The organism is Nonomuraea sp. NPDC049141, assembly GCF_040648415.1.
GTDB lineage: Bacteria > Actinomycetota > Actinomycetes > Streptosporangiales > Streptosporangiaceae > Nonomuraea.
Map to the genome: position 1 here is coordinate 57,672 of NZ_JBEZDR010000030.1, position 55,582 is coordinate 113,253.

Here is a 55,582-nt window from a genome sequence, read left to right on the forward strand (position 1 = left end):
GGGCACACGCTGACCGGCTCGTGGAACGGCGCCGTCACCGTCAGCGGACAGACCGTGACGATCAGAAACGTCAGCCACAACGGCACCCTCGCCCCCGGAGCCAGCACCACCAGCGTCGGCCTCCAGGCGGCCCGCCCGAACGGCAACACCGCACTTCCGTCCGGCTACACCTGCGCCTGACAGCCACCCCCCTACCCCGGTCCACCCACCCTCCGCAGCGCGGGTGGACCGGGGCCCCAGCGCCTCAGACAGCAAAACATTTGACACGACATACATGTCGTGTAATCTAATCTGCATGAGGAACGAAACGAGCACGATCAAGCAGGTGTCGGTGGTCAGCACGGGAAGCGTGTCGATCCACCCCGAGCACGTGGGCCCCACCCGCAAGCCGATGTACTGGTGGCTGTTCACCTCGCGCAGCTGGACCCCGCCGCTGCCGATCAACGTCTACGTGATCGAGCGCGACGATGGGCTGGTGCTGTTCGACACCGGTCAGGACCGCGCGTCGGTTACCGACCCCGGCTACTTTCCCGGCGGCATCACCGGCGTGATGTACGACAGGCTGGCACGCTTCGACATCGGCCCCGCCGACACCCTCAGGGGCCGGCTGGCCGCCATCGGCTACGACATCGCCGACGTGCACACGGCCGTGCTCTCCCACCTGCACCAGGATCACATCGGAGGCCTGCGCGAGCTCACCCATGCCGAGATCGTGGTCAGCGGCGAGGAATGGCGGTCCTTCCAAGCGCCCCTGCCCGAACTGCGCGGACTCCTGCGTTCTCACATCGACCTGCCCGGACTGCGCTGGCGCCGGGTCGATCCCGGCCCTGTCGACGACCCCCGGCTCGCGCCCTTCACGGCCGGCCACGACCTGTTCGGCGACGGTGACCTTGTCCTGCTCCCCACTCCCGGCCACACTCCCGGGTCGCTGTCACTGCTGGTCCGCGGAGCCGGACATCCGCCGCTGCTCATGGTCGGCGACCTGACGTACGACGCTCGCCTGCTGCGGGAGAGCCTGGTCCCGGGAGTCGGGGAGAAGCGGCAACTGAGCGACACCACCAAGGCGATCAACACCCTGCGGGAGCGGAACCCGGGTCTGGTGATATTGCCGGCGCACGATCCTGGAGCGGCCGCACGTCTGGCCGCCGTGAGCGGGTCCTTCTCCAGGAATCAGGAGGTACGTTCGCGTGCGACCGGCTGAAGAACTCCGATACCTGATCCTGGCCGCCCAGCGAGAAGGCAACCGGCTGCTCGCCCAGGCCCTGCGCCCGCTCGGCATCACCCCCTCTCAGGCCGAAGTGATCCGCATCCTGCGGGATCGCGGATCGCTCACCCTCAACGGCCTCGGCGACCTGCTGGTCTGCGAGAGCGGCAACAGCCCCAGCCGCCTGGTCGATCGGCTCACGTCCGTGGGCCTGGTTGACCGTCAGGTGTCGGCGCACGACCGCCGCCACATCGAACTGTCCCTCACCGAAGAGGGACAGCGCCTCGCCCGGCAGATCATCGAGATCGAAGACGACCTCTACCGATCCATCGACGCCGCGGCCGAAGGCCACGACCTCGACGCAGTCACCGCGTTCCTCCGAGCCTTCGTCACCGGCCGACCCGCCGGCGAGGCACTGGCTCGCCGCATCACCGCTGAATAGTGAGCTCCTCCATCAGTCGCGCGTCAGGGGGCGGTCAGGGTGAGGAACGGGATGGTGGCCCGGATGGGGAGTTCCAGCTCAAGTTCAGACCTGTGCACCTGATGGAGCCGGTACTCCGAAGCGACGGCGTCGAGGTGGAACTCCTTCACCTCAACGATCTCGTATTTCTCGTCGAGCATGATCAGGAGGTAGAGCGGGATGCCAGAGGCCGCGTACTGGATGCGCTTGTCGGTGAGGTCTTCACGGACTGTGCCCGGAGAGGACACCTCGACAACCGCGAGGGTCTGCGATGCCTCGGGCTTCTGGCCGGGATCGTCCAGGCATTTATAGACCACGACATCCGGACGCCGGAAGGTGAACTTGGGAACCCGCCAGAGCACTACATCAATGTCGGTCTCGACACTCATGCATGGACCGCTGGCGGAACGCGCGGTCTCCAACGAACTGGCGAGGCGACGTGCGATCCGGTTGTGCTGCGGAGCCGGCGACTCGCACTTGATCACATGGCCGTGAACGACCTCGATGCTTCTGGCGACGTCCTCAGGCAGCGCGCGGTATTCGGCCTCACCCATCACTTCGGGAAGAGACTCGAACCAGGACGGAGTTGCCATGCCGGTCTCCCTCGCTTGAGGCGGACATCGAGGATCGGCGAACAATGAAACGGTGACGAAAGTCGAACCCGCGCATCAGCTTGGGAACTGCGTCGATCATAGCTCGACAGGGCACTCGCTCATCCTGTCCGTCGCTCGTTCGCCTCGTGGCGCACCGAACCAGCGGTGCCGGGCGGTGTTGAGGCCGCCCACGTCAGGATCCTCCGCTGCCGCGGCCCAGGCCACGTGGCCGTCAGGGCGGATCAGCGCGCAGGCGTACCCCGCATCGGCGTCCAGTGCGCGGGCACGCACGATTCGATCCGGTCCGTCCAGCCGTCCGCCACCGCCCACGGCCCAGGAGCGAGCGCGAGCAGCACGCCCCGGGCCCGGTGCAGCAACCGCATGGTGTCGGTCCGCTCGCCCTCGACGGTCAGTGGCCGGTACGGCAGACGGCACCCGGTCAGCGGATGGTCACCCGGGCCGACGTCGTACCGGATGGCTGTACCGGCGGGGCCCAGCAGCACAGCTCGGCCGCCAGCTTCCAGCCGAGGATGACGGCGTCCTGCACACCCAGGTTGAGCCCCTGACCGCCGGCCGGCAGCAGGGTATGCGCGGCGTCGCCCGCCAGCAGGACCCGGCCCTGCCTGTACGCCGTGGCCTGGCGAACGGTATTGCCGAAACGGCTGATCCACACGGGCCTGCCGGCGGTGACATCGAACCCGGCGGCCCTGGCGAACACCTGCTTGGTCTCCTCCCACGTCGGGGTGACGCGCCCCCGATCACACTGCGGCGCAGAATGGCCTCGCTGCGCCTGAGCGGCGCCATGTATTTCGACGTGGAGTTCGACCCGCAGTTGTTCGGGCTCGGACTGCGGACCATCATCTGGCTCACCGTCTCGCCCGCAAGTCTCCAATCCATAGGGCAGGCGTTGGCCGGTCACCGCGGAACCGCCTTCGTCGTGGCCACCACCGGATCTTCCGGCCTGTGCATGAGCGTGTCCTGCGAGGACGGGGCAGCGTTGTACGACTACCTCACCAGCCGGGTGGCGCCATTGCACGGCATTCACCACCTGGAGACGGCGCCCGTGCTGCGCGCCGTGAAATACGGGGGCTCGCTGACCCATTTGCCGGCGCGTCGCTTCTGAACCTCCAAGACGCATGCACCGTTGTGTTGTCGCGCCATTAGGCGCCTTGGCTCGCTCAGGTCGATGGAGGGCGAGCGGACGCTGGCTTCGGGGGTCGGAGGGTCTGTTCGACCAGCGTTTCTGTGGCTCGATCGAGGAGGTCACAGAATTGCCTGTGCTCAGCCGGGGTGAACTTGTCGACGAAGGCTTTCTCGAGCACGTTGACCTCTTGGTAGGCCTTGTCGAGGAGGCTCCGGCCGGCGTCGGTGAGATCGGCGATCATGACCTTGGCGTGCACGGGTGATGGCTGCCGGTCGATGAGTCCCTTGGCCTGCATGCCGGTGAGGACCGTGGCCATGCTCTGCTGGGTGACGCCGCAGGCACGAGCCAGTTGGGCGCCGGACATGCCGTCATCGCGGGAGAGGGTGAGCAGCACCGCGTACTGGGTCATGGTGAGCCCGTAGGTACGCAGGACGGCTTCGTGATGGGCCATCAGCGCCTGTTCGGCGCGGCGGATCCTTGTGCATAGGTACTCCTCGGCGGACACCTCGGCCACGTTCGTCACAGCTTCCTCATTTGACTCAGTTACCTGAAACTCGCTAGCTTCCGAGTATCAGGATACTGAGTCGAGCAAGAAGGTTGTGAACCATGAAGGCTGCAGTGCTCGCCACCGATGACCAACTCCGCGTGACCGAGATCGCCGAGCCAGTCCCGGAGCGCGGGGAGGTGGCGATCCGGGTCGCTTATGCGGGTGTTCAGTGGGGGGATGTGCTCATCCGTGACGGTCACTTCCCGGCTCCTCGTCCCTTCGTGCCCGGCTTCGAGGCGTCCGGGCAGGTCATCGCGGTCGGTGAGGGTGTCGATCCGGCACGCGTCGGTGAGCAGGTCATCGCGCTGACCAGTTCGGGCGGCTTCGCGGAGGTCGTCGTCGTCTCCTCGGTGCTGGCGATCGCGGCGCCCACCGTGGACTCGCGGACCGCCGCCGCGTTCGGCTGGGTCACCTCCACCGCCTACGACCTGATCAACACTGTCGCGGGAGTCCGACCGGGCCAGAGCGTGCTGATCCACGCGGCAGCCGGCGGGGTCGGTACGCTCGCGGGGCAGTTCGCCCGGGCCGCCGGCGCGGGGCGGGTCGTAGGTGTCGTGGGCAATCCGGGGCAGGTCGAGTACGCGCGGCAGCTCGGTTATGACCGGGTGCTCAGCCGCGAGGAGTTCCCCCAGGCTCTGGACGGGGAGCACTTCGATGTGATTCTCGATCCCATCGGCGGCCAGACCCGGCTGGCCAACCTGGAACGCCTGGCAGCGCACGGCCGGATCGTGGTCTACGGCAACATCGCCACCTTCGAGCCGGTCTCGGTCTCGGTCAACGATCTGCTCATGCAGGGCAGGTCGATGCTGACCTACAACAGCAACCTGCTCAGCCAGACCCATCCCGAGCGGCTCGCCGACAGCGTACGCCGCGCGCTGGAACTGGTCGGGGACGGCACGGTCGGCATCGACATCACCGCCGAATACGAGCTGGCCGACGTCGGGACCGCCATCGCCGATCTCGCCGGTGGAGCGACCTACGGCAAGAGCATCGTCCGGATCGGATGACGTCAGCCCCGGCCTGCTCCGGGTTTCAGCGGTCGTGTGTGTCGTAGGCCTCGCGGGCGCTGTCGATCCGGTCGATGTTCTCCTCGGCCCATTGCTTCATGACCTCGATCACCGGTAGCAGGCTCCGGCCCAGTTCGGTGAGCGCGTAGTCGACGCGTACCGGCACCGCGGGGGTGACCGTACGTGAGATCAGGCCGTCGCGTTCGAGGCGGCGCAGTGTTTCCGTGAGCATCTTCTGGCTCGCGCCCGCGATCGTCCGGGCCAGGTCGCCGTAGCGGCGTGGGCCGTCGGCCAGTTCGTTGAGCAGGACGGCTACCCACTTGTCGCCGATGCGGTCGATCAGCCGGTTGACCGGGCAGGCGGTGAAGCGGGCCTGATAGGAGTCCCGGCCGTCGACGCGCCGCTGGGCGGCGGTGCGCGTGGTCATGGCATCCCTTCGCGTGCGCTGGACACTTTGAAGTGCGTACTGCCGTTCGACCGTAGCACCGCCTAACTTCGCTCATGAACAGGGCGAATCCCGCCCGATCAAGGAGTGAAGAGAGCATGACGACGATCACCGTCCTCGGCTCGGGCAATGTGGCCCGGGCCCTTACCGGCAGGCTGCGCGACGCGGGGCACGAGGTCATTGTGGGCTCTCGTGCCCCGGACAAGGTCGCCGCTGACTTCGGAGTGCGAGTCGCTGGTCTGCGTGCGGCGGCGGGGTCGGCGGAGGTGGTGATCAATGCCCTGCCCGGCGAGGTGTCGGTGGAGGTGCTGACCGGGCTAGCGGCGGAGTTGGCGGGCAAGGTGCTGGTCGACATCGCCAACGCCACCGAATCCGACTCGTACGGCTTCGCGTCGGCGCTCCTCTATCCGGGCAGCAGTCTCGCCGAGGAGATCCAGCGGGCGTTGCCGGACGTACGCGTGGTGAAGACGCTCAACACCATGCACTCGTCGGTCATGGCCGATCCAGCCCTGCCGGCCATGCCGCCCACCGCCTTCCTGTCCGGGGACGACGCCGACGCCAAGAAGGTCGTCGGCGGGCTGCTGGCCGAGCTGGGCTGGGTGCCAGAGTGGATCATCGACCTCGGTGGTGTGGAGACGGCGCGGGGGCCGGAGGCGTTCCTGCTGATGGTCGGCGGCCTCGTCCGCGCGCTCGGGCCTGTGCCCTTCGGCATGGCCGTCGCTCATTGACGTCCAAGGGCGGGGGTGTACGAGGTGGTCGCGAGCAACCAGCAGGTCAAGGGGTGAGCCAGGTGGTCACCGCCTCGGGCAGGCCGTCCGTGCCCGCCCAGGCCACGTAGCCGTCGGGGCGGATGAGCAGGGCGTCGGCGGGCGGGGCCGCACAGTGCGCGACGACGACTCGGAGGCGGCCATCGCGGACCAGGTCGCCCAGGTCCGACGCCGCAGGACGCTGACTGACCGATTCGCCCAGGTCCGATCCCACCGGACGCTGGCTGACGAGTTCGCCCGGGTCCGAGGGCGTGGGGCGTAGGTCGAGGAGTAGCCAGCCGGCCGGTCGCATGAGCTCGGCCACGCGGGTCGGTCCGTCCACGGTGGTCAGTGCCAGGTCGGGGGCGAAGCGGCCGGTCAGTGGGTGGGGCGCTGTGCCGTAGCGGACGTCGGAGCCCTGAAGCAGTTCGCCGAGGTGGCGCAGGGGCTGCTCGAAGGTGAGCAGTTCCGTGAGGAGGTCGCGCAGGGCCGTGCCGTCCTCGCCGGTGAGGCGCTCCAGGGCCGCCTGGGCGCGGGTGTGGCGCAGGGTGTGGGCGGCCACCGGGCGGCGTTCGGTCTCGTACGTGTCGAGCAGGCCGGTCGACGCGTGGCCGTGCAGGTGGGCGGCCAGTTTCCAGGCGAGGTTGGCGGTGTCCATCAGGCCGACGTTCAGGGCCGAGCCACCCGCCGGGAACAGGTGGGCGGCGTCACCGGCCAGGAACACCCGGCCCTCGCGGTAGCGGTCGGCGAGGCGGGCCTGCGAGACCGTGCTCGACAGCCAGATGGGCTCGCCGAGCGGCAGGTCGACGCCGATGACCCGGCGCACCGCCTCCTCGAACTCCGCCAGCGTGACGGCCGACGCAGCCGCCGCACCCTTTTCGCGTACGCCGACGATCTTCTCGCGCACGCCGACGATGTGGACGCCGGGCCGGAGCGAGGTGAGCAGCAGGCGGCCGTTCGGGGTACGGTTCCAGCCCGGCTGCAGGCCACTGACCTGCGGGCTGTCGAAGAAGGACGCATGAGGCGCCTTGAAGTGGCCGAGCAGCATCACCTCGTCGTCCGTCGTGCCGGGGAAGCCGATGCCCGCCTGTTCGCGCACCAGGCTGTGGCCGCCGTCGCAGCCGACGACATACCGGGCCTGGAGCCGGAAGCCGTCACCCTCCAGCGTCACGCCTTCGTCGTCCTGGGTGAGCGTTCTCAGCCGGTGACCCCAGCTGACCTCGGCGCCGAGCTCGGCCGCGCGCTCGCCCAGCAGCCACTCCAGGCGCGGCTGCTGGATCATCAGCAGGTGTAACGGGGCATCGCCGCCCAGTTCGGCGAAGTTCAGCGGCACCGAGCCGAACGGGAAGCCCGGCGCGCGCCCGGCGAACGGGCTGCCCGCGCTGAACCGTTCGAGCAGACCCCGGTGGTCGAGGAACCGGATGATCTGCCCGCCCAGGCCGTTGGCCTTGGGGAGGTCGCCGGGCTCGGCTCGCTTCTCCAGCACGATCGTACGGACGCCGGCCAGGCGCAGCTCGCACGCCAGCATGAGCCCGGCGGGGCCCGCTCCTATGATCACTACTTCTTCCATGGCCGTCAGGCTAGATTGACAAAGCAGACCCTGTCAATCTAGCCTGACGTGGTGGACGTGGGAGAACTCTCTGAGCGCATCAAGTCGAACGACCCCGCCATGGGACTGCGCGCGGTCGGCGCCCTGCACCGGCTGGCCGAGCAGGTCGAGGCCGTCTCCGTGGCCCTGGCCAGGGAGCAGGGGTGGACGTGGGAGCAGATCGGCGACGCGCTCGGCATATCACGGCAGTCGGTGCACGCGAAGTACGGAAAGTGAGGTTCGTATGTTCGGGATAGAGAAGAGCCCGTTCGCGGTGGTCGTGACCGCGGCGCTGGAGGAGGCCAGGCAGCGCGGCGATCGGCGACTGGGGACCGAGCATCTGCTGCTCGGGCTGCTGCGTGATCCGGGTCAGGCCCCCGCCCGGGCGCTCGGCGTGGATCTGGACCAGGCGCGGGCGGCCCTCGATGAGCTCGACCGGGCGGCGCTGCGGGCGCTCGGGATCGACGTGGGCGAGGTGCCGCCGGCCCGGCCGCGCAAGCATCCGGCGGTGCCGGGCACCGCGCTGACCTCCAGCGCGCGGGCGGCGATCAACCAGTCGATCAAGGCGACCACCCGCAAGGTCAGGAACACCGCCGGACCGGCGCAGCTCCTGCTGGCCCTGCTCGCCCAGGGACGACCCGATCCCGTAGCGGAGCTGATCGACCACCTCGGCATCGACCGCACGGAGGTACGTGATCGGCTGGCCGCCTAAAAGCAGGCAGGTCGGGGGAAATCGAGTTGAGCGCGAGCAACCCCCCCTGACAAGCTCGAACGATGGACCGCACGTTCGACGACCTGGTCGAAGAGGCCGCATCGGTCTCCGTGGACGGCTGGGACTTCTCCTGGCTCGATGGCCGGGCGACGGAGGCCCGCCCCTCCTGGGGGTACGCCCGTCTCCTGGCCGGCCGGATGGCCACGGCCGAGGCCGCGCTCGACATCGAGACCGGCGGCGGCGAGATCCTGGCCGGAGTCCCGAAGCTGCCGCCGATCACCGTCGCCACCGAGTCGTGGCCACCCAACCTCGCCCTGGCCGCCAGGCGGCTGCACCCCCGCGGCGCCGCGCTGGTGGCCGACGACGAGCGGCCGCGCCTGCCGTTCCGCGCGGACACCTTCGACCTGGTCGTCAGCCGCCACCCGGTACACACCTGGTGGGCGGAGATCGCCCGGATCCTCAGGCCGGGCGGCACCTACTTCTCACAGCAGGTCGGCCCGCGCAGTGTCGTCGAGCTGAGCGAATACTTCCTGGGCCCGCTGGACAGCTCCAGTCGCGACCCCGAGAAGGCCAGAGCGGCGGCCGAACAGGCCGGGCTCACCGTGGCCGACCTCCGGGCCGAGTCGCTGCGGATGGAGTTCCGCGACATCGGCGCGGTGATCTACTTCCTGCGCAAGGTCATCTGGATCGTGCCGGGCTTCTCGGTCGACCGCTACCGGAAAGAGCTGCGCGAGCTGCACGAACGCATCCAGGAGGACGGGCCGTTCGTCGCCCACTCCACCCGTTTCCTGATCGAGGCCAGGGCCTAGCCGGCTACCACCTCGGGTGTACGACGAACGAGGCCGAACACTCCCCTGGGTGAAGCTCAGGACGCGCCGAGGGTCTGATGTGCCGGGCTCATCCGGCGGCGACCCTGGAAGGCATGAACACGATGACGCATTGGGGCTGGGGCGCTGGCTTCTGGCCGATCATTCCGGTTCTCTGGGGTCTGTTCTGGGTGGCCCTCGTCGCCCTGGGCGCCCGGGCCTGGCAGAAGGGTCGATGGCGTACCGAGGTCAGAGCGACGGGGTCCGCGGAGCGGATCCTCGCCGAGCGGTACGCTCGCGGCGAGATGACCGACGACGAGTACTTCGAGCGCATGTCGGTACTCAAGAGCTAACCGTCCCGGTGGGTGAAAAAACTGTTGCTGGCCGCATCCGGTTCGCAACCTTAAGTTGCTTCTAGGGACTGTCGAGAAGTGGGGGCTCGTATGCAGTCGATCGCCCGGTTCTGCGGCCAGAGCAGCTGCTGAGCGTGCAGCCTTTCGCCCTCCTCGCCAGCGGACTCGTCGCCGGGCTCGTGGCGGGGACCGCGTCCTGTACGGCGGTGCAGGGTGGCCTGCTCGTGGGCCTCACCTCGGGCGGCTGCGAGCGGCCGTCGCGCGATCCGGTGCTCGTGGCCTGGTTCCTCGCGGGCCGTCTGGTCTCCTACTCGGCCGCCGGGGTGCTGCTCGGCCTGGCCGGTTCGGCCGTCAGCCTGCCCCCGGAGGTGCGGGCGCTGCTGCTGGTGGCGGCGGGCATCACGGTCATCGCGTACGCGATCAGGCTGCTCCACCGGCGGTCCGGCTGTGACGAAATCCCCCTGCGCGTGGCCCGCAGCGCGCCTCTGCTGGGCGCGGCGACCATCCTCATCCCCTGTGGAGTGACGCTCGGCATGGAGATGGTCGCGGTCTCCAGTGGCTCGCCGCTGGGTGGCGCGGCGGTGATGGCCGGGTTCGTCCTCGGCACCGCGCCCGCCTTCGCGCTGCTCGGCTGGGTCCTGCGGCGGGTCTCGCGGACCAGGCTCGCCAGGCTGGCGGGGGTGGCGGCGCTCGTGGCCGGCCTGTGGACGGTCGGCTCGGGGGTCAGCCTGGGCGGCTGGCTCGCGCCACCGGGATCGGCCGCCGCCGAATCCACAGCCGCCGCCGGGCAGGGCGCCCAAACGGTCACCGTCTGGGCGACGCGCGACGGCTACCGGCCCGGGATCGTGACCGCGCGTGCCGGAGTGTCCGTCGACATCATCTTCAAGCTGGCCGATCAGGGCTGCACCCGGACGGTCACCATCGCCGGACGGGACTTCGCCCTGCCCACGACGGTACGGCTGCCGCCACAGCGCCCAGGGTCACTTCGCTACGTATGCGGGATGGGGATGTACAGCGGGTACATCAACTTCTCCTAGCGTCGGCGATTACTGTTCGCATTCTCTCGATTACCTGGCACCCTGTGCCCATGGCGTGGTGGCAAGAGGAGGTGGCGGCGCCGGCCGTTCCGGCGCCACGCGTGGGAGACGAGCCTGAGCTGCTCATGGCCGCGCAGGCGGGCGACCCGCAGGCGGCGCACCGGCTCGGCCGGCTCTGCGCGCAGCGCGGCGATCGCTCGGCGGCCAAGGAGTGGTGGGAACGGGCGGCGGCGGGCGGCAACATCGACAGCGCCTACAACCTGGGTGTCTGGCACGAGAAGCACGGCAGCCTGGAGGAGGCCGTCTCCTGGTACAAACTGGCCGCCGCCACCGGTGACGTCGAGGCCGCGGTCAACCTGGCGACGCTGCTGCTGGAGCAGCGCGGAGACGTCGAGGCCGCCAGAAGGTGGTTCGAGACCGCGGCCCGCGAGGGCTCCAGGACGGCCGCCCGGCGACTGGCGCTGATCTGCGAGGACGGCGGCGAGGTCGCGGCGGCGCGCGAGTGGCACCGCAGGGCGGCCGCAGACGGCGACGCGGCCTCCGCGCACGACCTGGGCTTCCTGGCGTACGCGGCGGGCGAGGACGAGGAGACCCTGCACTGGTGGGAGTACGCCGCGCGCGAGGGCCATGCCGAGTCGGCCTACTGTCTCGGCCTGTTCCTCCAGGCCAGCCGCGACCCCGAGGGCGCCGAGGCGTACTACCGGCTGGCCGCCAGGAGCGAGCATCCGGGCGCCGCCTCGCAGCTCGGCGGCATCGCGCTGGGCCACGGGGATCTGCGTACGGCCCGCGCCTGGTTCGAGCGGGCCGCCAACGCGGGCCGGTTGGCGGATCAGCGGATGGCCGGGTTCGTCTGCGTCGAGCTCGGCGACCCCGCGGGGGCCGGACACTGGTTCGGCCGGGCGGCGGCCAGCGGCGACGCCGAGTCCGCCTTCCACTTCGGGTTGCTGCTCATCGCCGAGTTCGGTGATCTGGCGGGCGGGCGGCACTGGTTCCGCCAGGCCGCGCTGGCCGGGCATCACCAGGCGGCCATCGAGCTGGCCGGGCTGCTGTCGGCGTCCGGGGAGACGGACGAGGCCGCGCGGTGGCTGGCCACCCCGCCGCCCCCGGCGTGGAATCGGCTGGCCGAGCCCGAGCTGGCCGCGCGGGCCGAGCTGGCCGCGGCGGCCACCGGCCGCAGGGGCGGCCTCTCGCTGGGCGTTCCCGAGCTGGCCGAGATCCTCGGCACCTGGGACCTGGCGACCAGGCCGCTGCACGACCACGCGGACGTGCTGGGCTGGCTGGTGCGGCGTAGCGGCCTGCACTCCAGCGCGATCGAGTACCTGGCGTCGGTACGCGGCACGCTGCTGCGTCCGGGCAGCGCGCCCTGGCCCAGCCCCGGCGAGATCGACCACGTCCTGGCCACGGCCCGCGACCTGCGGCAACGGCTCGGCGTCCGATAGCGCCACTCGCGCTGTCGGACGCCCAAGCCAGGGTTTCAGGCGGCGAGGACTTCGGCCACCGGCGTGAACGGTAGTTCGAGCGCCTGCGCGACCGGGCCGTTGGTGAGCAGCCCGTCGTGGGTGTTGAGCCCGCCCGCCAGGCCCGCGTCGGCCTTGAGCGCCTCGCGCCAGCCCTGGTCGGCCAGCTTGACGGCGTACGGGAGTGTCGCGTTGGTCAGGGCGTAGGTGGAGGTGTTGGCCACCGAGCCCGGCATGTTCGCCACGCAGTAGAAGATCGAGCCGTGCACGGTGTAGGTCGGCGCGGCGTGCGTGGTCGGGCGCGAGTCCTCGAAGCAGCCGCCCTGGTCGATGGCGATGTCGACGAGCACCGAACCCTTCTTCATGCGCGAGACCAGCTCGTTCGAGACCAGCGTCGGAGCCTTGGCGCCCGGGATCAGGACCGCGCCGATGACCAGGTCGGCGTTCAGCACCTCCTGCTCGATCGCGTACGACGTCGAGACCAGCGTCTTGAGCCGGCCCTGGTAGATGGCGTCGATGAAGCGCAGGCGGTCGACGTTCGTGTCGAGCACGGTGACGTCCGCGCCCATGCCGACGGCGATCTGGGCGGCGTTCAGCCCGGAGACGCCGCCGCCGATCACGACCACCTTGGCCGGGGCCACGCCGGGCACGCCGCCCGGCAGCACGCCGCGCCCGCCGTTGAAGCGCATCAGGTTGTACGCCCCCACCTGCGGGGCCAGCCGGCCGGCGACCTCGGACATCGGGGCGAGCAGCGGCAGCGTGTTGCCGACCTGCACGGTCTCGTACGCGATGCCGGTCGTCCGCGCGCCGAGCAGCGCGTCGGTGCACGGCCGGGAGGCGGCCAGGTGCAGGTAGGTGAACAGCACCAGGCCCTCGCGCAGCCGGTGGTACTCCTCGGCGATCGGCTCCTTGACCTTGAGCACCATCTCCGCCTCGCCCCACACGGCGTCGGCGCTGTCGATGATCTTCGCGCCCGCGGCCAGGTATTCCTCGTCCGGGATGTGCGAACCCAAGCCCGCGCTTCGCTGCACGGTGACGTCGTGGCCGTGGCGGACCAGCTCGTGCACGCCTGCCGGGGTTACGGCGACTCGGTATTCGTGGTTCTTGACCTCGGCAGGCACGCCGATCTTCATCGCGAATCCTTTCGTTCCTTTAAAGCGTTAGAGGCGAGCCCACGCTTCGGTGAGCACGTTGCGGAGGATCGACCCGATCTCGTCGAACTCCTTCGGCCCCGCGATGAGCGGCGGCGCGAGCTGGATGACGGGGTCGCCGCGGTCGTCGGCGCGGCAGTAGAGCCCGGCGTCGAACAGCGCCTTCGACAGGAACCCGCGCAGCAGCCGCTCCGACTCCTCGGCCGTGAACGTCTCCTTGGTGGCCTTGTCCTTGACCAGCTCGATGCCCCAGAAGTAGCCGGCGCCCCGGACGTCGCCGACGATCGGCAGGTCCTTGAGCCCGTCGAGGGTGGCCTGGAAGAGCGGCTCGTTCTTGGTGACGTGGCCGAGCAGGTCCTCGCGCTCGAAGATGTCGAGGTTGGCCAGCGCCACGGCCGCGGAGACCGGGTGGCCGCCGAAGGTGTAGCCGTGCGCGAACATCTCGTCGCCGCTCTTGAACGGCTCGAACAGCCGGTCGTGCACGATCATCGCCCCGATGGGCGAGTAACCGCTGGTCAGGCCCTTGGCGCAGGTGATGATGTCGGGCACGTAGTCGAACTTCTGGCCGCCGAACATCGTGCCGAGCCGGCCGAAGGCGCAGATGACCTCGTCGGAGACGAGCAGCACGTCGTACTCGTCGCAGATCTCGCGCAGCCGCTGCCAGTAGCCGGCCGGGGGCGGGAAGCAGCCGCCGGCGTTCTGCACCGGCTCGGCGAAGACGGCGGCCACCGTGTCGGGGCCCTCCATCTCGATCGCGCGGGCGACCCGGTCGGCGGCCCAGATGCCGTACTCCTCCGGGCTCATCCCCTTGACGCCGGTGATCTCGTCGGCGCGGTAGTAATTCGTGTTCGGCACCCGCACCGAGCCGGGCACGAGCGGCTCGAACATCTGCTTGAACGCCGGGATGCCGGTGATCGACAGGGCGCCCTGCGGGGTGCCGTGGTAGGCGATGTTGCGGCTGATGACCTTGTGCTTGAGCGGCTTGCCGACCAGCTTGTAGTACTGCTTGGCCAGCTTCCAGGCGGACTCGACCGCCTCGCCGCCGCCGGTGGTGAAGAAGACCCTGTTGAGGTCGCCCGGGGTCAGGCTCGCCAGCCGCTCGGCCAGCTCGGCCGCCTTCGGGTGCGCGTAGGACCACAGCGGGAAGAAGGCCAGCTCCTGCGCCTGCTTGGCGGCCGCCTCGGCCAGCTCGCTCCGGCCGTGACCAGCCTGGACCACGAAGAGTCCGGCCAGGCCGTCCAGGTAGCGCTTGCCGTGGATGTCGTAGATATAGGAGCCCTCACCGCGAACGATGGTCGGGATCTCTGCCTGCTGGTACGCACTGTGCCTCGTGAAGTGCAACCACAGGTGGTCCTGCGCGGCCTTGAGAATCTCGTTTTCCGGCTGCGTCATGATTATCTTCCCTCGTGTCCGATCTCCCCACAGTCTGCATGTTCACCTCGGGTTTGCCAAGCGAAAGCGTCGCAACAGTATGCAAGAAATCCGAGATCCGCAGGAACGGTATGTAACAGCCACGAAATCCGCAGGTAGATTGGCGCGCGGGTCATGCCTGTTTCACGCGCTGTGGAGCCTTCTGTGATCCAATGAGACGTTAACTGTCGAAAGCGACAACTACCGAGAAAGACCCCGGGGGACCGTCCGTGACTCCTGAACAGATCGAGAGCGCCGTCGCGGCCGCGATGCCGCAGGCCGTCGAGGACCTCAGGCGGCTCGCCGCCATCCCGTCCGTGGCTTTCCCCGGGCATCCCGAGGAGCCCGTACTCGCCGCCGCGGCCCTGACCGAGGAACTCCTGCGCAGCACCGGGCTGTCGCACGTGCAGCGGGTGCCCGTCGAGGGCAGTTTCCCCGCGGTGTACGGGGAGGTGGCCGCACCGCCCGGCGCGCCTACGGTGCTGCTCTACGCGCACTACGACGTGCAGCCCGCCGGTGACCCCGCCGCCTGGCGTACTTCACCGTTCGAGCCGACCCTGATCGACGGCCAGTTGTACGGCCGGGGCACCGCGGACGACAAGTCGGGCATCATCTCGCACGTCACCGCTCTGCGCGTGTTCCAGCGGCAGTTCCCCGTCGGGGTGAAGGTCCTCATCGAGGGCCAGGAGGAGTATGCCGGGGAGCGCCTGGAGGCGTTCGTCGAGCGCAACCCCGACCTGCTGCGGGCCGACGCCATCGTGGTGGCCGACACCGGCAACCCGCGGATCGGCGACCCCGCGGTCACCACCTCGTTGCGCGGCATGGCCGCCTTCACCATCGAGGTCCGTACCCTGCGCGAGCCGGTGCACAGCGGCTCCTTCGGCGGTGCCACCCCCGACGCGCTCGCGGCGCTCATGCGGATGCTGACCTCGCTGCACGACGACAACGGCGACATCCGGGTGCCGGGCCTGCCCCGGGGCGCCTTCCTCGGTCAGGGACCGTCGGAGGAGGAGTTCCGCAAGACCGCCGGGTTGCTGGACGGCGCCTCGCTGGTCGGCTCCGGCTCTTTGGCGGACCGGCTGTGGGCGTCGTACGCCATCACCGTGACCGGCATCGACGCGCCTCCGGTGTCGGGCGCCATCAACGCCGTGCAGCCCGTGGCCCGCGCCCGCGTCACCGTCCGCATTCCCCCTTCGGGCGACCCCAAGACGACCGTGAACGCGGTGGTCGAATTCCTCCGGCAGGTCACGCCGTGGGGCGCGCAGGTCTCGTTCGGCGACTTCACCGTGGGGTCGGGCTTCCAGGCCGACTCGGGCGGCAAGGCCCGCGCGGCGCTCAACCGGGCGATGGAGCGCGCCTTCGGACGTCCGCCGCGTGACGTGGGCGCCGGCGGGTCCATTCCGCTGGTGAACACGCTGCTGAAGCAGTTCCCCGCGGCGGAGATCCTGCTGTTCGGGGCCGAGGACGAGGATGCGGCCATCCACGCGCCGAACGAGCGGGTGGACCTTGAGGAGCTACGCCGCATCGCCACCGCCGAGGCGCTGTTCCTGCGGGAGCTCAGCCTGCCCTCCGCCCTCGGCGTCTGATTCCGCTACAGCAGCAGCGGCCCGGCGCGTTTGACGGTGCGGATGATGGGAGCGGTCTCCATGGTGGTGATCGCTTCCAGCGGGGTGAGTCGTTCGGTGAGGTAGTGGCCCAGGTCCAGTGGGTCGCGGCAGTTCAGGGCCGCGAGCAGGTTGGTGGGGCCGGTGGTGAGGGACGCGAAGGCGATCTCTGGATGCCGCGCCAGTGCCTCACCGACCTCGACCGCCTTGGCCGGGCGGGCGGCGATCCACAGCCGGGCCTGGGTGCCGAATCCGACCGCCGAAGGCGGTATGTCGAGCTGGTAGCTGACGATTCCCTGGCTGCGTAGCGCGTACAGGCGGCGTTTCACCGTGGTCTCCGACCAGCCGGTCGCGGCGGCCAGCTCGGCGTAGGGCGCGCGGCCGTCCAGGTTGAGCGCCCGGAGCAGCGCCTTGTCGCCCTCGTCCAGCTCGATCGGGCCGTCGCCGGCCTCGACCGGCGGCGGTCGCAGCCGGTCGGCCTGCTCGGGTGCCAGCCAGGCGAGCCCTTGCCAGCCGTCCGGCAGGACGAACCCCCGCAGCAGCAGGTGGGCGGAGACCGAGACGACCCCGCTGGTGCGGGGCAGTCTGCCCAGCAGCAGGGCGTCCTGGTCCTGGGTGCCGCGGGTCTGCACGGTGCAGGAGACCTCGGTGCCGCCGGACAGCAGGTACACGAACGAAGTGTCGTCACGGGCGGCCAGCGCCTTGGCGACCGGTCCGGCCGCGTCCGGGGTGCAGCGCAGCCGGATGGTCCACTGCGTGTGCCCCAGCCGTCCGCCGTTGACCAGGCCCACCACCTGCAGCACACCCTGGCCGCGCAGCCGCCGATAGCGGCGGGCCACGGTGTTCTCCGAGACCTCGAGCACGTCGGCGATCGCCCGGAACGAGGCCCGGCCGTCGACCTGCAGCGCGTGAACCAGACCCCTGTCGACAGTATCCATCCAGAAACCCCGGTCTAGTGACGGTTTCCGGCGATCCTAGCCGCCTGGATGGGCACGGTACGGGGTCGTGGACGACGCTCATGGCATGAACATGCTCATCCTCGCCGCCACCGGCAACGTCGGCGGCCAGATCATCTCCCAGCTGACCGGCCACACCGTGCGGGCGGTCACCCGCGATCCGCACACCGCCCGTTTCCCCGCCGACGTCGAGGTGGTGCGCGGCGACCTGTCCGAACCGGACACCATCGCGGCCTGCCTGGACGGCATCGACGCGGTCTTCCTGCTCTGGCCGCTGCACACCGGCAAGCAACTGCCCGCCGTGCTGGAGGTCGTCGCGCGGCGGGCCCGCCGGGTGGTCTTCCTGGGTACGGGCGGCGTACCCGACCTCGGTTTCGACGAGCAGGAGCGGCTCGTCCACGGCTGCGGAATCGAGTCCACCATGATCAGGCCGAGCACCTTCGCGGTGAACACGCTGTGGTGGGCCGACCAGATCCGGGCGGGCGACATCGTCGAAGGGGCCTACGGCGCGCTGCCGATGTCCCTGATCCATGAGGCCGACCTGGCCGCCGTCGCGGTCTGTGCCCTCACCGAGCCGGGGCACGACGGCGCCACCTACACCCTGACCGGCCCCGAGGTGCTCACTCAGGCCGACCAGGTCCGCGTCATCGGCGAGGCGCTGGGCCGGCCGCTGCGCTGGCGGGAGCTCACCCGCGGGGAGGCCCGCCGGCGACTGCTGGCCGACGAGTCGTTTCCCGACTCCTTCGTCGATGTGCTGCTCGACGGTTACGCCGCCATGCTCACCGGGCCGCCGCCCACCCTGACCACCACCGTCCAGGACGTCACCGGCGCCCCGGCCCGATCACTGCGCCAATGGGCCACCGACCACGCGGCCGACTTCACGGACCGGGGCGGTCAGTTGCCGCATTGACAGGTGTATGACCTAGGCCGCACTTTGGGTTTATGGATGAATTTCGCATAGTACGCGAATTCTCTCTCTCGGCCGCTGCCCGCTTATGCAGCCCTCTCGTGCTGCTGATCCCGGTATTTCTGCTGCTGAGGTCCATCCCGGGCTCTGATATCGAGGTGGGGGTCATAGCCGCCGCGGCGACGATGATCGCCGTTGGCGTGCGGCTGGCCAGATACTGGCAGTTGGCCGCTGACACGGTCGTACGCTTCTCGGCTCAAGGTGTGGAGATGGAAGACGCGTACGGGTCACGCGTGCGTCTGGCCTGGCGGCACATTGAGGGCATCGATGTCGTGGACAGCCGGGTACCTAGCCCTCGCACGGTCATCAGGGCCGACGGAACTCATATCCGGACCGGAACCAGGAAATGTGTCGGTGTGGTCGGCTGGGGCGAATACGAGATTTCTCCCCGCGCCCCCGGCTGGTTGATATCCCATCTGGATCGACTGCCGGTCGATCCGGTCACCGGGCTACCGAGACTGGGCATCCCGCTTGGCGTCGTCGACCCGCTGTGGGAGGACGGTCCGATGGGCGACCGGATCCGCCGGCACCGGCCCGACCTGTCCCGGGATCCGCGGTCAGTCGGTGTCGGCGTCGAGGAGTGAGCGGATGAGGGGTACGGCCAGGCGGAGGACGTCGTCGAGGTCGGCCTCGGCCAGGTCGGGCATCCGGAGCAGGTGGCGGTGGACGGTGATGCCGAACATCACCGCGCCGGCCAGCGCGGCCCGCAGGCGGGCGTCCGGCCCGTGGATCCCGGGCGCGATCCGGTCGATCGCCACCGAGGTCACGTGCTCGCGCAGCATCTGGGCGGCTTCCTCGCTGGTCATGCTGGTGCGCAGGAGCACGGCCATCGGGCTGTCGGAGGCGGCGGCCCAGCGTTCGAGCATGGCGCGCAGGTAGTTCTCGGCGGAGCGGCCCGGGTCGTCGGTGGTCAGCGAGTCGATGTCGATGCCGAAGTCGAGGGACTCGCGGAACAGTTGCTGCTTGGTGCCGAAGTACTGGATGACCGAGGACTTGTCGACGTCGGCCTCCGCCGCGATCGCGCGGATGGTGGCGCGTTCGTAGCCGAGTTCGCCGAAGCTGCGGCGGGCGGCCTCCAGGATCCGGCGGCGGGTGCGCCGACCCTTGCTCTCGGGCTCGCACACCTGGTCAGGGGCGGTCTTACCGGTTGCCATCGAGCTCCACCTCCTGCTGGCCTCCGATGGTACTGGGAGCGGGAGGCCAGGCGGGAGGCGGCGATCGACCTAGCGGCTCTGGCCGAAGGGCGAGTGGAGGCCGTCGCCGGCCATCATTCCGTCAAGCATGCGCTGCATCGACTCGGAGTCGTTGAGGTGCGGGAACGGCTCATCGGCGGGGACCTCGACGTCCAGGAACTCGCACAGCGGCGCCCACCCCTCGCGTACGTCGAACACCAGGAGCCGACCGGCGGGCAGGCTCGCCTGGACGGTGGCCACGTGGCGGTGGTAGGCCTCGATGGCGATCTCCTCGGGGGGCAGGCCTCCTTCGAAAGTCCAGTCCTGGCCGAAGGTGTCCTGCCCGATCCTGCTCATCACCGGTCCCATCCTCCGCATCGAGGCGAAGATCGTGGCCGCGACCGGTGGCAGCTGCGACGGGTCCATGGTCTGCAGCCGGCGGGGGCCGTTGGCGAGGAGGTTCTGCATGCTGACGTACCAGCGCTGGGGGTCGCGGACGGTCAGGATGACCTTGGCGTCGGGATAGGCCGCCGCCTGCTCGCGCCAGAAGCCACTGGCCGGCCAGTCCTGCGCCGACTGGTAGCCGTCGAACACCTGGTCCCAGTCCTGCGACTCGCCGGAGGCGACGGCCGCCCACCGGTCGACGTGTTCGGGATGGGTCAGGACCTCGTACATGTGGTAGCAGGGGCCGAATCCGAGCCGCTCCAGCGCGGCCTTCATCGAGCTGGTTCCGGTACGCGGGAACCCCGCGCCGATCACTTTCAGCATTTCCGTGCCTCCCGTTTCCAGCGGCTGACGCGCGCCTCTGGCCGAGAGTAAAGGACCCTTTGCGAGATCTCAACAAGTGTACAGTTTTTCCGCTACGGCCCGTTCAGTGCTTGCCGACCGTTCCGTACCTGAGCAGGTCGAGGAGCCGGGCGGACTGGCCCGTGCCGGTCAGGGCGATCGCGTTGGCGAGGGTCATCAGCTCGCGGACGGTCAGGTCGGCGCGGACCTCGCCCGCGTCCTGTGCCCTGGTGAGCAGGGCCGACGCGGTGGCCAGCATCTTCTCGTGCCACTTGCCGAACAGCGCCGAGCCGTCTTTCGGGATGGCCAGCGCCAGGTCGCGCTTGCCGGCGACGTGCTCGACGAAGGCGCCCAGCCACTCGTGCAGCGCGTCGCCCGGCGAATCGGCTGCCAGCAGGGCCTCGCCCCCCTCGCACAGCTCTGTCACCTCGTCGGCGTACACGGCGATGATCAGGTCCTGGCGGGTGGGGAAGTGCCGGTACATGGTGGCGTTGCCGACCCCGGCGAGGCGGGCGACGTCGTCGAGCGGCGCGTCCACGCCGCGCTCGGCGAACAGTTTCCTGGCCGCGGCCAGCACCGCGTCGTGGTTGCGGCGCGCGTCCGCCCGCCTGGGGCGCTGTGCGGGCATACGGCTCAGCCTAGCCGTGCGGGAAGCCCCAGTGCGGCTGCTGGAAGCCCGGCTCAGCGTGGCTGGAAGCGCCAGCGGGTCTGGCTGAAGTGGCCCTTGCGGAAGCCGAACGCCTTGGCCGGGGTCACCGCGAACACCAGTGCCCGGTCGCCGCCCGAGTTCAGGAAGGCGTCGTCGCCCACCTCGAAGCGCCAGTCACTGCCGTACTTGACCTCGTAGGCGTCGGCGAGCCGCTTGAGCCGGCCGGAGTCGGTGACCCGCTCCGCGGCCCCCTCCACGACCACGTCCAGGCCCTCCTCCAGGGAGTTCGTGCCGGTCGTGAGCGTGCAGCGCTGGTTGGACTCCAGGTTGCGGGCCTTCTGCTCGCCCGCGCCGGTGCAGAAGCAGAGCGCGCCGTCCTGCCAGACGGCCAGCAGGGTCGTGACGTGCGGGCTGCCGTCGGGGCGGACGGTGGCGAGCCAGAACGTCTCGGCCCGCTCCAGAGTGTCGCGCGCCTCGGCCCACCCGGTCGCGGTGGCACCCTCGGCGCTGTATCTGGCGTCCAGTTCGGTGATCGGTTCCATGATCGCTTCTCCTTGATGGGCGGACATGGATACAGACTTCCCGGGTGCGGGAAACTCATCGATGAGTTTTCCGTCGCCGACTGGTCCATACAGACATGACGACCTTTGTACTGATCCACGGTGGTGGTGGCAGCGCCTGGGACTGGCACCTGCTCGACGCCGAGCTGCGCGGCAGAGGCCATGACGTGGTGGCCGTCGACCTGCCCGTGGAGGACGAGTCCGCGGGACTGCGCGACTACGCCGCGACCGTGGTCGAGGCCATCGGCGACCGCCGCGACCTGGTCGTGGTGGCCCATTCCTGGGGCGGTTTCATCGGCCCGCTCGTCTGCGACCGCGTCAAGGTCGACCTGCTGGTGATGCTGACCGCCATGATCCCGGCTCCCGGCGAGCGCCCGGCCGACTGGTGGGCGAACACCGGCTTCGGCAAGCGCGACATCGACGACCCGATCGGGCAGTTCATGCACGACGTGCCCGCCGAGCTCGCCGCCGAGGCGATGACCCGGAGCAGGGAGCACACCGACAAGGCCATGCGCGAGCCGTGGCCGCTGGACGAGTGGCCGGACGTGCCGACGAGGTTCCTGCTGTGCCGCGACGACCGCTGGCACGAGGCCGGCTTCATGCGCGAGGTGGTCCGGGTACGGCTCGGCATCACGCCCGACGAGATGGACGGCAGCCACGCCCCCATGCTGGCCCGCCCGAAGGAGCTGGCGGATCGCCTGGAGGACTACCTGACGGGCAGGTCGTAGACCCGGCGCACACTGCTGCCGAGCCGGCGCACGTCGGCACCGTACACGTGCACGGACACCCCGACCTCGTCACTCACGTTGATCACCTTGTGGATGTCACCGGGTGGCGCGAACCCGCTCGCCTCGCCCGGCAGGTTGGCGGCCTGCCCGATCTCCAGCAGGTGATCCCCCATGTCCCGGTAGAGCGTCTCGTGCTCGATCCCGCTGATCACGCCGAACGCGCACCACGACACGTGATCGTGAATCACCGTGAACTGGCCGGGCCGCCACACGACCGCCACGACGGAGAAGTCATCGCTCGCGTACAGCGCCTGGGACACGTACGTGTCGGGCGATCCCGCTCGTTCCGCCGGCGTCAGCAGGTCGAGCCCGGACAGCCGGGGCCGGAGCAGATCCGCCACCGCGAACGCGGTCTCCCGCGGGGCGAGGCCCCGGGCGGTGATGTCGCTGATGTCCGACACGAGGTCGTCGAGCCCCGGCCGGATCAGGACCGTTTCCATGGCGTCTCCTTGAAAGTCGCTCTCCCTTCCTACGGTGCTACGTTCCGATCCATAGGTCCAACAGAAGTCTTCTGGCTCATCAATAGATATGCTTGATGAATGCTCGATGTCGTACGGCTCCGCGTGCTGGTCGCCGTCGCGCGCAGGGGCTCGCTCACCGCCGCCGCCAAGGAGCTGCACTACTCGCAGCCGTCGGTCAGCCACCACCTGGCGCGCCTCGAAGCCGAGACCGGGGCCAAGCTCGTGCAGCGCGTGGGGCGCGGCATCCGGCTGACGGAGGCCGGCAAGCTGCTCGCCTCGCGGGCGGCCGACATCATCGGGCGCCTCGACGCCACCTCCGACGAGCTCGCCGCGCACGTGGGGCTCCGTTCGGGGCGGGCCCGGCTGGCGGCGTTCCCGTCCGCGCTGGGCACGTTCATCCCCAAGGCGGCCATCCGGCTGGAGGCTTCGCACCCCGGACTGCGGCTGCAGCTCACGGAGACCGAGCCGCCGGAGGCGCTCCGGCTGCTGCGGGCGGGACGGGTGGAGGTGGCGGTGATCTTCCGTTACGACGACACGGCGCCCGAGGACCCGGGGATCCAGATGATCCACCTGCTCGACGACCCCAGCTATCTGGTGTCTTCTACCGTCTCCGGGGAGCTGGGATCACATGCCGGTGATTCCTGGATCGCCGGGTGTGACCGGTGTCGCAGTCATCTGCTCGATCTCTGCGCCAAGGCCGGGTTCGAGCCGCGCATCTCCTTCACCAGCGACGACATCGTGGCCGTGCAGGCGCTGGTGGCGGCGGGCATGGGGCTGACCGTGCTGCCCGGGCTGGCGCTCTCCGCGCACCGGCACCCGGACGTGGAGGTGGCCGCGATCCCGGGGTCCACCAGGCATGTGTACGCGGCGATCTACGGCGACCCGCCCCACCCGCCGGCGACCGAGGCGCTGCTGTCCGCCCTGCTGGAGAGCGTCTGAGCCGTCGCGCGGAAACCCCTTTGACCGCGCTGAGGGTCGTACGCCTACTATGAGCGACATGCCGGATTTCGCGACGCTAGCTCTCTTCTGCGCGGCCACTCTCGCCCTCCTCCTGGTGCCGGGTCCCGCGGTCCTGTTCATCGTCACCAGGAGCGTCGCGCAAGGCAGGTCGGCCGGCCTGGTCTCGGTGCTCGGCGTCCACGCGGGCTCGGTGGTGCACGTGGTCGCCGCGGCGCTGGGCATCAGCGCGCTGGTGGCCGCCTCGGCCACGGCGTTCACCGTGATCAAGTACGGAGGCGTCGCCTACCTGGTCTGGCTCGGGGTGCGCAAGCTGATGAGCCGGGCTCCCGCCGAGGAGGTGGCCGAGGTGGAGGTGCACTCCAGGCGGCGGATGTTCTGGGAGGGGTTCGTGGTCAACGTGCTCAACCCCAAGACGGCCATCTTCTTCCTGGCGTTCCTACCGCAGTTCACGGACCCGGCGGTGGGTCCGATCGCGCCGCAGATCCTGGTGCTCGGGCTGCTGTGGATGGCACTCGGCATGACCACCGACGGCACGTACGCCCTGCTCTCCTCCGCCCTGGCCGGCCGGGTCCGCCGCTCCACGCGGGCGCGGCGCCGCCTCGACATCGGCAGCGGCCTCGTCTACCTCGGCCTGGCGGCCTTGCTCACGGGCGAGAAGGCTTAGCAAGCCGGGCAATCTCCTGCCCGGGAACGATCCCTGATGGGATAGTGGTGGCACCCTCGTCGAGGACGACACATCGGGACGTAGCGACTAGGCGGACCCCATGGACAGGCCACCGCACTGCCTCGGGGCCGAGCACGTCGTCGAGGTCCACGCAGGTCACGACGGCCTGCTCCCCCTGTCGAGCCTGCTGCTGCCCGCCCGCGAACCGCTGCCGCCCGACTGCCCCGACTGGCCGCTGCTGACGCCGGACCACGCGGTCGTCCCCTTCCTGGGCCGCGACGAGGAACGGGCGGCCCTGCGAACCTGGGCCCACGACCCGAGCCCCCTGTCGATCGCGGTGCTGACGGGCGCGGGCGGCACGGGCAAGACCCGGCTGGCCGGCGAACTCTGCACCGAGCTCGCCGAGGCCGGATGGGACGCCGGTTTCCTCCCTGACCCGCACCGCGCCACCGGCCTCGGCATACTCCGCCCCACCCTCCTCGCCCTCGACCACCCGGAACCGTCGGCGACGGCCATCGGCGAGCTCGTCCGGCACCTGGCCGGCCGGCAGCACCGTCCCCGGGTCAGGATCCTGCTGCTCACCCGCGAATCCACCGACGGCGAGTGGTGGCGACGCCTGGCCATGGCCTTGTCAGAGGGGCTGAACACCATCACCGTTCAGCTTGGCCGCCGTCCGCTGACGGCCGCCGAGCGTGCCGCGCACGCGGCGGCGGCAATACGGGCGTTCGCACCGCCCCGGGCGGTGCTGCCCGAGGTCGGCGATCCGGGGTATGACGATCCGCTGCGCTTACAGCTTGCCGCCTTGATGCAGCTGCGTGGGGACGACGTCGCGGCGGACGGGGAGTTGGTCAGCCGGTTCCTGATGTACGAGCTGGAACAGTGGATGACGGTATGGCCGGACGGGCACGAGCCGGTGGACGCCGCGACGGCCCGGCAGGCGGTAGCCCTGGTCACGCTCACCACGCCCACCCGCGAAGAGCTGCACGAACTGCTGTCGGCGGTGCCCCAGGCACATGACCGCGGACTGGCCCTGGGCGACTGGCTGACCAGGCTTTTCCCAGGCACCTCCTCAGGGGAATCTCTTCTTGGAGGCACTACGTCGGCGCCTCACAGTGCTGAGGGCACGAGGCTGGCACCTCTGGGGCCGGAGGTCGTGGCCGAGCAGCTCCTGGCCGAGACCGAGGGCCTCGCCGCACTGGTGCTGGCCGTGTACGACCATCCCGCCAGGACCGTCGGGCACCTGGTGAGGATGCTGGACGTCTTACGGCTGTCGAGCGGGCGGCCCGCCGTACGGTCGGCGCTGCGGTCGCTGGTCACCGGTCGGCTCGGCGAGCTGCTGGCGGAGACTGCGGACGACCCGTCCCCGCGGCTCGGTGACCGGCTTGATGCCGTGCTCCGGTTGCTGCGCGGAGACCCGGAGACAGGGGCTGCGGCGGCCGCGCTGAGGTTACGACAGGAGGGGAATCCGGGGGCCCGCCGCCTGGAGCAGCCCGTGGGAGGGTGCGCTTTGGAGGCGACGCTGGCCGAACTCCGGGTCGAGCACCTGCGTGCCGACGGCGACCGGATCGCCCTGGCCGGTGCCCTGGCCGAGGTGGCGGCGTGGCTGGTCGCAGCGGGCAGAGTGAGCGAGGCCCAGGCGGCTTCGGCGGAGGCGGCCGAAATCTTCGCCGCCACCCCTTTCGGGCGGTTCGAGGAGGCTGTGCCGTATCTGGTCTCCGCTGTCGAGGCGCTTGAGATGACCGCCGGTGAGCTGGAGTGGGCTGAACTACACGAATCCCTGGGTGAGTGCCTCGGCGTGTTCGTCCGTGGAGCCGTGGCGGTGGGTGACAGCGAAGTGGCCGTGGCGGAGTTGGGCGTTCGGGTGTTCCGGGGGTTGGCCGCGGTCCATCCCGATCGGTATCGGGGTCGGCTCGGGCTCGCGCTGGGGATGCTGGGCGATCTGGAGTACGAGTTGGGGCGGCCCGGGACGGCGTCCGTCGAGCAGGCCATCGACCTGCTGGGCGACGCCGTTGAGGACGAAGAACGCGGCATGCTGGTGCGGTCCCTGTGTCTCCACGCCAGTGCGTTGCTCGGGCGGCATCGGACCGTTGAAGCTCTGGCTCAGGTCGAGCGGGCCGCCGATCTCTGTGACGAGCTGGACGAGCCGGTCGTCGCGGCCATGACGTACGCGGTGCTGGGCGCGACACTGGCCGCGCTCGATCGGCCACGCGACGCGCTGGAGGCCATCGCCTGGTCACAGGCCGAGCAGGACCGAGCCCTGCCAGGTCCCTCCGGGGCGCGGATGCTGCCGGTCCAGGCGAGGGCCGCTCAGGTGCGGGGCATGGTGTCGCACGGGTACGGCAGGAAACAGGAGGCCACGGCCCACCTGACCCAGGCCGTGAACACCTTCCAGGAGCTCCCGCCCACCCCGGCCCGGCTACTCCTGGCGGCCGAGGCGGAGACGGTGCTGGTGGACGGCCTGCTGGCGGACGGCCGGCCCGAGGCGGAGGCCAGGGCCAGGGAGGCCGTCGCCGTCTACGACGGGCTGCTGGCGAAGGGGAGCGACGCGGCCGGTGTGCATACCGGGCGGGCCCTGGCGGGGCTGTCGCTGGGCGCCGCCCTCGCCCTGCAGAACAGGCACGCCGAGTCGGTGCGGCCGCTGGGTGAGGCGGTGGCGGCGCTGGAGCGTTTCGCGGCCGGCGACCCGGTTCTGAAGGGTCAGCTGGCCAGGGGGATGCTCATGCTCGGGGACGCGCTGATCGCGGCGGGGCGGGCGCTGGAGGCCAGCGTCGTGCTGCATCGGGGCACCCAGGTGATCGAGGACGAGCTGCTCAGCGCCGTGGCCCACGCCCAGCTCGGCTTCTGCCGGACGGGGCTGGGCCATCACGAGGCGGCAGGGGACGCGCTGCGCACGGCCGATCGGTTGTTACGCGGGCTGCTGCTGACCCGTGACAGCACCGGCGACGGGGATCTGGGCGCCATGCTGGGCGACGTCCTGCGCGGCAGGCTGGAGCTGCTGAAGCAGACGGGCCAAGCCGACGAAGCGGCCCAGGTCGAAGCCGACCTACGCCACTACACGAGCCGCTGACCCAGCGATCCACGCCCCCTACACGAGCGGGTTACGCGCCGGCGGATTCCGCCTGTGTGCGGGCCCACCGGTAGTCGGCCTTGCCCGCCGGCGAGCGGACCATCTCGTCCACGAACACATACGTACGAGGCACCTTGTACCCCGATAAGTGCTGTCGGCAGTGCGCGTCCAGTTCGTCCGCCGTCACCCCGGCCCCCTCGCGCGCCTCGATCACGGCCGCCACCCGGTTGCCCCACCGCTCGTCCGGTACCCCGGTCACCACCGCGTCGAAGACCGCCTCATGCCCCTTGAGCACCGCCTCCACCTCTTCGGGGAACACCTTCTCGCCACCGGTGTTGATGCACTGCGACCCGCGCCCGAACACGTTCACGGTGCCGTCGGCGTCAACGCTGGCCAGGTCGCCGGTCAGCAGCCACCGGGTGCCCTCGGCGTCGGTGACGACCGTACGGGCGGTCTTCTCCGGGTCGTTGTAGTAGCCGAAGGCGACCCGCCCCGACTTGGCCACCGTCCCCAGCTCGCCTGAGCCCGGCTCGACGGGCCGCAGCTTCTCGTCGAGCACGGCGAGCCCGGCTGTGGCGTTCGGCTGGTAGCGCAGCCCACTCTCGGGCGAGGAGCCCGCCACGCCCGAGGCGGTGAAGCCGGACTCCGTGGAGCCGAAGTTGTCCAGGATCATGATGTTGGGCAGGGCCCGCTGGAGCCGGTCGCGCACAGCTCCGGTGAGGATGGCCCCGGTCGAGCTGATCACGATGAGCGAGGACACGTCGTAGTCGCCTCGCTCCATCGCCTCCGCCATGGGCCTGGCCATGGCGTCGCCGGTGATGCTGATCGTGGCCACGCGTTCGCGCCCGACCGCCCGCCACACCGTGTCGGCCTCGAACCGGCGCACGTAGACCACGGTCGAGCCCATCCACCAGCTGATGAACGTGCCCATCTGCGCGGCCCCGTGCATCAGCGGCGCGGCCGCCATCATCACCATGGGCTCCTTCTGGGCCGCCTGGTCGACCACCGCCTGCGGCGTCGGGAGCGGATCGCCGTACGGGTTGCCGCCGCCGAAGGCCATGAACAGGTCCTCGACGTGCCACATCGCGCCCTTGGGCATGCCGGTCGTACCGCCGGTGTAGATGATGTAGACGTCCTGCCCGGAGCGCGGCTCGAAGCCGCGCGAGGGCGCGCCGCGTTTCAGAGCATCGGTGTACGGCACAGCGGTCGCGACGGACGACTGGCCGCCGACCGAGATCAGGTGCTTCAGCAGCGGCGCCCCGCCCATGACCGCCGACACCCGCGCGTCGAACTCCACATCGTAGATCAGCGCCCGGATGTCGGAGTCCCGGTAGAGGTAGAGCAGTTCGGACTCGACGTAGCGGTAGTTGACGTTGATCGGCACTGCGCGGATCTTCAGCGCGGCGAGCAGCCCGGCGATGTACTCGATGCTGTTGTACAGGTGCAGCCCGACGTGCTGGCCGGGCTGGATGCCGAGCTCCAGAAGGTAGTGGGCGATCCGGTTGGCCTCGGCGTCCAGTTCGGCGTAGGTGCGGCGCTCGTTGTCGCAGACGACGGCCACCCGGTCGCCGATCGCGTCCGCGATCCCCTCGAACAGGTCAGCGTGGTTGAACTCCATCAGGGCTTCTCCCGTCCGACGATCCACATCGCGAAGAACTGGGCTCCCCCGCCGTACGCGTGGCCGAGCGCCAGCCGGGCGCCGTCCACCTGGTGCTCCCCCGCCATGCCGCGCACCTGGAGCGCGGCCTCGGCGAACCTGATCAGTCCCGACGCCCCGATGGGGTTGCTGGACAGCACTCCGCCGGAGGCGTTCCACGGGATGTCGCCGTCGAGGGCGGTGGCTCCCGATTCGGTGAGCTTCCAGCCCTCGCCTTCTGCCGCGAAGCCCAGGTTCTCCAGCCACATCGGCTCGTACCAGGAGAACGGCACGTACACCTCGGCCACGTCGATCTGGCGGCGCGGGTCGGTGATGCCCGCCTGCCGGTAGACGTCGGCGGCGCAGTCCTTGCCCGCCTCCGGGCTGACCGTGTCGCGCCCGGCGCGGAAGATCGGCTCGGACCTCATGGCGGTACCGTGCAGCCAGGCGGGGGTGCCGGTGACGGCCGACTCCGACGACAGGACCATGGCGCAGGCGCCGTCGCTGGACGGGCAGGTGTCCAGGTAGCGGATCGGCTCCCACAGCATCGGCGTCGACTCGACCATCCGCCGGTCGATGCCGGGGATCTTCAGGTGGGCGTAGGGGTTCTTGAGGGCGTTCAGCCGGTCCTTGACCGCCACCAGCGTGCCGATGTGCTCGGGCGCGCCGGTTCGGCGGATGTACTCCCGGATGTGCGGCGCGAAGTAGCCGCCGGCCCCGACCACCAGCGACGCGCTGAACGGCAGGTGGGTGGAGAGCGCCCAGGTGGCGTTGGACTCCGACTGCTTCTCGAACGCCACGACCAGCACCCGGTCGTGCACGCCGCCCTGGACGAGGCTCGCGCCGACCAGGGCCGTGGAGCCGCCGACGCTGCCCGCGGTGTGCACGCGCATCATCGGCTTCCCGGCCGCGCCGAGCGCGTCGGCCAGGTACGCCTCGGGCATCATCACGCCCTCGAACAGGTCGGGCGCCTTGCCGATGACGACCGCGTCGATGTCCTTGAACGTCAGCCCGGCGTCGTCCAGCGCCCTGACGGCCGCCTCGCGGACCAGTCCGGCGATCGACACGTCCCTGCGCTTGGTCGTGTAGTACGTCTGGCCGACGCCTATCACGGCACACCTGTTGCCCATTTCTCATGCCTCCAGGACGGTCACAAGGTTGTGCTGCAGGCAGGGGCCGCCGGCGGCGTGACCGACCGTGCGGGCGGCCGTGCCGTCGTGGATGCGCCGGGCCGCCTCGCCGATGCGGATGAGGCCGGTGGCCATGACCGGGTTGGCGGCGAGCGGGCCGCCGGACGGGTTGATCACCGTGCCCTCGGGGAGCTCCAGCGCCTGGCGCAGGATCGGCTCCTCGTGGGCGAACTGGGTGTGCAGCTCGGCCACCTCGACAGGACCCTTGCCGACCCCCGCGGCACGAGCGGCATCGGCCGCGGAGGCCGACCGGGCCAGATCCCGCATACCCAGGTAATGCGGCTCTATCCGATGCGAGATGCCCCTGATGTACGCGGGTCTGGCGCACAGCTCCCTGGCCAGGTCCCCGGCCGCCAGGACGATCGCCGCCGCGCCGTCCGTGATGGGGGCGACGTCCGATTTCCTGATCGGCTCGACCGCGTACTCGTCGGTGACGTCCTCGGGCAGGTCGAACGCGTACGGGTTGGCCCGGCCGTCGGCCCGGCTGCGCCGGACGATCTCGTCGAGCTCTTTCCGGTCGGCGCCGGCGGCGCTGGCCTGCAGGGCGGCGAAGGAGAGCTGGTCGAGACCGAGCGGCGCCAGGTAGTAGGGATCCAGCTGAAGCGTCATGATCTTGCGCAGGTCACCGAGTGACGACTTGCCGAAGCCGTACACCAGGGCGGAGTCGACGTCGCCGTGCTGGAGGCGTACCCACGCCTCGTACAGTGCCCAGGCGGCGTCCATCTCCACGTGGCTTTCGGAGATCGGCGGCCAGGCGCCGAGCGCGTCGAGCGCGGAGACGAACGAGAACGGCGCGCCCGCGAGGTAGTCGCAGCTACCCGAGCAGGTGAAGCCGAACCTCTTCAGCCCGGTCAGCTCCTTGACCTCGTTGATGACGGGCAGGATGAGCTCGGGTTCGCTCAGGCCGCCGTCATGGTCGGTGTGGCGGGTCTGGGCGAACGCGACAACGGCTACTTCACGCATCAGAGCTCCACATCCGGCTCGCCGGTGGGGGCGAACCATCGGACGTTGGCCATCGACTTCGTCCGCTCGTCCTCGGGCACCCATTCGGCCTTGACCCGCATGCCCTGCCGCACCTCGTGCGCCGGGACGCCGCCGACGAGCGCGATCATAGGGATGTCCGCCCCGTCGAGCAGGATGTACGCCGACACGAAGGGCACTTCGGGGGCACGCGGGTCGGGCAGGTTGTTGATGGCGTACGTGGTGATCGTGCCGGTGTCGGGCACTTCGAGCTGGTCGCCGATCGGGCCGCCGCATTGGGGACAGAAGACGCGGTACGGGACGTACACCTTGTCGCAGGTAGGGCACCGGCCGCCGAGGAACACACCGCGCTCGACGCCTTCCAGGAAGGTCAGGAGCCCGCCGCCCACCTGCAGCCGGTAGTCGGCCCGCACGTTGGACACGATCTTCGTGACTTCCGGCGCGAAGTAGGAGATGTCGCTGATGTGACCGGTGCGCTCGTTCCGCCAGACAGGCCACACGCGGGCGCCGATCTCCAGCGCCTTGGCGTTGCCCGCGTCGACCGCGTGCACCAGCGCGGTGTCGGCGCCGTCGAGCTTGATCATCGCCCAGGCGAACGGCCGGTCGAGCGGGTGGCTGTCGCGCGGCTCGGCCACCCACGCCCACGCGGTCACCGTCCCGGCGGGCCCGACCTCGACGAACTCGTCCGTGACCGCCTCGCCGCTCGCGGGGTCGTACTCCAGCGGCGGCACCAGTACCTTGCCCTCGGCGGTCCGCACGCCGACGATCCGGCCGCCGCGCAGCTCGGTCAGGAACCGCCCGATCACCGGCCCGGTCGTGCGCATGTATCCGCCGGGGAACTCCAGTACGTGCTCCGCCACCAGCGGTTCAGATGGCACGGTCGTGTCCCTCCCAGAAAGGTGCGCGGAGTTTGCGTTTGAGCAACTTGCCGTTGGGCTCGCGGGGCATCTCTTCGATGAAGTCGATCGACCTGGGCCACTTCATCCGGGCCAGGCGGCCTTCCAGCGAGGCGAGGATCTCGGCCGCGAGCTCGGGGCCCGGCGCCGAACCCGGCGCGGGCTCGACGATGGCCTTGATCTGCTCGCCCCAGTCGTCGTCCGGGATGCCGAACACCGCCACGTCCGCGACCTTGGGGTGGATCATGATCTCGTTCTCGATCTCGGCGGGGTAGATGTTCGCCCCGCCCGAGATGATCATGTCGGCCTTGCGGTCGCACAGGTAGAGGAAGCCGTCCTCGTCCAGGTAACCGATGTCGCCGACAGTGAAGTACTCCTTGAGCCGGTTCGCGGCGGTCTTGTCGGGGTCGCCCTTGTACACGAACCCGGTGCCGAGCATCTTCATGTAGATCGTCCCGGGGGTCCGGGTCGGCACGGGTTCGCCCGCGTCGTCCACGATGAGCAGCTCGCTGATCGGCCAGGCCGAGCCGACCGTGCCCGGGTGCGCCTTCCAGCCCTCCGGCGTGGCCAGGGTGCCGCCGCCCTCGGTGGCCGCGTAGTACTCGTAGACGCAGTCGCCCCACCACTCGAACATCGCCCACTTCACCGGCACCGGACAAGGGGCGGCCGCGTGGATCATCCACTTGAGCGAGGACAGGTCGTACTTGTGGCGGGTCTCCTCGGGCAGTGCCAGGAGCCGCTTGAAGTGCGTGGGCACCATGTGCGAGTTCGTGACCTGGTACTTCTCGCAGAGGCGGAGCATCTCCTCGGCGTCCCACTTGTCCATGTAGACGAGCGTGTGGCCCATGTGCAGGGCCGTGCCGCCGAACTGCGTGACGGCGGTGTGGTAGTTCGGCGAGGTGATCAGGTGCGAGTTCGGCCGGCCCCGGGTGATGCCGAACAGACCCGGCAGGAACGACAGCATCTCGGCTGCGTCGTCCGGGTCGAGTCCGTTCAGTGGCCGCCGGACGCCCTTGGGCTTGCCGGTCGTGCCCGAGGTGTAGTGCATGGTCAGCCCGGCCGTACGGTCGGGCGGCGCGGTGTCCGGCTGCCCGTCGGTCAGCTCACTGATCCGCCTGAACCCCGGAATATCAGCATCCTGTACGGCGAAGCGCCGCTCGGCCGCGATGGCCTCGGCGCCCCTGACTCCCTCGACCGCGTACCTGGCGTCCACGAAGAACGCCTGGGCCTCGCTGTCGGCCACGATGTAGGCGATCTCGGGTCCGGTCAGGTGCCAGTTGATCGGTGTGTAGTACCAGCCGGCCTGTAACGCGGCCAGGTAGAGGACGAGCCCGTCCACACCGTTCGGCACGAGGCCGCAGATGCCGTCTCCCGGCTTCAGCCCGAGCTCGCGCAGGCCGTGCACCAGCCGGTTCGACCGGGCCAGCAGGTCGCCCGCACGGTGTTCCGTACCGTCGGGATCGACGGACGCGATCCAGTCCGGATCCGCCTGCGCCAGCCGCCAGAAACCGAGCGTGCCCATCGAAACTCCTCTTCAGGTGGTCCGAGGCCCCGATAAACAAGAACTTGTTCTCGTTTTGCCTGGGCAGCGTATCCCGGCGTCCAGGCTGTAGCAAGCGCTTGATCGTGGTCCTGCCGCCATCTTCGTCCGCCCGCTCTCCACGCGGTAGGATCGCTGCCTAACAAGCGCTTGATTCGTTACCTGGAGGCGTCCGTGGAGCTCCTGCCGATCAGCACCCCCCACTGCCAGGTGGAACGCGACGGCCATGTCGTGATCGTCACCATGAACCGGCCGGAGGCCCGTAACGCGCTCTCCTCCGACATGCTGATCGGCCTGGCCTCGGCCTGGGCATATGTGTCGGCCGAGGCGGAGGTCAGGGCCGCCATCCTCACGGGCGCGGCGGGCACCTTCTGCGCCGGCGCCGACCTCAAGGCCATGGGACAGCCTTCGACGGACACCGAGGTGCAGGCCCGCGCCGCCCAGATCCCCAACTTCCACTGGAAGGGCCTGCTCCGCGAGGACCTGCCGACCAAGCCGATCGTGTCGGCGGTCGAGGGCTACGCGGTGGCGGGCGGCACCGAGCTGCTGGTCGGCACCGATCTGCGGGTGGTGGCGGAGTCGTCGACGCTCGGCCTGTTCGAGGCCAAGCGGGCGCTGTTCCCCATGGGCGGCAGCGCGATCCGCCTGCCCCGGCAGATCGCCTACTGCCACGCCATGGACCTGCTGCTCACCGGCCGCGCCATCACCGCGGCGGAGGCCCTGTCCATGGGGCTGGTCAATCGGGTCGTACCGGATGGGCAGGCGCTGACGGTGGCGCGGGAGATCGCGGACGACATCGCCGCCTCGGGCCCGCTCGCCGTGCAGGCGATCCTGCGTACGTACCGGGAGACGCTCGACCTGTCGGAGCCGGAGGCGCTCAAGGTGTCGGACGAGATCGGCTGGCCGGTGATCGGCTCCCAGGACGCCCGCGAGGGCGCCCGCGCCTTCAAGGAGAAGCGGCCCGCCGTCTACAAGGGCCACTGAGCGCGAGGGCGTGCGAGGTAGCGGGATCTCGCCCGCTACCTCGCGGACAATCATCAGTCCCCGGTGATGCGGCCGAGCCGTTCCATGGCCTCCGCGTACTCCTCCATCAGCGCGTACATGACGTCGCGTGTGGACCGCACCTGGTTCATGATGCCGATGATCTGGCCGGCGGGGAAGGTGGCCAGTTCGGCGGCGTCCGAGCGGCCGATGCGGCGCAGCGCGTCCGACACCAGCATGAACTGCAGCGGCATCGGCAGTGTCCCCGGTGACTCCTGCGACTCCCAGGCGTCCGTCCACTCGTTCTTGAGCAGCCTGGCCGGTTTGCCCGTCCAGCTGCGGGAGCGGACGGTGTCGCGCGAGGTGGCCGCCAGGATGCGCTGCTTGGCCATCTCGGGCGTGTCGGCCTCCTCGACCGTGAGCCACAGCGAGCCGGTCCAGACGCCCTCGGCGCCCAGGGCCATGCCGGCGGCCATCTGGCGGCCGTTGCCGATGCCGCCCGCCGCCAGGACGGGTACGTCCACCGCGTCCACCACCTGAGGGATCAGCACCATGGTGGAGATCTCGCCGGTGTGCCCGCCGGCCTCCGTGCCCTGCGCCACCACGACGTCCACGCCGACCTCGACCTGCTTGAGCGCGTGGCGCGGGGTGGAGGCGAGGGCGGCGACCTTGACGCCGTGCGAGTGGGCCAGCTCCACCACGTCCGCCGGCGGCGGGCCCAGCGCGTTGGCCAGCAGGGCGATCGGGTGCCGCAGCGCCACCTCCACCTGCGGACGGGCGGTGGCGTCCGTCCAGCCGAGCAGGACCTTGCCCGCGTCGGCGTCCGACGACAGGGCGGGAACGCCGTGTCCGGCCAGGAGCTCCTCGACGAACTTCCGGTGACCTTCGGGAATCATCGTCTGCAGGCGGCCCACCAGCTCCTCGGGCGCGAAGTCGGCGCCCTCGTAGGAGGCGGGCATGACCACGTCGACGCCGTACGGGTGGCCGTCTACGTGGTCGTCGATCCATTTGAGCTCCATTTCGAGCTCTTCGGGGGTGAAGTAGAGGGCTCCCAGTACGCCCATGCCGCCGGCCTTGCTGACCGCGGCGACCACGTCCCGGCAGTGGCTGAAGGCGAAGATCGGGAGCTCGATTCCGAACATGTCCGTCACACGTGTCCGCATGGGCCCGACAATACGACCGGCGGCGAAGAAACTGCAACGCGTTCTAGTACTAGAACTTTTCGTCGGTCGCATAAACGAACGAGGGCGCCCCCGTTGATCGGGGGCGCCCTCTTACGCGTTACCGGCTACTCGCTCTCGCGGCGACGGCGGCCGAGGATGACCGCGACGGCCAGCGCGACCAGCCCGAGCACCAGCAGGACGATCGGGATCGTGGTCTTCAGCAGCGCGATCTGGTTCTTGGCGTCGGTCGCGGTGCGCACCATCTCGGTGATGGTCTGCGGGGTGAACGAGGCGGTGGCGACCAGGGCCTTGGCGCGCTCGACGCCGTCCTGGGTCTTGAGCGTCTCGTTGCGCCGCACTTCCTGCTTGACCGGGGCGCCGCTGTTGGGCTCGACCCAGTAGGTGTCGGTGCCCTCGTACCAGCGGTCAAGTTGGATGTCGCCCGACTGGGTCACGCCGAACATCGAGCCGGGGGCGGTCAGCGTGGCGACCTTCGTGGCCGGGATGTTCTGCTGGAACTTGTAGACCGGCAGCCCGTTGACGGTGTCCTCACCGACGAAGGTCGTGTCGAAGGCCTGCTTGGCCGTCTGGTTGAAGACCTTGTAGGTCTTCTTCTCGACGCCGAACGGGAACAGGTAGATCTGCCCCTCCAGCTTCACCGGCTCCTTGTCGACGCTGACCCCGCAGCAGTTGACGCCCACCCCGGTGCGCCGGTCGAAGGCGCTGCGCCGCTCCGACAAGCTGATCTGCGGCTTGTGGTTGGTGACATCGTCCACCACGGTGAACTGGTCCCAGACCACCCGGTTGTCCGTGGCCTCCTTGACGTCGCCACGGGTGGTGACGAGCATGCTGAGGTCCGCGGTCAGCACCTTGCCGTCGGCGATGGAGAAGTACTGGGCACCCGGAGCCTGCAGCTTGGTGACGCTGTACTGGGCCGCGGGAGCAGCGATGATCTTGTCCGCCGCCCAGAAGCGGACCATGCCCGCGAGTACCACCAGAAATGCCCCGACGGCAACGAGAACGAGTACAGGTGTGCGTCGCATTCTGGATCCTCCTGGCGGTCGAGGGATACGAGAACCGGTTACTTGTCCCCCCGGACATCAACCGCGGGTGTGATACACCCGCAACATGATCGCTACTGGAAAGTAGCATTTGATGACAGATCGCTGCAGCTACATCCGCATAACGAATCGGAACAGGTTCTACGATGAAGCCGGTCAGAGCGGGATGTTACCGCGCCGCCCCCTCAGCGGTCTCGCCTCGGCCAGAGCTTCGTTCTATTGTGGGAGCCCGTCAACCCCCGGGAGCCGCGAGCATGCGCGCCGATCTGGCCAGATCCATCCGCCTCTTCCGCGCCTTCAGGTCCGAGCAGGCCACGCCGAGCGCCTACTACGCCACGCTGGCCGCCGACACCACCGCGCAGCTCCGGCGCTACGTCCCGCTGGACGGCAAGACCGTGCTCGACGTGGGGGGCGGGCCGGGATACTTCGCCGACGCCTTCAGGCGTGACGGCGCCCGCTGCCTGTGCGTGGACGTCGACGCCGGCGAGCTGGCCGGGCAGGGCACGCCCGGTGGCGGCGTGCTCGGCAGCGCCCTGGACCTGCCGCTCGCCGACGCCTCCTTCGACGTGTGCTTCTCGTCCAACGTGCTGGAACACGTTCCAGACCCGTGGCGCATGGCGGCCGAGATGACGCGGGTCACGCGGCCCGGCGGCCTGATCTTCCTCGCGTACACGAACTGGCTCTCCCCCTGGGGCGGTCACGAGACCTCGCCCTGGCACTACCTGGGGGGCGACCGGGCCGCCCGGAAATATGAGGATAAGTACGGCAAGCCGCCCAAGAACCGTTATGGCGAGAGCCTCTATCCGGTGTCGGTGGCCGACGGGCTGCGCTGGGCGCGGACCCGTACGGACGCCGACCTGGTCGACGTGCTGCCCCGCTACCTGCCCTGGTGGTGGCGGCCGATGCTGAAGGTGCCGATCGTCAGGGAGTTCGCGACGTGGAACCTGGTCCTCGTGCTCAGGAAACGCCCATGAGTGCCGTACAGGCGCCCGCGAAGGGCCCGACGGCGGACCCGCCGGTGGGCCCACCGGCGGGCAGGGACGCCGCGCTGGACGGCATCCGAGCCCTGGCCGCGCTCGGTGTCTGGGTGCTGCACGTCGGTGGCAACACCGGGATCATCTACCGCGAGGGCATGTTCGCCTGGATGACCACCCGGCTGGGCATCGCCGTGCCCATCTTCTTCCTGCTGTCGGGCCTGCTGCTCTATCGCCCGTGGGCCCGCGCGGTCATCGAGGACACGCCGCGCCCCAGGCCGGGGCGCTACCTCTGGCGCCGGATGGTCCGCGTCCTGCCCGCCTACTGGCTGGTCACGGCGCTGGCCCTGTGGGCGTGGGGCTCGCTCGACTGGACCGGCTGGGCCAAGTGGCTGTTGCTGCTGCAGAACTACACCGAACAGAACCGCGCCCCCGACGGCCTCTACCAGATGTGGACGATGCCGATCGAGATGGCGTTCTACCTGCTGCTGCCGGTGCTCGCCTGGGCCCTGCACAGCTGGGCGCGCGGCGGCAACCGGCCGGTCAGACTGCTCGCGGGCATCGCCGTGCTGCCGGTGATCTCGCTGACCAGCGTGATCGTCTCGCACGTCTACGACCAGCCGCAGCTGGCGCTCTGGCTGCCGCATCACCTGATCTACTTCGCCGCCGGCATGGCCATGGCCGTGCTGTCGGTGTGGATCAAGCAGAGCAAGGTGGTCGACGCGCTGGCGCCGCAGCTCCTGGTGCTGGCGCTGCTGCTGTACGCGGTGCTGAGCACCGAGCTGGCCGGCCCGCGCACGCTCACGCTGCCCACGCTGTCGCAGTCGCTCTGGCGGATGATCCTGGAGACGTCGGTGGCCGTTCTCGTGATCGCGCCGTTCGCGCTCGCATCCAGGCACGACTCGCTGCGGCACCGCGTGCTGGGCAACCCGGTCACGGCCTACCTGGGCCGCATCTCCTACAGCTTCTTCCTGTGGCACGCGCCGGTGATCACCCTCTACTACAAGGTCACCGGCGACCAGCCGTTCACCGGCGACTTCGTGAAGGTCGCGATCCTGACGTTCATCGCCTCACTCCTGATCAGCGCCGCCAGCTATCACCTCGTCGAGGAGAACGCGCTCAGGCTCGCCGGGCGTCGGCCAGCGGCTGCTCCGCCTTCGCCGGCTCCGGCTCAGGAGCCGGTGGCTCCTGCTCCGTGACGAGCTGCCCGAAGAGCACGCCCATGGCCGCACAGGCCACGAGCTGCGGCACCTGATCCATCAGCGGCCCGACATCCACTCCACGGTCCCGCAGCGCCATGGCCGCCGCCAGCGCCACCGTCGCCGCGCCGAACAGCCAGCCGGCCCCCCAGTGCACGGCCGCCGCCCACCGTGCCCGCAGCTGCAGCACCGCCACGACGGCGGCCAGGGCCGCGAGCATGCCCGGCCAGTCCGCCACCCAGCCGCCGAAGGCCAGCCCCAGCACGATCACGTACGGCACCCGCCAGCGGGACAGCCGCGACTCGCCGGCGAGGGCGGTCGCCCTGACGTGCTCGGGACGCGGCCCGCGTAGCGCCAGGGCGAGCAGCGTGAGCAGGGCGATACCGGCCAACCCCAGGGCGAGCGCGAGCCAGTAGGGCCGGTCGGGCACGTACTCCATGCGCACGGTCCCGGACGTGCCGGCGGGCAGCTCCCACGCCTGCTTCCAGCCGTCGATCCGGACCGGCCGCAGCTCCTTGCCGTCGAGCTCGGCGCGCCAGCCCGCGTTGTAGTTCTCGTTGACGACCAGGAAGGCGTCCTTCGGCGCGGTCACCTTCGCCTCGCGTGCCGACGACGTCCACGAGCCCGGGACCGCCGCGCCCTCCACGGCCGGCGGCTCGGCCGGGAGCGAGCCGACCACCAGGTTCTCCACCGCGAACGGGTCCCAGCCGGCCGCCCTGACCCGGTTGTCGCCGGTCGTGAGCGCGGCCTTCGAGCAGCCGGTGAACTTCACCGGCCGCTGTTCGAGCAGGTCGGCGAAGGTGCCGGTCACCTTGGTCGCCACGGTCACGCCGTTGACCTGCAGACTCGGCCCCTGCCCGCAGGCCAGCCGGAACGGCACGCCCTCCGGCCTGCTGGCCGGCTGGACACCGGGGATCACCAGCTCGGTGACCTCCAGCTTCTTGGAGGCGGCATAGAAGCGCAGCTTGAGCCGGGTCGTGGCGAGCGCCTTGAAGCTCAGGTAGCCGTTGGCGTCCACCCGGCCGCTGCGCACGGCGCCCTTGTCACCGGTCAGGACCACGTCGAGCGGCTGCTTGTCGCCGCCGGGCCGGGCGATCTGGATCCGTGAGAGCACGCGCCTGGCCTTCCAGCCGAGCGTGAGCGTGGGCTCGGGGTCACTGGCGGCTGGGAGCCAGGTGGTGGCCCCGTCGGCGTCGAACGCCGACCTCGGCGCGGAGACCGCGTCCTTGCTCGCCTGCGACGAGCCGGTCACCGTGGTCAGTTCGCCCAACCGGGTGAAGCGGTCGACGAGCTTCGCGTCCCGCAGGATGGCGGAGCCGCGTACCGCGGCCTTCTGCCCCTGCTTAACGGTAAAAGTCCGATCGAATCCGGCGCCTTCCTCGCCCGGCCTGGCCAGCAGCGGGTTGCAGATCCAGCGGCTCTGGTTCCGCATGCACCAGGGGCGGGAGTCGAGCCCCCGGTCCATCACGAAGGCGTCGCCGCCCTCGCCGGGCAGCCGGATCGTCCGTCCGGGCAGGATGCCGGGGATCGTGAGCTCGGTGATGCCCACCCGCTGCACGAAGCTCCAGTTGGCGTTGTAGGTGGCCAGGATCCGGACGCGCAGCCAGCTCGTCGCACCGGGCGGGACACGCAGCTTCTGCGGGCTGTTGGTCTGCTGGACGTCCTGCTCGATCCGGCCGCCCTCGGTCTCCACGGCCACGCGCTTGACCGACTGCCCGAGCAGCACGTTGTTGGTGAACGTCGCCTGGAACGACGGGATCACCCGCGGTCTGGGCAGGTCCACGCGCAGCCACTCGCCCTGGGGCCGGTGCCAGCCGCCGCTCTCCCAGCCGGTCTCGTAGTCGCCGTCCATGGCGGCCCACGGGCTGCGCCCGGTGGCGCTGAGGCCGGGCACCGCGTCGGCGTCGGCCACCGAGGAGGAGGCGGTGATGCTGGAGATGCCGTCGTACTCGGCGGTGGCGGTGTCGCCCAGCCAGCCGTCTTCGAGCAGGTCGAGCGTCTTGACCCCGGAGAAGTCGTCGCGCCGGTCGGCCGTCAGGGTGGGCGTCCAGTTCGACCGGATCTCACCGAACTGCCGTTCGCGCAGCCGCAGCGCGTCGCTCACCACGGCCGGCGTCTCGCGCTTGCCGGCGTCGCCGTTCACCAGCACGGGACCGTCGCCGAGCAGCCCGAGGTCGCCCATCGTGAGCAGGGAGTCCGGCCCGCCCCGCACCTGTACGGCATCGCCCGCCGACTGCACGCTGAGCAGGTCGGAGCTGCCCGACACCTCGTAGACCTCCAGCGCGGGGAACGGCCAGTCCACCGACTCGATCACGTCGTCGGTGACGGTGTCGCCGACCTCCCCGCCGAACGAGCGCACCTTCGTGATGCCCGGCGACTCTCGCAGCGCCTCGTAGATCCGGGACGGCCAGGCGCCCTGGAGGTTCGCCCGCATCAGGTCGTTCCTGACGACCAGGTAGCGCACGCCCATCCTGCGCAGCACGTCGGTCAGCCCCGGCGAGCCGTAGCCGGCCGTGAGCCGCTGGTCGATGGCGTCGAGCAGCCTGGTCAGGCCCACGGAGCCGGCGGCCGCGACCTGCCGGGTGGTCCAGCGGGCGGTGAACAGCGGCTGCATGGGGTCGTCCATCGGCCGGCCCCAGAGGTATTCGCCGAACTTGGCGCCGGGCACGACCAGCACGCCGTCGTCTCCGGCGTTCTCGTTCACCCAGGCCGCCGCCTGCCGCCAGTAGAGCGGCACCTCCTTGAAGTCGCCGGGAGCGCCCAGCCCCTGGTTGAAGACGGGCAGCACGAGCCCGGCCAGGGCGACCAGGGCCACCGAGCGCAGCCGCAGCCGGGCCCCGGCCAGCAGGTGCGCCAGCCCGAACGCGAGCGGCAGCCGGACCAGCGGGTCGAACTTCCGCAGGTTGCGCAGCGGCGCGAGCGGCCCGTCAAGCAGCCACCGTACGGGCTCGGCGACGACCGGCTCCAGCGCGCTCATGTGCCCGGCGACCAGCGCGGCCACGCCCACGATGAACAGGACGAGCAGGAAGCCCTTCGCGGGCAGGTCGCGCCGGGCCAGCCCGGCCAGGCCGAGCGCGGCCAGCAGGCCGGTGATCACGACCAGCACGGCCGAGGTGGCGATCGCGTAGCCGGCGGGCTGGTCGGTGACGCCGCCGACAGTCAGGTAGCGCACCCAGTCGGAGGCGCCCCGCAGCACGTTCGTCAGCGACGTGACCTGCGTGGTCGTCGAGGCCGTCTCGGTGTAGGGCAGGAAGGAGAACGCGTAGCGGCCCACGAGCAGCAGCGGCAGCCACCAGAACAGGGTGGCCACGGCGACCGCGCCGCTCCACCAGCCGAGCATCCGCCAGCGGGGCACCGGGTTCGGCCGGGTCAGGATGTAGAGCGCCGGGGCGATGAGCACGGCCAGCACCGCGACCGCGTTCACGCCGCCGCAGAGCGCGACGGCGAGCCCGGATCGGACCGCCGCCCTGGCCCGCTGGCCCGTCTCCGTGGCGGTGAGCAGCGGGATCAGGATCCACGGCAGCATCGCGGCGGGCAGCCACTCGATCGAGATCTCGCCGATGATCGACAGGGTGCGCGGCGCCAGCGCGTACGCCAGCGCGCCGGCGATCCGGGTGCCCGGCGTGCCGACGCCGAGCTGCCTGCCCAGCCGCTCCACACCGAGGAACGCCACGCACAGCAGCACCGTCAGCCAGAGCCGCTGGGTCACCCAGGGCGCCAGGTGGGCCAGGTCGCCGAGCGCGAAGAACGGGCCCATCGGGAACAGGTAGCCGGCCACCTGGTTCTGCAGCTGGCCGAAGTGCTGGAGGTCCCAGAGATGGGCGGCGCGCTCCAGCCAGCCGATCGGGTTGAGCGCCAGGTCGAGCTTGGTGTCGGAGATGACGTTGCCCGGCTTGGTGGTGAACGTCAGCACGGCGAAGCCCAGGCAGCACAGTGCCAGCCAGAGCCTGTGCCGGACCCTGTCGATCACGGCTCCTCCCAGCCGGGTCCCGCCGTCCGGCCACGCACCAGCGCGGCCAGCCGTTCCGCGCTCCGGTCCCAGCAAAACTTCCCCGCCCATTCCCGACATTTCGCGCTATAGGTGTCGTTTAGTTCGTCGAGGGCCACGGCGATGCCCTTGGCCAGGCCGGTGCTGCCGAGGCCCTCGGGCACCAGCCAGCCCGTCTCGCCGTGCCGTACCGCGTCCCTGAGCCCGTCCACGTCGAACGCGACGGTCGGCACCCCGAGCGCGGCGGCCTCCAGCACGCACAGCCCCCAGCCCTCGCCCTGCGAGGCGTTGACCTGGAGCCAGGCGGCGGCGATCAGCCGCTCCTTCTCCGCCTCGGGCAGGTAGCCGTGCATGGTGACGCCCTCCGGGAGCCGGGCGCGCAGCCGCGCCTCCTCCTGGCCCCGGCCGATCACGTCCACGGTGAGCTCCGGCCACTGCTTCCTGAGCTGGCTCACCGCGTCGAGCAGCAGGTCGACGCGCTTGTGCGCGACCAGCCTGCCGACGCAGACCAGCCGCGGCGTCCGACTGCGGGGGAAGTCGCCGTTCGTGGAGACGTTCACCCCGTTGGGCACGATGTGGATGGGGCCGATCCAGCCGAGCCGCTCGCGCATGGCGCTCACGGTCGAGGGCGACACGGCCACGCTCTCGTGCCCCTGGTACGTCCACCGCGACACCGGCCCCTCCAGGAACCGCCCGAACACCGCAAGCCACCGGGGCAGATGCACGTCGAACTGCCGGTCGTGCACGTGGTGCACCACGCACATGATCTTGGTACGGCGAGGCAGCACCAGCGGGGTGAAGAACGGGATGCCGTTCTGGCAGTCGAGCACCGCGTCGAACGCACCACGGCGGAGCACCAGCCAGACCAGCACCAGAGGATAGACGGTGAACGGCCCGCCCATGCGAGCCAGCCGTACCCCCTCGATGGTCTCCTTCCGGCGCTGACCCGGCGCCCGCGCCGTGACGAAGCACACCTGGTCGCCGGCGCGCGCGAAGCGGCGGGCCATCTCCCAGGCATACGTCTCCGCGCCACCGGCGGCCGGGTGCCACGGATCACGCCAGTTGACGACGGCGACGTTCACGGAGATCCGACGGGGTCGAGCGGCTGCTCCCACCTCGGACTGACGCCGGGGCTCGGAGCGGCGCGCAGCCTGAGCCAGATCCGGCCCAGCTCCAGCAGGATGCCGGCGCCGTGCCTGGCCGGGGAGAAGCGCGAGCCGGGCATGTCCCGCCAGTTGACCGGGATCTCCAGCACGGTCGAGCCGAGCGCGACGCAGCGGGCCAGCAGCTCGACGTCGAAGGCGAAGCCGAAGGTACGCAGCCCGGCGACGGCCTCGCGGACGAGCGCGCCGTCGAAGAACTTGAAGCCGCACTGGGTGTCGCTCACCCCGCGTACCAGCACCCTGGCCAGCGCGCGGAAGCCGACGGCGCCCAGCTCGCGGACCCGGCTGTGCCGGTTCTCCACGTCGGAGAAGGCGTGTGCCCGCGAGCCCACGACCACGCGCTCACCGGAGAGCAGCAGCCCGAACGCGACATCGATGGCGCTCAGGTCGGTGGCCATGTCGGCATCGCAGAAGCCCACGAAGGGGGCACGGGTGTCGAGCAACCCCGCACGGACGGCGGCACCCTTGCCGGGAGTCGCGCACTCGACGAGCCGGACCGGAACCGGCCCCCGCGGCCAGGTCCTGACGATCTCACCGGTGCTGTCCGTGCTGTTGTTGTCGACCACGATGACGGCGGTCGGGAACGGCATGCGGGCAAGCTTCGCGCACAGCTGCAGGAGCCCCCCAGGAAGTCGCCGCTCCTCGTTGAAGGCGGGAACGACGATCTCGAGCAGTGGTGGTCGGCTCGTCCTCTCGTCCCCAAGGGGGGAGGGCGGCATAACGGCTCGGACTACCGGTCGCCGTAGTTGTAGAGCGGCTTGTTGACGGGCGTCGCGGTGGCCCCGGTGAAGGAGACGGTGGTAACCGTCGCGACCAGCGCGGCGACGGCGACACCGATGATCGCTGCTAAGAGGATCTTGATCACGGGGGGTTCCTCCTCGAGCGGCAAATGAACGGGCCTCACAAACCTAGAACCAATTCTTGCTACTCGGAAGTAGCTCTACGAAATCTTAATAAATCCGCTGATCAACGGACTTGGTCTTATCAAAACCGTACAAATTAGCCGTCGAGTCGGTACAGTCTCAGGTCATCTATGGCCACAAGCAGGCTCGCTCCGCTGAGCCAGCCGTCGAACCGCCGCCGCTCGGCCGGCGTGCCCGCGTCGACTACAACGTACCGGAAGCCCGCTGCGGCCAGGTCTGGCGAGGGTGCTTCTAGTACGCGTTCTACCGCGCGGGACCTCGTGTCCTCGGCCCCGACGACCATGTTCCCGACGCGTACGGAGTCGTTGGCGACCACGTTCCGCCCCGGCACGGCGAAGTAGCGCTGCGCCGGGTCGAGCACCGCCCGGTCCCCGTTCCAGGGGAACCTCCGGTAGGACTCGAACGGCAGCACCAGCACGTCCCCCGGCCGCGGATCCCGGCGGATCACCTCGCGGGCCTGGCTCCAGCTCTCCGGGTAGCTCACGGCCCGCAGCGCCCCCGCCCCGCCCCAGGCCAGGGTCGGCAGCACGGCCAGGGGAACGAGCACCATCAAACCGGCCCAACGCCCGGCTTTCTCCGTCAGGGCGCCGAGTCCGAGCGCGGCCAGCAGGGCGAGCGGCGCGACGAACTGCTGCGCGTCCCTGAACACCGCGAACCCGCCCCACACCCCCACCAGCCACCTGAACGCCACGCGCCCCGGCTCGGTCACCCCCAGACAGGCGATCCCGAACCCGATGGCCGCCGCCACCCCCAGCCCTCTCGGCCGGTCCTTCATCAGCACGAATCCCACGATCCCCGCCACGGCCAGCGCCAGCCGCGCCACCGAGCCCACCGCCGTCTCGTACCCGGCCGGAACGGCGTTGGCGTTCCAGATCCCGCCCAGCGACAGCAGGCTGCCCACCGCCCCGAACGGCCCGTCCGCCCTGGCCGCGAACGCGTCCACGCCCACCGGATCCCCGCTCAGCCCGCCCGGCCGCAGGAGCGCGAGCAGCAGCCACGGCAGGCTGACGGCCAGCAGCACCACTCCCACCCGGACGCGCCGGCCCGCGACCTGCAGCGCCGTGAGGGGGCCGACGTGATCCGGCCTGGCCCGCAGCGCCGTGCGGAGGCCGGTGTGGTCCGGCTTGGCCGGCCGCGCTGTGAGGGGGCCGACGCGGTCCGGCCTGACCGGCAGCGCCGTGAGGGCGGTGACGGTCATGGCCGCGAAGCCGCCGACGGCGGCGGGCAGCACGGCGGGCAGCAGCCCGCGCCCCGCGCGGACCGCGCGCACCACCCACGGCAGGCCCGCGTACCCCAGCAGCAGCGCCCACTGCCCCATCAGCAGCCGCTCGGCCACGTACGGGTTCCACACGTAGTACGCCCCGGCCACCAGCCGGGCCCCGAGGAAACCCGCGGGCACGAGCAGCGCGGCACCCGAACAACCCAGCACGAAGATCCCCAGCAGGATCGCCTTCTGCACCAGCTCGGCCGGGAGCACGGAGGCCAGCGCGGTGACCACGGCGTCGCTGGGCACCACCCGCGGCGCCCCGCCGGCGAGCCCGAACGTGAAGCGCGAGAAGGCCGGGTCCGGCACGAAGACCATGTCCTGCACGAGGACGAAACCCCAGCCCAGAGCGGGTCCGAGGGCGAGGCAGCCGAGGGCGAGACCGAGCACGGCCGACAGCGGTCCTGCTCGGGTCGTGTGCGGCATCCCGCTATGACATCACAACCGCACAACGACCATTCCGCATAAATCCCACCAATGGCTACGCTTCCGGCTGAGGGGGCGGGGTGGCGACGAGCGATACGACGGTGGGCGCACGTCATTGGCTGCGCGGTGGCGACGCCGTGGTGGCCGCTGCCCTGGTGATGATCGCCGTACAGCTGGTGTGGAAGTTCGGCCTGGTCAGGCGTACGTACTTCCGCCAGGACGACTTCACCTTCATCGCCCGCGGCCTGGAGCACGACCTGACGTGGGACTACCTCATGCGGGTCGACTACGGCCACCTGGTGCCCGGCCCGTTCGCGATCCAGTGGGCGATGGGCCGGTTGGGCGTCTACAACGACGTCCTCGCGCATGTCGTGACGATCAGCCTGCTGGGCGCGGCGAGCCTGGCCCTGCTCCGGCTGCTGCGGCTGCTGTTCGGGGCGCGCCCGGCCATCCTGGTGCCGCTGGCGTTCTACCTGCTGACCCCGATGACGATCTCGTCGCTGTCGTGGTGGGCGGTGGTGATCGAGACGCTGCCGTTCCAGATCGCGCTGCCGATGGCGCTCTGCTCGCACGTCCTCTACACCAGGACGGGCCGGTTCAGGCACGCGCTGGCCGCTGCGGGCTGGACGGTGTTCGCGATGGCGTTCTTCGTCAAGGCGCCGTTCATCCTGGTGCTGGCCCTCGCGCTGAGCGTGGGCTGGCTCGGCTGGCGGGGGCAGTGGCGGGCCTGGCTGCTCTACGCGGGCGTGCTCACCGTCTACGCGGGCGTGTTCTTCCGCCAGCTCCTCACCTCCGTGCAGCTCACCAACGACACGATCCAGCCCACCCTGCCCGACGCGGGGCTGGCGGCGCGCTTCGCCTGGACGCTGCTGTCCAGCTCGCTGGTACCGACGTCTCTGGGCGGGCCCTGGCAGTGGTTACCGATCGGCGAGGACTACGCGACCGCGGCGCCGCCGCCCACGGCGGTCTGGGCCGGGCTCGGCGTCGCGGTGGTCGTGCTGGCGGTCTCCGTGTTCTTCAGGCGGCGGGCCTGGCTGGCGTGGCTGGTGCTGCTCGCCTACTTCACGCTCGCCGACGTGGTGCCCGTCATGATCGGCCGGATCCAGCAGCTCGGCCCGGACCTGAGCGGCGCCGAACTCCGCTACGTCTCCTCCACGGCCATGGTCGTGGCGATCGCCATCGGGCTGGCGTTCATCCCGCTCGCCGGTGAGGAACGCCCCTGGCTGCGGGTCTGGCCGCGCCTCAGGTTCGTCTGGCTGCCGCTGACCGCCGCGTTCGCGCTCGGCTCGGTCTGGTCGGTCACCGCGTACGGCCGCCTGCCGCTCGGCGCGCACGTCAAGAGCTACGTCGAGACCGGCAGGCTGGCGCTCAAGCGCGTCCCGGACAACGCGGTCGTGCTCGACACGCACGTGCCCGCCAAGGTCGTCTATCCGATCTTCTTCTACGACTACGCGCTGGCCTCGAAGGTGCTCGGGCCGATCGCGTCACACCCGGTGACCTGGACCAGGCGGCTCAGCGGCCCGATACGCAACCCGCTGATCTTCGACCAGGAGGGCCGGCTGCGCCCGGTGAGCATCGACGGCCTGACGGTCCCCGCGCGGGCCTCCGGCTGCACGCCGGTCGGCGCGCGCGAGGTCCGCTTCCCGCTGCCGGTGCGGCTGCCCGAGGGCGAGTGGACGGTCCAGGTCGGCTATCTCAACCCGGCCGCCACCCGGCTGTCGGTACGGCTCGGCACCGCGGAGGCCGACACCCCGGCGGAGAAGGGCTTCGGCTGGACGTTCGCCGCGACCAACGGCGGCGGGACCGAGCTCGTCATCCGTACGCTGAACGGCCCGGCCGCCTGCCTCGGTGAAATCAAGATCGGCATCCCGAGACCGTGGCGCGACGGCACGCCGAGCCCGCTCCAGCCGGTCAATCCCTCCTGAGGCCCCGTAGAGGGCCGGGCTCCTCCACGAGCCGGGTCGTTTCCCAAAACCCAGCCGTTTCCCAGAGCCCGGCCCCCGCCGTCATTTGCCCGGCTCGGGGTCCCTGGGCAGGCCGAGCATGCGCTCCCCGATGATGTTCAGCTGCACCTCCGTGGTGCCGCCGTAGATGGTCATCGCCCGGGTGGCGAGCACCGCACGGTTCCAGTAGCCGGCGTCGCCGAGCGTCATGTCGGCGGCCACCACGGCCGCGGACCCCAGCAGTTCCACCGCGGACTCCGAGACGTGCTGGGCGTGCGCGGTCGACAGCAGCTTGCGTACCGAGGCGTCCGCGCCGGGCTCGCCCCCCGCCAGTTGCTTGAGCGTCACGCGCAGCGACAGCGCGTTGATGGAGTGCCCCTCGCAGATCACCTGCGCGACCTGGTACGCCTCGACCGGCGACAGCTCCCGCCCGAGCCGCCCCACCAGCCCGAGCAGGTCCGGCACGGACGCCCCGGTGCCGCCCGACCCGGACGAGAGCGAGACCCGCTCGTTCGACAGCGTGTTGCGGGCGACCTTCCAGCCCTGGCCGACCTCGCCCACGACCAGCTCGTCGGGCACGAACACGTCGTCCAGGAAGACCTCGTTGAACAGGTTCTCGCCGGTCATCTCGGTCAGCGGCCGGACCGTGACCCCCGGCGCCTTCATGTCGACCAGGAAGTAGGTGATGCCCTCGTGCTTGGAGCCCTCGGAGGAGTTGCGGGCGATGCAGATGCCCCACTCGGCGACGTGCGCGACCGAGGTCCAGACCTTCTGGCCGTTGAGCTTCCAGCCGCCCTCGACCTTCTCCGCCTTCATCTGCAGCGAAGCCAGGTCGGACCCGGCGCCGGGCTCGGAGAAGAGCTGGCACCAGATCATCTCGCCGCTGAGCGTCTTGAGCAGGAAGCGTTCCTGCTGCTCGGGCGTACCGTACGAGACGATGGACGGCACCACCCAGGCACCGATGATCATCGCGGGCAGCTTCACCCGCGCGGCCTTGAGCTCCTGCGCGATCAGCACCTGCTCCAGCGGCTTGGCGCCGCGGCCCCAGGGCTTCGGCAGGTGCGGCATGACCAGGCCGCCCGCGGCCAGCGCCCGCTTCTGCTCCTTGCCCTCCAGCTCCTTCAGCGCCGCGACCTCCGCGCGGATCGACTCGCGCAGCTCCTCGGCGTCCTCGGGGAGGTCGATCTCCATCTCGCGGGTGACGCCCTGCAGGGCGAGCGCGGTGACGGTGGCCGCCCACTCGGCCGACGAGCCGAGCACCGCGCGGAGCGTGAGCGCGCGGCGGTAGTAGAGGTGCACGTCGTGCTCGTAGGTGTAGCCGATGCCGCCGAAGGTCTGGATCGCGTCCTTGGCACACTGTACGGCCGCGTCGGGAGCCATCACCGCGGCGATCGCGGCGGCGTAGTCCAGCTCCTTGCCGTCGGCGCGGGTGGCGTCCCAGACGGTGGCGCGCGCCTGCTCCAGCGCCACGAGCATGCGGGACAGCTTGTGCTTGATGCCCTGGAACTGGCCGATCGGGCGGCCGAACTGGACGCGGACCTTCGCGTAGTCGGCGGCGGCCGTCACGCACCAGGAGGCCAGGCCCGCGGCCTCGGCGCCGAGCAGGATCGCGGCGAGATTGCGCACGTCGGAGCTCTGGACGCCGCCCAGGATGCCCAAGTCGGGCACCAGCACCTCCGACAGCTCCACCCTGGCCACCGGCCTGGTCAGGTCGAGGGACTTGATCTCCGTGACGGTGGCGGACGAGGCGTCGACGATGACCCATTCCTCGCCCTCGGCCGTGGAGACCGGCAGCACCAGCACGTCGGCCAGCGAGGCGCCGAGCACGGGCTCGGCCGTACCGGAGACGATCAGCGCGCCGTCCTCGGCGAGGGTCCCGGTCAGCGTGCCGGTCAGCGCGACCGCGGCGGTGAGCGTGCCGTCGGCGAACGACTCCAGGTGCTCGGGCCGCTTGGAGGCGTTGATCACCGCACTGGCCAGCACGGTCGGCACGTACGGCCCCGGCGTCATCCGCTCGGCCAGCGCCTCGACGGCGACCGCGGTCTCCAGCAGCCCGTAACCGGAGCCGCCGGCCCACTCGGGCAGGTGCAGGCCGAGCAGCCCCTGCTCGGCGAGCCCCGGCCAGAAGGCGGGACGCCCATCCGAGCCGGATCGCAGCAGCTCGGCGGGGATGTTCCGGTCCGCCCAGCCGCTCACCGACTCGTGGAGCGCCTCGTGTTCCTCGCTCAACCCGATCGCCATCGCACATCCTCCAGCCAGGCCCGACATATGCCAGAACCATATTCTAGAGCATGCTTCTGAACTAGAGGGTCCGGACGCCCAGCACGATCGTGTTCAGGTCACGGTAGTGCGACTTGCCGCTCTGGGGGATCGATGCGAGCAGCATCGCCGGCTTGGTCTTCCCCACCTCGTGGATCGACACGATGGCCTGCGACGTCTTCTGCTTGCCCGAGACCGTGTAGGTGACCTTGTAGCCGAGCATCCAGCCCTTGCCCACCGGCACCTTCTGCGATCCGGTCCAGGCGAGCGTCGCGCCCGCCGGATACTGCGTGCGCAGCGACCAGTTGACGGCCCTGACGGCGAGCTCGCGGTAGTCGGCGGTCTTGGCCGGCTTGGTCTTCGGGGTGGCGCCGGGGAGCATCGCCGAGGCGATCACCGTGTGCGGGACGGCCACCTTGCCGACGCGCTGGGCGATGGCGAACGGCGCGAACGACTTGGCCGTCCACGGCAGCCCCAGGCGCGGGTAGCTGATCCCGGTCGCCAGGTCGGAGATCGTGCCGATCGTGACGGTCGCCGTCCCGGACTGCTGGGGGTAGGCGAGGTTCTTCGGCACCGCCGGAACCGCGGTCGCCGACGGCTTGGGCGAGGCGGAGGCCCCCGGCACCGGCGAAACCGGGGCGACCTGCCGCGGTGCCTGCCGCGCGTCCTTCGGCACGTCGCCGGAGAAGATCACGAACACCAGCATGACCGCCAGCACGGTCGCGATGATGGCGCCGATCAGGTAGACGACCTTGATCGGGACGTCGCCGATCCGGGCGAGCAGCCCGCCCTTGAGCGGCGGGGGCGGCGGAGGCAGAGGTGGGAGCGGCGCGAGCGGCTCCGGCGGCCGGGAGACCGTGACCGTCTCGTCCGTAGGCAGAACGATCTTCCTGAACGGGGTGGTGGGAGAGTCCGAGGATGGTATCTGGTCACCGACGTCCGCCATGGCTTTCAGGTTACGTCACGAAGCAGCGGGATAATTCCGCTATTCCCCGTGCAGAATCTAGTTCTGTATGGTCACGGGCATGAGAGGTTTCTACGAGATCGCCGCCGCCGACGCCGGACGTCCCGCCCTGCTGGGCCCCGACGGCGCGACCTACGGTGAGCTGCTCTCTCGCGCCAACCAGGCGTCCCACGGCCTGGCCGCGCGCGGGGTGGCGCGAGGCGACTCGGTGGTGACCGTGCTCAGGAACGGGCTCGACGCCCTGACCATGATGCTCGCGACGTACCAGATCGGCGCGTATCACGTACCGGTCAACTGGCACTTCACCGACGAGGAGATCGCCTACATCGTGGCCGACTGCGGCGCGAAGGCGGTGGTCTCCCCCGCCGCGCTCACCGTCGGCGAGCTCGTGACCGGTCAGCCGGACAGCGCGCCGGAGCACCGGCGGGCCGGGTCGATGATGCTCTACACCTCCGGCACCACGGGGCGGCCGAAGGGCGTGCGCAGACGGCTGCTCGATCTGACGCCCGAGGAGCTCTATCCGATCCTCATGCGCAAGAGCTGGACGCACTTCCGGCTGCCGGTCGGGGGTGTGCACCTGGTGTGCTCGCAGCTCTACCACTCGGCGCCGTACGGGCAGGCGATGATGGCGTTGCAGCTCGGGCACTCGATCGTGGCGCCGGAGCGGTTCGACGCGGCCGAGACCCTGCGGCTGGTCGAGCGGTATCGGGTGACGAACGCGTTCATGGTGCCCACGATGTTTCACCGACTGCTGGCCGTAGCGGATCGGGAGACGTACGACCTGTCCTCGCTCACGCACCTCTACCATGGCGCGGCGCCGTGCCCGCCCGCGACCAAGCAGGCCATGATCGACTGGCTCGGGCCCGTGCTGTGGGAGTACTACGGCTCCACCGAGGCGGCCGTGGCCACCATGGTGTCGTCGGCGGAGTGGCTGGCCCGGCCGGGCACGGTCGGCAGGGCCCTCGACGGCATGACGTTCACGATCGTCGGCGACGGCGGCGAGGAGGTCGCGCCCGGCGAACCGGGGCTGGTCTACATCGGCGGCGTCAACCGCTTCGAGTACCACGGCGACCCCGGCAAGACGGCGGCCGCCATGCGCGGGCCCGCCTACACACCCGGAGACATCGGTTACCTGGACGACGAGGGCTACCTGTTCCTCCTCGACCGCAGGACCGACCTGATCATCTCGGGCGGCGTCAACATCTATCCCGCCGAGATCGAGGCGGTACTGCTCGAACACCCCTCCGTGGCCGACGTCGCGGTGATCGGCGTGCCCGACCCCGAGTGGGGCCAGCGGGTCGTCGCGCTCGTCCAGCCCACCGCGGGAGCCGAGACCGGCGGGCTCACCACCGAGCTGATGCGGCACTGCGCGCCGCGGCTCGCCAAGCTGAAGCACCCGCGGGTCATCGAGTTCCGCGACACGCTGCCGCGTACGCCTACGGGCAAGCTGAGCAGGCGTAACGTCCGCGAGGCGTATCTTTCCCGGCTTCCCGGCTGAGCGGGGCACCGCCTCCGCATGAGCCTCGCTGAGCGGGGCACTAGCCCTGCATGAGCAAGGTCGCCGTGGCGACCGCCGCCGCCATGCTGCTGGTCGCATGCTCGGCCCCGGCACCCACCACCATCACCACTATCCCGCCCTCATCGGTGACGCCGTCTCCCTCCGAGGTGTCCGCGCCGCCACTGGAGCTGTCCTACGAGCGCGTCATCCAGCGGGTGCTGCCGTCGATCGTGCAGATCACCACCAAGGAGGGGCTCGGCTCGGGCATCGTGTACGACTCGGCGGGCCACATCCTCACCAACGCGCACGTCGTGGGTTCCGCCACCCGGATGGACGTGACGCTGGCCACCGGCAGCGCTTCGCGCAAGGCCCGGCTCGTCAAGAGCTTCAGCGGCGGCGACCTGGCGGTCATCAAGGTGGACGACCCGAAGGGGCTGACACCGGCCAGGTTCGGCGACTCGTCGAAGCTCCGGGTCGGCCAGTTCGTCCTCGCCATGGGCAACCCGCTGGGGCTGTCGGGCAGCGTCACCGACGGCATCATCTCGGCGCTGGGCCGTACCGTGAGCGAGCCGCAGGAACCCGGCTCGCCCGGCGCGACGATCAGCGGCGCGATCCAGACGTCGGCGGCGATCAACCCCGGCAACAGCGGCGGCGCCCTGGTCGACCTGTCCGGGCAGGTCATCGGCATCCCGACGCTCGCGGCGACGGACCCGGACCTCGGCGGCGGGGCCGCGCCGGGCATCGGGTTCGCGATCCCGAGCAACACCGCGACGGACATCGCCGCTCAGATCGTCCGCTACGGCAAGGTCACCAACAGCCACCGGGCCGCGCTCGGCATCAGGGGCAGCACGATCATCGGTGACAACGGCCAGCTGGCCGGGGTCGCCGTGGCCAAGGTCGACAAGGGCGGCCCGGCCGAGAAGGCCGGGATCCAGCCCGGTGACGTGATCATCTCCGTCAACGGCAAGGACACGGCGACACTGCCCGTACTCGCCCAGGAGCTGTCCGCGCTCAAGCCGGGGCAGCAGGTCAAGGTGGAGGTCGTCAAGGAGGACGACTCGACCAAGACGGTCACCGTCACCCTGGGCACTCTGCCGGGCGATTGACGCTCGCTAGGATGACCGTTCTTTTCGTCGGGAGGCGGAACGGATGGCGCATCTCGAGTGCACGCCCGAGGACCTTGCGAAGGTCAGGTTCGGCCTGTCGCCGATGAGCCAGGTCGTCGGCGCGCTCAACGTGCTGAGCGGCCAGCACGTACCGCCCGGCCTGCCCATCTGGACGGCCCGCGTGCGCGACCGTTACGAGCGGCTGCTGGCGGACAGTCCGGTGCTGCGGGCCCTGATCCGGCTGCATCGGGTGACCGACTACGCGCCCGACTTCTACTGCGTGCCACCCGAGGGCGTGGACGTCACCTTCGAGCGGGAACTGGCCGCCGTCCGGCGGACGCCCGCCGCCCGGGCCGCCGCCGACCTGCGGCTCAGCCATCGGGGCCGGGCGGTCGATCCGGCGCTCGACGTTCCCGACGTCCCCGTGCGGGTCGCCGGCGCGCTCGAAGCGTTCTGGAACGAGCTGCTCGCCCCTGATTGGCCCCGGCTGCGCGCCCTGCTGGAGCGCGACATCGTGCGGCGGGCGGGGCGGCTCGCGGTGTACGGCTGGACGGAGGTGTTCGGCCGCCTGGGCATCGACATGGCGTTGAAGGAGGAGCGCATCCTGCTCGGCAAGGTCGGCGGGGCCTCGCACCGGCTCGGTGGCGTGGGCGTGGTGCTGATGCCGAACGCGTTCGGCGCCACGTACGTCTACCTCGATCCGCCGCGCGCGTACGGCCTCACCTATCCCGCGCACGGGGTCGCCGCGCTCTGGGAGCGGGGCTCGCCCGCCGCCGACGGCCTGGTCGCGCTGCTCGGGCGGGGCCGGGCGGCCGTGCTCGCCGCGCTCGACAGCCCGGCCAGCACCAGCCAGCTCGTCGCCCAGCTCTCGATGACGCTCGGGGGCGTGGGCGGCCATCTGGCCGTGCTGCGCAGGGCGGGCCTGGTCTCGCGTACGCGCAGCGGCCGATCGGTGCTGTACAGCCGTACCCCGATGGGCGACGGGCTGGCCGAGCTCACTGCTTGACGGTGAAGACCAGCTCCACCCGGCGGTTCTTGGCCCGGTTCGCGGCGACGGGCTTGCCGTCGACGATGTTGGGCGCCTTCGGGCGGCTCTCGCCGTACCCCTTCGCCTGGAGGTCCTCGTCGCCGCC

General features: G+C 70.4%; 54 protein-coding genes and 1 pseudogene (2 of these 55 only partly in view). 26 read left to right on the forward strand and 29 right to left on the reverse strand.

Translation table 11 applies throughout. From position 1 onward, the window contains the following. From AB0B91_RS55770 to AB0B91_RS55780, 3 genes are all read left to right on the forward strand, one after another. A protein-coding gene (locus AB0B91_RS55770; RefSeq protein WP_358339867.1) for a cellulose binding domain-containing protein crosses the window boundary here: on the forward strand, positions 1-180 show its 3' end. The gene continues 1,677 nt to the left of window position 1, outside the view; the window shows 180 of its 1,857 coding nt (coding positions 1,678-1,857); its start codon lies beyond the left edge, outside the window; the stop codon is at positions 178-180. Between the two features lie 115 nt (positions 181-295). After that, on the forward strand, positions 296-1,201 hold the full coding sequence (locus AB0B91_RS55775; protein ID WP_358339868.1) for an N-acyl homoserine lactonase family protein: 906 nt from the start codon (positions 296-298) through the stop codon (positions 1,199-1,201). Next, complete coding sequence (locus AB0B91_RS55780; protein ID WP_358339869.1) at positions 1,188-1,646, forward strand: MarR family transcriptional regulator; 459 nt, start codon at positions 1,188-1,190, stop codon at positions 1,644-1,646. Before AB0B91_RS55775 ends, AB0B91_RS55780 begins: the two co-directional genes overlap by 14 nt. Before the next feature lie 23 nt (positions 1,647-1,669). Here AB0B91_RS55780 and AB0B91_RS55785 read toward each other — a convergent pair whose 3' ends face one another. The 3 genes and pseudogenes from AB0B91_RS55785 to AB0B91_RS55795 all read right to left on the reverse strand — a co-directional run bounded on the left by AB0B91_RS55785 (position 1,670) and on the right by AB0B91_RS55795 (position 2,975). Next, positions 1,670-2,257, reverse strand: coding sequence for a Uma2 family endonuclease (locus tag AB0B91_RS55785; RefSeq protein ID WP_358339870.1), 588 nt, complete (start codon positions 2,255-2,257; stop codon positions 1,670-1,672). 96 nt (positions 2,258-2,353) lie between these two features. Then, positions 2,354-2,760, reverse strand: a pseudogene (locus AB0B91_RS55790) (hypothetical protein). Then, positions 2,697-2,975 (reverse strand): FAD-dependent monooxygenase, encoded by a 279-nt coding sequence (locus AB0B91_RS55795; RefSeq protein WP_358339871.1) that lies wholly within the window; start codon positions 2,973-2,975, stop codon positions 2,697-2,699. The pseudogene AB0B91_RS55790 and the gene AB0B91_RS55795 overlap by 64 nt, the downstream one beginning before the upstream one ends. Before the next feature lie 57 nt (positions 2,976-3,032). Between AB0B91_RS55795 and AB0B91_RS55800 the strand changes: the two genes are divergently transcribed. Next, on the forward strand, positions 3,033-3,380 hold the full coding sequence (locus AB0B91_RS55800) for an Lrp/AsnC ligand binding domain-containing protein (RefSeq protein WP_358339872.1): 348 nt from the start codon (positions 3,033-3,035) through the stop codon (positions 3,378-3,380). Positions 3,381-3,435: 55 nt separating this feature from the next. Here AB0B91_RS55800 and AB0B91_RS55805 read toward each other — a convergent pair whose 3' ends face one another. Then, positions 3,436-3,924 (reverse strand): MarR family transcriptional regulator, encoded by a 489-nt coding sequence (locus AB0B91_RS55805; RefSeq protein WP_358339873.1) that lies wholly within the window; start codon positions 3,922-3,924, stop codon positions 3,436-3,438. Between the two features lie 83 nt (positions 3,925-4,007). Between AB0B91_RS55805 and AB0B91_RS55810 the strand changes: the two genes are divergently transcribed. Then, positions 4,008-4,955: a zinc-binding alcohol dehydrogenase family protein gene (locus AB0B91_RS55810; protein WP_358339874.1), complete on the forward strand. Its 948-nt coding sequence runs from the start codon at positions 4,008-4,010 to the stop codon at positions 4,953-4,955. Positions 4,956-4,980: 25 nt separating this feature from the next. On the opposite strand, the gene AB0B91_RS55815 is transcribed toward AB0B91_RS55810, so the two are convergent. Further along, positions 4,981-5,382 (reverse strand): helix-turn-helix domain-containing protein, encoded by a 402-nt coding sequence (locus tag AB0B91_RS55815; protein ID WP_358339875.1) that lies wholly within the window; start codon positions 5,380-5,382, stop codon positions 4,981-4,983. Between the two features lie 116 nt (positions 5,383-5,498). Between AB0B91_RS55815 and AB0B91_RS55820 the strand changes: the two genes are divergently transcribed. Then, positions 5,499-6,128, forward strand: a complete 630-nt coding sequence (locus AB0B91_RS55820) for an NAD(P)-binding domain-containing protein (RefSeq protein WP_358339876.1) — start codon at positions 5,499-5,501, stop codon at positions 6,126-6,128. Between the two features lie 46 nt (positions 6,129-6,174). On the opposite strand, the gene AB0B91_RS55825 is transcribed toward AB0B91_RS55820, so the two are convergent. After that, positions 6,175-7,716, reverse strand: coding sequence for an FAD-dependent monooxygenase (locus AB0B91_RS55825; protein WP_358339877.1), 1,542 nt, complete (start codon positions 7,714-7,716; stop codon positions 6,175-6,177). Positions 7,717-7,764: 48 nt separating this feature from the next. Between AB0B91_RS55825 and AB0B91_RS55830 the strand changes: the two genes are divergently transcribed. From AB0B91_RS55830 to AB0B91_RS55855, 6 genes are all read left to right on the forward strand, one after another. Continuing rightward, complete coding sequence (locus AB0B91_RS55830; protein WP_358339878.1) at positions 7,765-7,971, forward strand: helix-turn-helix domain-containing protein; 207 nt, start codon at positions 7,765-7,767, stop codon at positions 7,969-7,971. A 7-nt stretch (positions 7,972-7,978) separates the two neighbouring features. After that, positions 7,979-8,446, forward strand: coding sequence for a Clp protease N-terminal domain-containing protein (locus AB0B91_RS55835; RefSeq protein ID WP_358339879.1), 468 nt, complete (start codon positions 7,979-7,981; stop codon positions 8,444-8,446). A gap of 62 nt (positions 8,447-8,508) precedes the next feature. Next, positions 8,509-9,255, forward strand: coding sequence for a class I SAM-dependent methyltransferase (locus AB0B91_RS55840; protein ID WP_358339880.1), 747 nt, complete (start codon positions 8,509-8,511; stop codon positions 9,253-9,255). A 113-nt stretch (positions 9,256-9,368) separates the two neighbouring features. Continuing rightward, positions 9,369-9,605 carry an SHOCT domain-containing protein gene (locus AB0B91_RS55845; RefSeq protein ID WP_358339881.1) on the forward strand — a complete coding sequence of 79 codons (237 nt, stop codon included), beginning with the start codon at positions 9,369-9,371 and terminating at the stop codon, positions 9,603-9,605. A gap of 134 nt (positions 9,606-9,739) precedes the next feature. Beyond that, on the forward strand, positions 9,740-10,642 hold the full coding sequence (locus tag AB0B91_RS55850) for a sulfite exporter TauE/SafE family protein (protein WP_358339882.1): 903 nt from the start codon (positions 9,740-9,742) through the stop codon (positions 10,640-10,642). Between the two features lie 50 nt (positions 10,643-10,692). Then, on the forward strand, positions 10,693-12,081 hold the full coding sequence (locus tag AB0B91_RS55855) for a tetratricopeptide repeat protein (RefSeq protein WP_358339883.1): 1,389 nt from the start codon (positions 10,693-10,695) through the stop codon (positions 12,079-12,081). A gap of 35 nt (positions 12,082-12,116) precedes the next feature. Here AB0B91_RS55855 and ald read toward each other — a convergent pair whose 3' ends face one another. Together ald and AB0B91_RS55865 are read right to left on the reverse strand one after the other, a co-directional pair. Further along, entirely contained in the window at positions 12,117-13,232 is a 1,116-nt protein-coding gene (gene ald, locus AB0B91_RS55860) for an alanine dehydrogenase (RefSeq protein WP_358339884.1), read from the reverse strand. 27 nt (positions 13,233-13,259) lie between these two features. Beyond that, positions 13,260-14,642, reverse strand: a complete 1,383-nt coding sequence (locus tag AB0B91_RS55865) for an aspartate aminotransferase family protein (protein ID WP_358339885.1) — start codon at positions 14,640-14,642, stop codon at positions 13,260-13,262. Positions 14,643-14,890: 248 nt separating this feature from the next. Between AB0B91_RS55865 and AB0B91_RS55870 the strand changes: the two genes are divergently transcribed. Further along, a complete protein-coding gene (locus AB0B91_RS55870; protein WP_358339886.1) occupies positions 14,891-16,246 on the forward strand; it encodes a dipeptidase in 1,356 nt (451 codons plus the stop codon). Positions 16,247-16,251: 5 nt separating this feature from the next. Here the strand turns inward: AB0B91_RS55870 and AB0B91_RS55875 are convergent, their stop codons facing one another. Further along, positions 16,252-17,202 (reverse strand): Lrp/AsnC family transcriptional regulator, encoded by a 951-nt coding sequence (locus tag AB0B91_RS55875; protein ID WP_358339887.1) that lies wholly within the window; start codon positions 17,200-17,202, stop codon positions 16,252-16,254. Positions 17,203-17,287: 85 nt separating this feature from the next. On the opposite strand from AB0B91_RS55875, the gene AB0B91_RS55880 reads away from it, so the two are divergent. After that, the gene (locus tag AB0B91_RS55880; protein ID WP_358339888.1) at positions 17,288-18,130 is read left to right on the forward strand and encodes an NAD(P)H-binding protein; all 843 of its coding nucleotides are present in this window, start codon (positions 17,288-17,290) and stop codon (positions 18,128-18,130) included. Between the two features lie 98 nt (positions 18,131-18,228). Further along, positions 18,229-18,771, forward strand: coding sequence for a hypothetical protein (locus AB0B91_RS55885; protein ID WP_358339889.1), 543 nt, complete (start codon positions 18,229-18,231; stop codon positions 18,769-18,771). Here AB0B91_RS55885 and AB0B91_RS55890 read toward each other — a convergent pair. The 4 genes from AB0B91_RS55890 to AB0B91_RS55905 all read right to left on the reverse strand — a co-directional run bounded on the left by AB0B91_RS55890 (position 18,745) and on the right by AB0B91_RS55905 (position 21,336). Then, positions 18,745-19,341 carry a TetR family transcriptional regulator gene (locus AB0B91_RS55890; protein ID WP_358339890.1) on the reverse strand — a complete coding sequence of 199 codons (597 nt, stop codon included), beginning with the start codon at positions 19,339-19,341 and terminating at the stop codon, positions 18,745-18,747. The genes AB0B91_RS55885 and AB0B91_RS55890 overlap by 27 nt on opposite strands. Before the next feature lie 69 nt (positions 19,342-19,410). Continuing rightward, positions 19,411-20,127, reverse strand: a complete 717-nt coding sequence (locus AB0B91_RS55895; protein ID WP_358339891.1) for a sulfotransferase family protein — start codon at positions 20,125-20,127, stop codon at positions 19,411-19,413. Between the two features lie 103 nt (positions 20,128-20,230). Beyond that, on the reverse strand, positions 20,231-20,773 hold the full coding sequence (locus AB0B91_RS55900) for a helix-turn-helix domain-containing protein (protein ID WP_358339892.1): 543 nt from the start codon (positions 20,771-20,773) through the stop codon (positions 20,231-20,233). 53 nt (positions 20,774-20,826) lie between these two features. After that, positions 20,827-21,336 (reverse strand): pyridoxamine 5'-phosphate oxidase family protein, encoded by a 510-nt coding sequence (locus tag AB0B91_RS55905; RefSeq protein WP_358339893.1) that lies wholly within the window; start codon positions 21,334-21,336, stop codon positions 20,827-20,829. Between the two features lie 95 nt (positions 21,337-21,431). Between AB0B91_RS55905 and AB0B91_RS55910 the strand changes: the two genes are divergently transcribed. Beyond that, positions 21,432-22,082 carry an alpha/beta hydrolase gene (locus AB0B91_RS55910; protein WP_358339894.1) on the forward strand — a complete coding sequence of 217 codons (651 nt, stop codon included), beginning with the start codon at positions 21,432-21,434 and terminating at the stop codon, positions 22,080-22,082. Here the strand turns inward: AB0B91_RS55910 and AB0B91_RS55915 are convergent. Beyond that, positions 22,061-22,582 (reverse strand): cysteine dioxygenase family protein, encoded by a 522-nt coding sequence (locus AB0B91_RS55915; RefSeq protein WP_358339895.1) that lies wholly within the window; start codon positions 22,580-22,582, stop codon positions 22,061-22,063. The genes AB0B91_RS55910 and AB0B91_RS55915 overlap by 22 nt on opposite strands. Positions 22,583-22,681: 99 nt before the next feature. On the opposite strand from AB0B91_RS55915, the gene AB0B91_RS55920 reads away from it, so the two are divergent. The 3 genes from AB0B91_RS55920 to AB0B91_RS55930 all read left to right on the forward strand — a co-directional run bounded on the left by AB0B91_RS55920 (position 22,682) and on the right by AB0B91_RS55930 (position 27,294). Further along, entirely contained in the window at positions 22,682-23,542 is an 861-nt protein-coding gene (locus AB0B91_RS55920; protein ID WP_358339896.1) for a LysR family transcriptional regulator, read from the forward strand. A 58-nt stretch (positions 23,543-23,600) separates the two neighbouring features. Then, positions 23,601-24,227: a LysE family translocator gene (locus AB0B91_RS55925; protein ID WP_358339897.1), complete on the forward strand. Its 627-nt coding sequence runs from the start codon at positions 23,601-23,603 to the stop codon at positions 24,225-24,227. A 100-nt stretch (positions 24,228-24,327) separates the two neighbouring features. Next, entirely contained in the window at positions 24,328-27,294 is a 2,967-nt protein-coding gene (locus tag AB0B91_RS55930) for a hypothetical protein (RefSeq protein WP_358339898.1), read from the forward strand. A gap of 31 nt (positions 27,295-27,325) precedes the next feature. Here the strand turns inward: AB0B91_RS55930 and AB0B91_RS55935 are convergent, their stop codons facing one another. The 5 genes from AB0B91_RS55935 to AB0B91_RS55955 are packed head-to-tail and all read right to left on the reverse strand — an operon-like array spanning position 27,326 to position 33,519. Beyond that, positions 27,326-28,912: an acyl-CoA synthetase gene (locus AB0B91_RS55935; RefSeq protein WP_358339899.1), complete on the reverse strand. Its 1,587-nt coding sequence runs from the start codon at positions 28,910-28,912 to the stop codon at positions 27,326-27,328. Continuing rightward, positions 28,912-30,060 (reverse strand): thiolase domain-containing protein, encoded by a 1,149-nt coding sequence (locus tag AB0B91_RS55940; protein WP_358339900.1) that lies wholly within the window; start codon positions 30,058-30,060, stop codon positions 28,912-28,914. Before AB0B91_RS55940 ends, AB0B91_RS55935 begins: the two co-directional genes overlap by 1 nt. A 3-nt stretch (positions 30,061-30,063) precedes the next feature. Further along, positions 30,064-31,083: a thiolase domain-containing protein gene (locus tag AB0B91_RS55945; protein ID WP_358339901.1), complete on the reverse strand. Its 1,020-nt coding sequence runs from the start codon at positions 31,081-31,083 to the stop codon at positions 30,064-30,066. Next, entirely contained in the window at positions 31,083-31,925 is an 843-nt protein-coding gene (locus AB0B91_RS55950; protein WP_358339995.1) for an OB-fold domain-containing protein, read from the reverse strand. The genes AB0B91_RS55945 and AB0B91_RS55950 overlap by 1 nt, the downstream gene beginning before the upstream one ends. A 43-nt stretch (positions 31,926-31,968) precedes the next feature. Continuing rightward, complete coding sequence (locus tag AB0B91_RS55955; protein ID WP_358339902.1) at positions 31,969-33,519, reverse strand: acyl-CoA synthetase; 1,551 nt, start codon at positions 33,517-33,519, stop codon at positions 31,969-31,971. A 192-nt stretch (positions 33,520-33,711) separates the two neighbouring features. Between AB0B91_RS55955 and AB0B91_RS55960 the strand changes: the two genes are divergently transcribed. Further along, positions 33,712-34,521 carry a crotonase/enoyl-CoA hydratase family protein gene (locus tag AB0B91_RS55960; protein ID WP_358339903.1) on the forward strand — a complete coding sequence of 270 codons (810 nt, stop codon included), beginning with the start codon at positions 33,712-33,714 and terminating at the stop codon, positions 34,519-34,521. Between the two features lie 53 nt (positions 34,522-34,574). Here the strand turns inward: AB0B91_RS55960 and AB0B91_RS55965 are convergent, their stop codons facing one another. Further along, entirely contained in the window at positions 34,575-35,681 is a 1,107-nt protein-coding gene (locus AB0B91_RS55965; RefSeq protein ID WP_358043368.1) for a nitronate monooxygenase family protein, read from the reverse strand. 125 nt (positions 35,682-35,806) lie between these two features. Then, positions 35,807-36,724 carry a DUF3068 domain-containing protein gene (locus tag AB0B91_RS55970; RefSeq protein ID WP_358339904.1) on the reverse strand — a complete coding sequence of 306 codons (918 nt, stop codon included), beginning with the start codon at positions 36,722-36,724 and terminating at the stop codon, positions 35,807-35,809. Positions 36,725-36,996: 272 nt separating this feature from the next. Here AB0B91_RS55970 and AB0B91_RS55975 point away from each other — a divergent pair, with 272 nt between their 5' ends. Beyond that, positions 36,997-37,716, forward strand: coding sequence for a class I SAM-dependent methyltransferase (locus tag AB0B91_RS55975; RefSeq protein WP_358339905.1), 720 nt, complete (start codon positions 36,997-36,999; stop codon positions 37,714-37,716). Continuing rightward, entirely contained in the window at positions 37,713-38,915 is a 1,203-nt protein-coding gene (locus AB0B91_RS55980) for an acyltransferase (protein ID WP_358339906.1), read from the forward strand. Before AB0B91_RS55975 ends, AB0B91_RS55980 begins: the two co-directional genes overlap by 4 nt. Here AB0B91_RS55980 and AB0B91_RS55985 read toward each other — a convergent pair. The 5 genes from AB0B91_RS55985 to AB0B91_RS56005 all read right to left on the reverse strand — a co-directional run bounded on the left by AB0B91_RS55985 (position 38,836) and on the right by AB0B91_RS56005 (position 46,679). Then, entirely contained in the window at positions 38,836-42,885 is a 4,050-nt protein-coding gene (locus tag AB0B91_RS55985) for an alpha-(1->3)-arabinofuranosyltransferase family protein (protein WP_358339907.1), read from the reverse strand. The two genes, AB0B91_RS55980 and AB0B91_RS55985, sit on opposite strands and share 80 nt — an antisense overlap. Further along, entirely contained in the window at positions 42,882-43,985 is a 1,104-nt protein-coding gene (locus tag AB0B91_RS55990) for a glycosyltransferase family 4 protein (RefSeq protein WP_358339908.1), read from the reverse strand. Before AB0B91_RS55990 ends, AB0B91_RS55985 begins: the two co-directional genes overlap by 4 nt. Continuing rightward, positions 43,982-44,785: a glycosyltransferase gene (locus AB0B91_RS55995; RefSeq protein ID WP_358339909.1), complete on the reverse strand. Its 804-nt coding sequence runs from the start codon at positions 44,783-44,785 to the stop codon at positions 43,982-43,984. Before AB0B91_RS55995 ends, AB0B91_RS55990 begins: the two co-directional genes overlap by 4 nt. Positions 44,786-44,796: 11 nt before the next feature. Continuing rightward, on the reverse strand, positions 44,797-44,931 hold the full coding sequence (locus tag AB0B91_RS56000; RefSeq protein WP_281429040.1) for a hypothetical protein: 135 nt from the start codon (positions 44,929-44,931) through the stop codon (positions 44,797-44,799). Between the two features lie 134 nt (positions 44,932-45,065). After that, complete coding sequence (locus tag AB0B91_RS56005; protein ID WP_358339910.1) at positions 45,066-46,679, reverse strand: hypothetical protein; 1,614 nt, start codon at positions 46,677-46,679, stop codon at positions 45,066-45,068. Positions 46,680-46,759: 80 nt separating this feature from the next. Between AB0B91_RS56005 and AB0B91_RS56010 the strand changes: the two genes are divergently transcribed. Beyond that, entirely contained in the window at positions 46,760-48,604 is a 1,845-nt protein-coding gene (locus AB0B91_RS56010; protein ID WP_358339911.1) for a hypothetical protein, read from the forward strand. 81 nt (positions 48,605-48,685) lie between these two features. On the opposite strand, the gene AB0B91_RS56015 is transcribed toward AB0B91_RS56010, so the two are convergent. Together AB0B91_RS56015 and AB0B91_RS56020 are read right to left on the reverse strand one after the other, a co-directional pair. Further along, positions 48,686-50,863 carry an acyl-CoA dehydrogenase gene (locus tag AB0B91_RS56015; RefSeq protein ID WP_358339912.1) on the reverse strand — a complete coding sequence of 726 codons (2,178 nt, stop codon included), beginning with the start codon at positions 50,861-50,863 and terminating at the stop codon, positions 48,686-48,688. Positions 50,864-50,924: 61 nt separating this feature from the next. Further along, the gene (locus AB0B91_RS56020) at positions 50,925-51,827 is read right to left on the reverse strand and encodes a hypothetical protein (RefSeq protein WP_358339913.1); all 903 of its coding nucleotides are present in this window, start codon (positions 51,825-51,827) and stop codon (positions 50,925-50,927) included. A gap of 79 nt (positions 51,828-51,906) precedes the next feature. Between AB0B91_RS56020 and AB0B91_RS56025 the strand changes: the two genes are divergently transcribed. The 3 genes from AB0B91_RS56025 to AB0B91_RS56035 are packed head-to-tail and all read left to right on the forward strand — an operon-like array spanning position 51,907 to position 55,455. Continuing rightward, positions 51,907-53,343: an AMP-binding protein gene (locus AB0B91_RS56025; protein ID WP_358339914.1), complete on the forward strand. Its 1,437-nt coding sequence runs from the start codon at positions 51,907-51,909 to the stop codon at positions 53,341-53,343. 50 nt (positions 53,344-53,393) lie between these two features. After that, positions 53,394-54,449, forward strand: a complete 1,056-nt coding sequence (locus AB0B91_RS56030; RefSeq protein WP_358339915.1) for a trypsin-like peptidase domain-containing protein — start codon at positions 53,394-53,396, stop codon at positions 54,447-54,449. A 43-nt stretch (positions 54,450-54,492) separates the two neighbouring features. Continuing rightward, complete coding sequence (locus AB0B91_RS56035) at positions 54,493-55,455, forward strand: winged helix-turn-helix domain-containing protein (RefSeq protein ID WP_358339916.1); 963 nt, start codon at positions 54,493-54,495, stop codon at positions 55,453-55,455. Here AB0B91_RS56035 and AB0B91_RS56040 read toward each other — a convergent pair. Then, positions 55,445-55,582 carry the final stretch of an OmpA family protein gene (locus tag AB0B91_RS56040; protein WP_358339917.1) on the reverse strand. It continues 420 nt past the right edge of the window, so the window shows 138 of its 558 coding nt (coding positions 421-558); its start codon lies beyond the right edge, outside the window; the stop codon is at positions 55,445-55,447. The genes AB0B91_RS56035 and AB0B91_RS56040 overlap by 11 nt on opposite strands.

Bases quoted from the DNA above. Each gene is read 5' to 3' on its own strand.
- AB0B91_RS55825 (WP_358339877.1), bottom strand. From the start codon at position 7,716: ATGGAAGAAGTAGTGATCATAGGAGCGGGCCCCGCCGGGCTCATGCTG.
- AB0B91_RS55840 (WP_358339880.1), top strand. From the start codon at position 8,509: ATGGACCGCACGTTCGACGACCTGGTCGAAGAGGCCGCATCGGTCTCC.
- AB0B91_RS55880 (WP_358339888.1), top strand. From the start codon at position 17,288: ATGAACATGCTCATCCTCGCCGCCACCGGCAACGTCGGCGGCCAGATC.
- AB0B91_RS55980 (WP_358339906.1), top strand. From the start codon at position 37,713: ATGAGTGCCGTACAGGCGCCCGCGAAGGGCCCGACGGCGGACCCGCCG.
- AB0B91_RS55910 (WP_358339894.1), top strand. From the start codon at position 21,432: ATGACGACCTTTGTACTGATCCACGGTGGTGGTGGCAGCGCCTGGGAC.
- AB0B91_RS55920 (WP_358339896.1), top strand. From the start codon at position 22,682: ATGCTCGATGTCGTACGGCTCCGCGTGCTGGTCGCCGTCGCGCGCAGG.
- AB0B91_RS56030 (WP_358339915.1), top strand. From the start codon at position 53,394: ATGAGCAAGGTCGCCGTGGCGACCGCCGCCGCCATGCTGCTGGTCGCA.
- AB0B91_RS55940 (WP_358339900.1), bottom strand. From the start codon at position 30,060: ATGGGCAACAGGTGTGCCGTGATAGGCGTCGGCCAGACGTACTACACG.
- AB0B91_RS55900 (WP_358339892.1), bottom strand. From the start codon at position 20,773: ATGCCCGCACAGCGCCCCAGGCGGGCGGACGCGCGCCGCAACCACGAC.
- AB0B91_RS55945 (WP_358339901.1), bottom strand. From the start codon at position 31,083: ATGCGTGAAGTAGCCGTTGTCGCGTTCGCCCAGACCCGCCACACCGAC.
- AB0B91_RS55835 (WP_358339879.1), top strand. From the start codon at position 7,979: ATGTTCGGGATAGAGAAGAGCCCGTTCGCGGTGGTCGTGACCGCGGCG.
- AB0B91_RS55925 (WP_358339897.1), top strand. From the start codon at position 23,601: ATGCCGGATTTCGCGACGCTAGCTCTCTTCTGCGCGGCCACTCTCGCC.
- AB0B91_RS55875 (WP_358339887.1), bottom strand. From the start codon at position 17,202: ATGGATACTGTCGACAGGGGTCTGGTTCACGCGCTGCAGGTCGACGGC.
- AB0B91_RS55915 (WP_358339895.1), bottom strand. From the start codon at position 22,582: ATGGAAACGGTCCTGATCCGGCCGGGGCTCGACGACCTCGTGTCGGAC.
- AB0B91_RS56025 (WP_358339914.1), top strand. From the start codon at position 51,907: ATGAGAGGTTTCTACGAGATCGCCGCCGCCGACGCCGGACGTCCCGCC.
- AB0B91_RS55775 (WP_358339868.1), top strand. From the start codon at position 296: ATGAGGAACGAAACGAGCACGATCAAGCAGGTGTCGGTGGTCAGCACG.
- AB0B91_RS55970 (WP_358339904.1), bottom strand. From the start codon at position 36,724: ATGCGACGCACACCTGTACTCGTTCTCGTTGCCGTCGGGGCATTTCTG.
- AB0B91_RS55855 (WP_358339883.1), top strand. From the start codon at position 10,693: ATGGCGTGGTGGCAAGAGGAGGTGGCGGCGCCGGCCGTTCCGGCGCCA.
- AB0B91_RS55905 (WP_358339893.1), bottom strand. From the start codon at position 21,336: ATGGAACCGATCACCGAACTGGACGCCAGATACAGCGCCGAGGGTGCC.
- AB0B91_RS55890 (WP_358339890.1), bottom strand. From the start codon at position 19,341: ATGGCAACCGGTAAGACCGCCCCTGACCAGGTGTGCGAGCCCGAGAGC.
- AB0B91_RS55975 (WP_358339905.1), top strand. From the start codon at position 36,997: ATGCGCGCCGATCTGGCCAGATCCATCCGCCTCTTCCGCGCCTTCAGG.
- AB0B91_RS55955 (WP_358339902.1), bottom strand. From the start codon at position 33,519: ATGGGCACGCTCGGTTTCTGGCGGCTGGCGCAGGCGGATCCGGACTGG.
- AB0B91_RS55895 (WP_358339891.1), bottom strand. From the start codon at position 20,127: ATGCTGAAAGTGATCGGCGCGGGGTTCCCGCGTACCGGAACCAGCTCG.
- AB0B91_RS55935 (WP_358339899.1), bottom strand. From the start codon at position 28,912: ATGGAGTTCAACCACGCTGACCTGTTCGAGGGGATCGCGGACGCGATC.
- AB0B91_RS56020 (WP_358339913.1), bottom strand. From the start codon at position 51,827: ATGGCGGACGTCGGTGACCAGATACCATCCTCGGACTCTCCCACCACC.
- AB0B91_RS56005 (WP_358339910.1), bottom strand. From the start codon at position 46,679: ATGCCGCACACGACCCGAGCAGGACCGCTGTCGGCCGTGCTCGGTCTC.
- AB0B91_RS55815 (WP_358339875.1), bottom strand. From the start codon at position 5,382: ATGACCACGCGCACCGCCGCCCAGCGGCGCGTCGACGGCCGGGACTCC.
- AB0B91_RS55930 (WP_358339898.1), top strand. From the start codon at position 24,328: ATGGACAGGCCACCGCACTGCCTCGGGGCCGAGCACGTCGTCGAGGTC.
- AB0B91_RS55800 (WP_358339872.1), top strand. From the start codon at position 3,033: ATGGCCTCGCTGCGCCTGAGCGGCGCCATGTATTTCGACGTGGAGTTC.
- AB0B91_RS56035 (WP_358339916.1), top strand. From the start codon at position 54,493: ATGGCGCATCTCGAGTGCACGCCCGAGGACCTTGCGAAGGTCAGGTTC.
- ald (WP_358339884.1), bottom strand. From the start codon at position 13,232: ATGAAGATCGGCGTGCCTGCCGAGGTCAAGAACCACGAATACCGAGTC.
- AB0B91_RS55785 (WP_358339870.1), bottom strand. From the start codon at position 2,257: ATGGCAACTCCGTCCTGGTTCGAGTCTCTTCCCGAAGTGATGGGTGAG.
- AB0B91_RS55950 (WP_358339995.1), bottom strand. From the start codon at position 31,925: ATGCGCACGACCGGGCCGGTGATCGGGCGGTTCCTGACCGAGCTGCGC.
- AB0B91_RS55810 (WP_358339874.1), top strand. From the start codon at position 4,008: ATGAAGGCTGCAGTGCTCGCCACCGATGACCAACTCCGCGTGACCGAG.
- AB0B91_RS56015 (WP_358339912.1), bottom strand. From the start codon at position 50,863: ATGGCGATCGGGTTGAGCGAGGAACACGAGGCGCTCCACGAGTCGGTG.
- AB0B91_RS55865 (WP_358339885.1), bottom strand. From the start codon at position 14,642: ATGACGCAGCCGGAAAACGAGATTCTCAAGGCCGCGCAGGACCACCTG.
- AB0B91_RS55845 (WP_358339881.1), top strand. From the start codon at position 9,369: ATGAACACGATGACGCATTGGGGCTGGGGCGCTGGCTTCTGGCCGATC.
- AB0B91_RS55965 (WP_358043368.1), bottom strand. From the start codon at position 35,681: ATGCGGACACGTGTGACGGACATGTTCGGAATCGAGCTCCCGATCTTC.
- AB0B91_RS55995 (WP_358339909.1), bottom strand. From the start codon at position 44,785: ATGCCGCCCTCCCCCCTTGGGGACGAGAGGACGAGCCGACCACCACTG.
- AB0B91_RS55820 (WP_358339876.1), top strand. From the start codon at position 5,499: ATGACGACGATCACCGTCCTCGGCTCGGGCAATGTGGCCCGGGCCCTT.